Annotated in this window: 46 protein-coding genes and 9 pseudogenes (1 of these 55 cut by a window edge); 28 read left to right on the forward strand and 27 right to left on the reverse strand. The window is 61.7% G+C overall.

Going from position 1 to position 57671, the window contains the following annotated elements:
* Positions 1–77: 77 nt before the first annotated feature.
* Positions 78–947: an NmrA family NAD(P)-binding protein gene (locus tag B0G80_RS22750; protein ID WP_116119914.1), complete on the reverse strand. Its 870-nt coding sequence runs from the start codon at positions 945–947 to the stop codon at positions 78–80.
* 360 nt (positions 948–1307) lie between these two features.
* Positions 1308–3994: pseudogene (locus tag B0G80_RS22755) on the reverse strand (ATP-binding cassette domain-containing protein).
* A 439-nt stretch (positions 3995–4433) separates the two neighbouring features.
* Here B0G80_RS22755 and B0G80_RS22760 point away from each other — a divergent pair.
* From B0G80_RS22760 to B0G80_RS22795, 8 genes are all read left to right on the forward strand, one after another.
* Positions 4434–5729 (forward strand): glycosyltransferase family 1 protein, encoded by a 1296-nt coding sequence (locus B0G80_RS22760; protein ID WP_116119916.1) that lies wholly within the window; start codon positions 4434–4436, stop codon positions 5727–5729.
* Between the two features lie 96 nt (positions 5730–5825).
* Complete coding sequence (locus B0G80_RS22765) at positions 5826–6488, forward strand: HAD family hydrolase (protein WP_258878990.1); 663 nt, start codon at positions 5826–5828, stop codon at positions 6486–6488.
* Positions 6488–7723: a lipopolysaccharide heptosyltransferase II gene (gene waaF, locus B0G80_RS22770; RefSeq protein WP_116119917.1), complete on the forward strand. Its 1236-nt coding sequence runs from the start codon at positions 6488–6490 to the stop codon at positions 7721–7723. The genes B0G80_RS22765 and waaF overlap by 1 nt, the downstream gene beginning before the upstream one ends.
* 25 nt (positions 7724–7748) lie before the next feature.
* Positions 7749–9494: a carbamoyltransferase C-terminal domain-containing protein gene (locus B0G80_RS22775; RefSeq protein WP_116119919.1), complete on the forward strand. Its 1746-nt coding sequence runs from the start codon at positions 7749–7751 to the stop codon at positions 9492–9494.
* On the forward strand, positions 9491–10576 hold the full coding sequence (locus tag B0G80_RS22780) for a glycosyltransferase family 2 protein (protein ID WP_116119921.1): 1086 nt from the start codon (positions 9491–9493) through the stop codon (positions 10574–10576). The genes B0G80_RS22775 and B0G80_RS22780 overlap by 4 nt, the downstream gene beginning before the upstream one ends.
* A complete protein-coding gene (locus B0G80_RS22785; RefSeq protein ID WP_116119923.1) occupies positions 10573–11706 on the forward strand; it encodes a glycosyltransferase family 9 protein in 1134 nt (377 codons plus the stop codon). The genes B0G80_RS22780 and B0G80_RS22785 overlap by 4 nt, the downstream gene beginning before the upstream one ends.
* Entirely contained in the window at positions 11696–12652 is a 957-nt protein-coding gene (locus tag B0G80_RS22790; protein ID WP_116119925.1) for a glycosyltransferase family 4 protein, read from the forward strand. Before B0G80_RS22785 ends, B0G80_RS22790 begins: the two co-directional genes overlap by 11 nt.
* 38 nt (positions 12653–12690) lie before the next feature.
* Positions 12691–13701, forward strand: a complete 1011-nt coding sequence (locus tag B0G80_RS22795; RefSeq protein ID WP_116119927.1) for a UDP-glucuronic acid decarboxylase family protein — start codon at positions 12691–12693, stop codon at positions 13699–13701.
* Here B0G80_RS22795 and B0G80_RS22800 read toward each other — a convergent pair.
* Both B0G80_RS22800 and B0G80_RS22805 read right to left on the reverse strand, forming a co-directional pair.
* Entirely contained in the window at positions 13667–15454 is a 1788-nt protein-coding gene (locus B0G80_RS22800; protein WP_116119929.1) for a glycoside hydrolase family 15 protein, read from the reverse strand. The two genes, B0G80_RS22795 and B0G80_RS22800, sit on opposite strands and share 35 nt — an antisense overlap.
* A gap of 21 nt (positions 15455–15475) precedes the next feature.
* The gene (locus B0G80_RS22805) at positions 15476–16474 is read right to left on the reverse strand and encodes an SDR family oxidoreductase (protein ID WP_116119931.1); all 999 of its coding nucleotides are present in this window, start codon (positions 16472–16474) and stop codon (positions 15476–15478) included.
* A gap of 238 nt (positions 16475–16712) precedes the next feature.
* Between B0G80_RS22805 and B0G80_RS22810 the strand changes: the two genes are divergently transcribed.
* The 6 genes from B0G80_RS22810 to B0G80_RS22835 all read left to right on the forward strand — a co-directional run bounded on the left by B0G80_RS22810 (position 16713) and on the right by B0G80_RS22835 (position 23940).
* On the forward strand, positions 16713–18545 hold the full coding sequence (locus B0G80_RS22810; protein WP_116119933.1) for a thiamine pyrophosphate-requiring protein: 1833 nt from the start codon (positions 16713–16715) through the stop codon (positions 18543–18545).
* Positions 18542–19666 carry an enolase C-terminal domain-like protein gene (locus B0G80_RS22815; RefSeq protein WP_116119935.1) on the forward strand — a complete coding sequence of 375 codons (1125 nt, stop codon included), beginning with the start codon at positions 18542–18544 and terminating at the stop codon, positions 19664–19666. The genes B0G80_RS22810 and B0G80_RS22815 overlap by 4 nt, the downstream gene beginning before the upstream one ends.
* Positions 19667–19681: 15 nt before the next feature.
* Positions 19682–20665 carry a hypothetical protein gene (locus B0G80_RS22820; protein WP_116119936.1) on the forward strand — a complete coding sequence of 328 codons (984 nt, stop codon included), beginning with the start codon at positions 19682–19684 and terminating at the stop codon, positions 20663–20665.
* A complete protein-coding gene (locus B0G80_RS22825; protein ID WP_116119938.1) occupies positions 20662–21327 on the forward strand; it encodes a gluconate 2-dehydrogenase subunit 3 family protein in 666 nt (221 codons plus the stop codon). Before B0G80_RS22820 ends, B0G80_RS22825 begins: the two co-directional genes overlap by 4 nt.
* Positions 21317–22960, forward strand: coding sequence for a GMC family oxidoreductase (locus B0G80_RS22830; RefSeq protein ID WP_116119939.1), 1644 nt, complete (start codon positions 21317–21319; stop codon positions 22958–22960). The genes B0G80_RS22825 and B0G80_RS22830 overlap by 11 nt, the downstream gene beginning before the upstream one ends.
* Positions 22961–23547: 587 nt before the next feature.
* On the forward strand, positions 23548–23940 hold the full coding sequence (locus B0G80_RS22835) for an NUDIX hydrolase (protein ID WP_116119941.1): 393 nt from the start codon (positions 23548–23550) through the stop codon (positions 23938–23940).
* Positions 23941–23995: 55 nt separating this feature from the next.
* Here the strand turns inward: B0G80_RS22835 and B0G80_RS22840 are convergent, their stop codons facing one another.
* Together B0G80_RS22840 and B0G80_RS22850 are read right to left on the reverse strand one after the other, a co-directional pair.
* Complete coding sequence (locus B0G80_RS22840; RefSeq protein WP_116119943.1) at positions 23996–24283, reverse strand: hypothetical protein; 288 nt, start codon at positions 24281–24283, stop codon at positions 23996–23998.
* 539 nt (positions 24284–24822) lie between these two features.
* A pseudogene (locus B0G80_RS22850) lies at positions 24823–25662 on the reverse strand (zinc-binding dehydrogenase); the annotation flags it as partial.
* A gap of 266 nt (positions 25663–25928) precedes the next feature.
* Between B0G80_RS22850 and B0G80_RS22855 the strand changes: the two are divergent.
* The gene (locus B0G80_RS22855) at positions 25929–26459 is read left to right on the forward strand and encodes a CinA family protein (protein ID WP_106314626.1); all 531 of its coding nucleotides are present in this window, start codon (positions 25929–25931) and stop codon (positions 26457–26459) included.
* Positions 26460–26552: 93 nt separating this feature from the next.
* On the forward strand, positions 26553–27134 hold the full coding sequence (locus B0G80_RS22860; protein WP_106314615.1) for a hemerythrin domain-containing protein: 582 nt from the start codon (positions 26553–26555) through the stop codon (positions 27132–27134).
* A gap of 67 nt (positions 27135–27201) precedes the next feature.
* Here B0G80_RS22860 and B0G80_RS22865 read toward each other — a convergent pair whose 3' ends face one another.
* The 9 genes and pseudogenes from B0G80_RS22865 to B0G80_RS47045 all read right to left on the reverse strand — a co-directional run.
* Positions 27202–27744, reverse strand: a complete 543-nt coding sequence (locus B0G80_RS22865; protein WP_106286243.1) for a DUF4142 domain-containing protein — start codon at positions 27742–27744, stop codon at positions 27202–27204.
* Between the two features lie 160 nt (positions 27745–27904).
* Positions 27905–28512, reverse strand: a pseudogene (locus B0G80_RS22870) (ferritin-like domain-containing protein).
* 63 nt (positions 28513–28575) lie between these two features.
* Positions 28576–29994, reverse strand: coding sequence for a cytochrome c (locus B0G80_RS22875; protein ID WP_258878991.1), 1419 nt, complete (start codon positions 29992–29994; stop codon positions 28576–28578).
* Positions 29991–30974 (reverse strand): cytochrome c oxidase assembly protein, encoded by a 984-nt coding sequence (locus tag B0G80_RS22880; RefSeq protein ID WP_408968095.1) that lies wholly within the window; start codon positions 30972–30974, stop codon positions 29991–29993. The genes B0G80_RS22875 and B0G80_RS22880 overlap by 4 nt, the downstream gene beginning before the upstream one ends.
* A complete protein-coding gene (locus tag B0G80_RS22885; protein WP_116123666.1) occupies positions 30950–31279 on the reverse strand; it encodes a hypothetical protein in 330 nt (109 codons plus the stop codon). The genes B0G80_RS22880 and B0G80_RS22885 overlap by 25 nt, the downstream gene beginning before the upstream one ends.
* Before the next feature lie 11 nt (positions 31280–31290).
* The gene (ctaD, locus tag B0G80_RS22890) at positions 31291–33933 is read right to left on the reverse strand and encodes a cytochrome c oxidase subunit I (protein WP_116119951.1); all 2643 of its coding nucleotides are present in this window, start codon (positions 33931–33933) and stop codon (positions 31291–31293) included.
* Entirely contained in the window at positions 33930–34931 is a 1002-nt protein-coding gene (gene coxB / locus B0G80_RS22895; RefSeq protein WP_116123667.1) for a cytochrome c oxidase subunit II, read from the reverse strand. The genes ctaD and coxB overlap by 4 nt, the downstream gene beginning before the upstream one ends.
* A 966-nt stretch (positions 34932–35897) precedes the next feature.
* Positions 35898–36362 (reverse strand): annotated as a pseudogene (locus B0G80_RS22905) (IS110 family transposase); the annotation flags it as partial.
* Positions 36363–36619: 257 nt separating this feature from the next.
* Positions 36620–36901, reverse strand: a pseudogene (locus B0G80_RS47045) (MFS transporter); the annotation flags it as partial.
* A gap of 99 nt (positions 36902–37000) precedes the next feature.
* On the opposite strand from B0G80_RS47045, the gene B0G80_RS22915 reads away from it, so the two are divergent.
* Both B0G80_RS22915 and B0G80_RS48145 read left to right on the forward strand, forming a co-directional pair.
* Positions 37001–37330, forward strand: coding sequence for a transposase (locus B0G80_RS22915; RefSeq protein ID WP_116119957.1), 330 nt, complete (start codon positions 37001–37003; stop codon positions 37328–37330).
* A complete protein-coding gene (locus B0G80_RS48145) occupies positions 37281–37709 on the forward strand; it encodes a transposase (RefSeq protein ID WP_408968098.1) in 429 nt (142 codons plus the stop codon). The genes B0G80_RS22915 and B0G80_RS48145 overlap by 50 nt, the downstream gene beginning before the upstream one ends.
* Positions 37710–37861: 152 nt before the next feature.
* On the opposite strand, the gene B0G80_RS22930 is transcribed toward B0G80_RS48145, so the two are convergent.
* The 6 genes and pseudogenes from B0G80_RS22930 to B0G80_RS22955 all read right to left on the reverse strand — a co-directional run bounded on the left by B0G80_RS22930 (position 37862) and on the right by B0G80_RS22955 (position 41912).
* Positions 37862–38893: a GSU2403 family nucleotidyltransferase fold protein gene (locus B0G80_RS22930; protein ID WP_116119962.1), complete on the reverse strand. Its 1032-nt coding sequence runs from the start codon at positions 38891–38893 to the stop codon at positions 37862–37864.
* Positions 38894–39046: 153 nt separating this feature from the next.
* Positions 39047–39657 (reverse strand): annotated as a pseudogene (locus tag B0G80_RS22935) (ATP-binding protein); the annotation flags it as partial.
* 272 nt (positions 39658–39929) lie between these two features.
* Positions 39930–40271, reverse strand: a complete 342-nt coding sequence (locus B0G80_RS22940; RefSeq protein ID WP_116119964.1) for a type II toxin-antitoxin system RelE/ParE family toxin — start codon at positions 40269–40271, stop codon at positions 39930–39932.
* Positions 40271–40555: a type II toxin-antitoxin system Phd/YefM family antitoxin gene (locus B0G80_RS22945; protein WP_116119966.1), complete on the reverse strand. Its 285-nt coding sequence runs from the start codon at positions 40553–40555 to the stop codon at positions 40271–40273. Before B0G80_RS22945 ends, B0G80_RS22940 begins: the two co-directional genes overlap by 1 nt.
* Positions 40556–41013: 458 nt before the next feature.
* Entirely contained in the window at positions 41014–41487 is a 474-nt protein-coding gene (locus B0G80_RS22950) for an RES family NAD+ phosphorylase (protein WP_116119968.1), read from the reverse strand.
* Positions 41484–41912 carry an antitoxin Xre/MbcA/ParS toxin-binding domain-containing protein gene (locus tag B0G80_RS22955; RefSeq protein ID WP_046565320.1) on the reverse strand — a complete coding sequence of 143 codons (429 nt, stop codon included), beginning with the start codon at positions 41910–41912 and terminating at the stop codon, positions 41484–41486. The genes B0G80_RS22950 and B0G80_RS22955 overlap by 4 nt, the downstream gene beginning before the upstream one ends.
* Before the next feature lie 466 nt (positions 41913–42378).
* On the opposite strand from B0G80_RS22955, the gene B0G80_RS45975 reads away from it, so the two are divergent.
* The 4 genes and pseudogenes from B0G80_RS45975 to B0G80_RS22975 all read left to right on the forward strand — a co-directional run.
* On the forward strand, positions 42379–42534 hold the full coding sequence (locus B0G80_RS45975; RefSeq protein ID WP_158608233.1) for a hypothetical protein: 156 nt from the start codon (positions 42379–42381) through the stop codon (positions 42532–42534).
* Between the two features lie 563 nt (positions 42535–43097).
* Positions 43098–43505 carry a hypothetical protein gene (locus B0G80_RS22965; protein ID WP_018417957.1) on the forward strand — a complete coding sequence of 136 codons (408 nt, stop codon included), beginning with the start codon at positions 43098–43100 and terminating at the stop codon, positions 43503–43505.
* On the forward strand, positions 43502–44023 hold the full coding sequence (locus B0G80_RS22970) for an RES family NAD+ phosphorylase (protein ID WP_116119972.1): 522 nt from the start codon (positions 43502–43504) through the stop codon (positions 44021–44023). The genes B0G80_RS22965 and B0G80_RS22970 overlap by 4 nt, the downstream gene beginning before the upstream one ends.
* A 1181-nt stretch (positions 44024–45204) precedes the next feature.
* A pseudogene (locus B0G80_RS22975) lies at positions 45205–45393 on the forward strand (DUF1488 family protein); the annotation flags it as partial.
* Between the two features lie 504 nt (positions 45394–45897).
* Here B0G80_RS22975 and B0G80_RS22980 read toward each other — a convergent pair.
* On the reverse strand, positions 45898–46806 hold the full coding sequence (locus tag B0G80_RS22980) for a LysR family transcriptional regulator (RefSeq protein ID WP_116119974.1): 909 nt from the start codon (positions 46804–46806) through the stop codon (positions 45898–45900).
* Positions 46807–47002: 196 nt separating this feature from the next.
* On the opposite strand from B0G80_RS22980, the gene B0G80_RS22985 reads away from it, so the two are divergent.
* The 4 genes from B0G80_RS22985 to B0G80_RS23000 all read left to right on the forward strand — a co-directional run bounded on the left by B0G80_RS22985 (position 47003) and on the right by B0G80_RS23000 (position 49300).
* Positions 47003–47329: a carboxymuconolactone decarboxylase family protein gene (locus B0G80_RS22985; RefSeq protein WP_116119976.1), complete on the forward strand. Its 327-nt coding sequence runs from the start codon at positions 47003–47005 to the stop codon at positions 47327–47329.
* Positions 47330–47339: 10 nt separating this feature from the next.
* Positions 47340–47753 (forward strand): cupin domain-containing protein, encoded by a 414-nt coding sequence (locus tag B0G80_RS22990; protein WP_116119978.1) that lies wholly within the window; start codon positions 47340–47342, stop codon positions 47751–47753.
* A 70-nt stretch (positions 47754–47823) separates the two neighbouring features.
* Positions 47824–48054 carry a tautomerase family protein gene (locus tag B0G80_RS22995; protein WP_116119980.1) on the forward strand — a complete coding sequence of 77 codons (231 nt, stop codon included), beginning with the start codon at positions 47824–47826 and terminating at the stop codon, positions 48052–48054.
* Between the two features lie 73 nt (positions 48055–48127).
* Entirely contained in the window at positions 48128–49300 is a 1173-nt protein-coding gene (locus B0G80_RS23000) for an MFS transporter (protein ID WP_181920035.1), read from the forward strand.
* A 499-nt stretch (positions 49301–49799) separates the two neighbouring features.
* On the opposite strand, the gene B0G80_RS23005 is transcribed toward B0G80_RS23000, so the two are convergent.
* A complete protein-coding gene (locus tag B0G80_RS23005; RefSeq protein ID WP_116119984.1) occupies positions 49800–51899 on the reverse strand; it encodes a bifunctional diguanylate cyclase/phosphodiesterase in 2100 nt (699 codons plus the stop codon).
* 1103 nt (positions 51900–53002) lie between these two features.
* Between B0G80_RS23005 and B0G80_RS23015 the strand changes: the two genes are divergently transcribed.
* Entirely contained in the window at positions 53003–53221 is a 219-nt protein-coding gene (locus tag B0G80_RS23015) for a hypothetical protein (RefSeq protein ID WP_147309894.1), read from the forward strand.
* A gap of 112 nt (positions 53222–53333) precedes the next feature.
* Here the strand turns inward: B0G80_RS23015 and B0G80_RS23020 are convergent, their stop codons facing one another.
* From B0G80_RS23020 to B0G80_RS23040, 4 genes and pseudogenes are all read right to left on the reverse strand, one after another.
* Positions 53334–54362 carry a YhcG family protein gene (locus B0G80_RS23020; RefSeq protein ID WP_116119988.1) on the reverse strand — a complete coding sequence of 343 codons (1029 nt, stop codon included), beginning with the start codon at positions 54360–54362 and terminating at the stop codon, positions 53334–53336.
* Positions 54363–54411: 49 nt separating this feature from the next.
* Positions 54412–54735 (reverse strand): HU family DNA-binding protein, encoded by a 324-nt coding sequence (locus B0G80_RS23025; protein WP_408968105.1) that lies wholly within the window; start codon positions 54733–54735, stop codon positions 54412–54414.
* 147 nt (positions 54736–54882) lie between these two features.
* Positions 54883–55317 carry an SET domain-containing protein gene (locus B0G80_RS23030; RefSeq protein ID WP_116119991.1) on the reverse strand — a complete coding sequence of 145 codons (435 nt, stop codon included), beginning with the start codon at positions 55315–55317 and terminating at the stop codon, positions 54883–54885.
* A 458-nt stretch (positions 55318–55775) separates the two neighbouring features.
* Positions 55776–56791, reverse strand: a pseudogene (locus B0G80_RS23040) (DNA-binding protein).
* 70 nt (positions 56792–56861) lie between these two features.
* Here B0G80_RS23040 and B0G80_RS47050 point away from each other — a divergent pair.
* Positions 56862–57671 (forward strand): annotated as a pseudogene (locus B0G80_RS47050) (tyrosine-type recombinase/integrase) (its annotated part continues 43 nt past the right edge of the window); the annotation flags it as partial.

Genomic DNA, 57671 nt, shown 5'->3' on the forward strand with positions numbered 1-57671 from the left:
TTATACGGGGCAGTCGATTTTTTGAGTGTTGCCGCCGTGGCGGGGCGCGCGGCGCTCGCTACCCCGCCTATCGCGACCTACCCCACCCGCGCCACCAACTCCGCCAGCACGGTCTCATAAGCAGTCGCCCCAACCACCCGCTCGTTCACCCCATCCTCGAAATCGATCCACCCCGAGTTGAACCCATCGATCATCTCGATACGCGGCGCCGGCCACGCCGTGCCTTGCGCCTGGAACAGCCCTTCCCACTGATCGCGCGGCACCGCCTGCGCCTTCACCGACCGCCCCAGCACGCCGCCGAGCAGCGCGGCGATCTCATGCTGCGTGTAGCGCTGCGGACCCTCAATCTCGATCACGCGACGGCCCTGCCACGACTGCGTCAGTGTGCCGGCGATCGCGCGCCCGATATCCGCGGTGGCGACCATCGGATACGCGCGCTCGAGCGGTTGCAGAAAGCTCGGCATCGCACCCGTGTCGCGGGCCGGGGCGATATCCCAAAGCGAATTTTCCATGAACCACGCGGGCCGCAGGATCGCCGTCGGAATCGGCAGACCGGCGAGCGCCGCCTCGAGAATATGCACCTGCGTAATCAGGCCGAGGCCGGACTCGCGCTGCCCGCCAATCGACGACAACGCCGCAACGCGTTCCGGCCGCGCAGCCGTCAGCGCCTGCTTCAGCACCGTCGCGGCCTCGTGGGCGTTCGGATATCCCGACTGCGGCGCAAAGTTCGGCGCCACCATCACGAAGACACCCGCCGTGCCGCGGAACGCGGCGGTGAGCGCGTCGGCGTCTTCGAACGAGGCAATCGCCACGTCGGCGCCGCGCTTCGCCCACTGTTGCGCCTTGCTCTCGTCGCGCAGTACGGCGCGCACTGCACGCCCCGCGTCTAATAGTGCGCGTGCCGCCGCGCCGCCAACATGCCCTGTCACTCCGGTAATTGCAAACATGTTTGTCGCTCCTCGGTTACGGCCTATGCCGCGCTGACAAGCATTCTCGGTGTCTCCCATCAATTTCACGAGAGCATTAATGTCATTTATTTATTGATTAATTGGCATGGAACAGTGTCCTTGAAGACCACCGACGTATGGAGAACCATCAAAGTCTGCACGGAAAATGATCGGAAGCCTGCTGCCACTGTCGCAGCCTCAAACGCGAGATCGGGACGAAATTTGCCTGTAGCCAGCGCGGCACCGACGAAGCCCAGGAACTCACGTCTCGCAAGGGGCCGCATGAGCAGATGGCCTTTGTTGCGCGGGCGACCTTGCCCGCCTGTCCGTTACGCGTGAGCAATAGCAGTGTCGCGACGCTCACGAGCGCGAGTCGGCCGAGCCATCGAGCGGCTTGTTTCCAGTAAGACGCGCAATTTCCGCAATCAATCTTTCGGGCGTAACCGGCTTTGTCAAATGCGATTGAAAGCCCGCTTGCAGTGCACGCACGCGGTCGTCGGCCTGCGCATAGCCGGTCAGCGCGATTGCCGGCATCACCGTGGTGGCCGCTCCCGAACGTTGACTCTGGACCGTTCGTATTTGCCGCAGCACTTCGTAGCCGTCTTCGCCGGCAAGCACGATGTCGCACAGCAGCAGTTGCGGCCATTCCTGCGTTGGCGTGTCGCTTAACCACGCGACTGCCTGTGCGCCCGACGAAGCAGTCCGCACGCGCGCACCGTTCGCGCTCAGCACCGCCTCCAATGCGTCGCGCGCTTCTTCCTGGTCGTCGATAGCCATGACGAGCAGGTCGTGCAGCGGTGCCGCGCCATTTTCTGCCAACGACTGCACAGCACGCGGCAGAGTACCGGCGACGGGTTGAAGCGGCAACATCGCCACATACGTGAGCCGCCCGTGCAGCGGCATCAACGTAAAGCCGCCGCCCGCGCTCGCAAGCGTGGCCTCCATGCGCTGCGCCGCCGCCTCAGTGAGTTCTGCAGGCTTGTCGACGGCCCCTTCCACGCTGAGCCAGACTTCGTTGTTGTGACGTTCGGCCCGTAGCGCAATGCGCGCGGCGGGCAACGCCCGTGCGATCTCGGCGCGGCACAGTTCCACGATCACCGGCTGCAGGACACCGAGGTCGCCGGTCACACGCAGATCGTTGCCGCCCAGTTCGGTCATTACATTGACGCGCCGCGCGGCGATCTCATCATGCAATCCGTCGATCATGCCGGCCGCCAACGTGGGAAGGCTCACCGACTGCGCGCTCATCTTTCGCTGCGCGTGTTCCAGTTCACCCTGCTGCCATTGCAACGACCACATCTTCGCGTACACGCCGTCGCGCGCAAGCAATTCGCGATGCGTGCCCTGCTCGACCAAACGGCCATGTTCCATGACCAGAATCCAGTCGGCGTCGACCACGGTGGAAAGCCGATGCGCAATCACGATCGACGTGCGGCCTCGCGCGAGACGCGTCAACTCCGTCTGGATCGCGCGCTCCGAACGCGTGTCGAGCGCCGAGGTCGCCTCGTCGAACACGATGATGCGCGGGTCCTTCAGAATGGCGCGAGCAATCGCGATGCGCTGGCGCTCGCCGCCTGACAGGCGTACGCCCCGTTCGCCGACGCGCGTGTCGTAATGGTCCGGCAGCCGCTCGATAAATTCGTCCAGTTGCGCGGCGCGCGCCGCGCGCACTACATCGGCGCGCGTGGCGGTCGGCCGCCCGTACGCAATGTTGTAGGCAATCGTCTCATTGAACAGAACCGTATCTTGCGGCACGATACCAATCGCTTCGCGCAGGCTTTGCTGCGTCACTTTCGCAATGTCCTGACCATCGATGCGAATCGCACCGTGTTCCGGTCGATACAGCCTGAACAGCAGCTTCACGATGGTCGACTTGCCCGATCCGCTGCCACCCACCACCGCAAGCGTTTTGCCGGCATACGCACGAAAATCGACGTCGCGTAATATAGGCCGCGCCGGTTCGTAGGCGAAATCCACGTGCTCGAATTCGATCTTCCCGGCGCTGACGATCAGCGGCCTTGCCGACGGTTCGTCGATATCTTCGCCAGCCTGGCCGCGTGTGTCGAGAATCGCGAACATGCGCTCTACGTTCACCATCGCGTCGTTGGTCTCGCGAAACACGAACCCGAGCGTATTTAAAGGCATGCAGATCTGGATCAGGTATGCATTGACCAGAATCAGATCGCCAACACTCATGGCGCCGGCCACGACGTACTGCGTGGCGAGCAGCATGATGACCGCTACGCCGAGCGCTATAACCGCGCTTTGCCCCACATGCAGTGCGGTCAACGCGCGCTGGTTCGCCGTTCTCGCATGCACCCATTTTTCCAGTACCTCGCTCAAACGGCGTGTTTCGACTTCCTCAGTCGCGAAATATTTGACGGTATCGTAGTTGAGCAAACTATCGACAAGACGTCCGTCCGACTGCGCCTCCAGGCGGTTCACCGCGCGCTGGAACGCGACGCGTTTGCGCGTGAAGATAACGTATAGACGGCATAACTTACGAAGGTGACTGCAATCGCCATCGTGAATTCGCGCGCGTAACCGCGCACCATGATCGAGACGATAGCGGCGATCTCGAAGGCGGTCGGCACGATGGTGAACAACGCGACGCCTAGCAGAAAACCGATACCGTCAGCCCCTTTCTGCACGTCCCGAACAATCGCGCCGGTCTCGCGCCGTGCATGAAATCTCGCGCTCATCCGGTGCAGATGCGCGAATGTCCGTTCGGTAAACGCGGCCACCGTTCGCTGCGTAACGATGCTGAACGCTACGTCGCGTGCTTCGTTAAGTGCATCGCCGAGAAAGCGCAGTAATGCATAGGCCAGCACCAGGAAAACGGGAAATAGCGCCCGCGCCGACGGATGACCGAGTTCGTCGACGATGTGCTTGAGGACGAGCGGAATCAAAACAACGGACAGTTTCGCCGCAATCATCAGCACGAGCGCGAGTATGGTTTGCTTGCGATAGCGCCAGATCGCGCGCGATAGATCGGCAGCAATGCGGCCAGTCAGTTCTGAACGGGAAGATGTCGGCGAGTCGGACATGGGCAGGGAGTGCCGCGCTACCGAAGCGAAAGCGAGAGCGTAGCGGCGTGTGAGGAATGCGGACCCCGGAGGATCTCGCACGAAGATAAAAAAGTGAGCGTGCTTCGCATAGAGCGGTGCGCAGCAAGCTGCGATCCCGCGCCGCAAGAAAAACGGCACATGTGCAGCACATTCGAAGAATTTTCCACACCGTGCCGACGAACACCTCACAGTGTGACCTTATTTCCGCAGCCAACGTTACACGCAGCCTTGTAAATCAGGGAACGCTACAGCGCCTCTCTCGCCTGCGAATTGGGGCGCGCCACAGCGCTCACTCCTTCAGCAAACGCCTTGCCGATGCGAATGCGAAAAAGAAAATAGGGAGTGGCACACCGCATGCGGCGTCCGCTTCAACCGCCTGCCTCTTCCCATCGTCATCGCTTCTTCGCCAAGGAACGTCATGAAAATCGCCCTTATCAGTGAACACGCCTCCCCTCTCGCTGTCGCCGGCGGTGTGGATAGCGGCGGGCAGAACATCTACGTCGCCAACGTCGCGCGAGAACTCGTCGCTATGGGACACCAGGTGGATGTCTTCACGCGACGCGACCGCGCACTGTTGCCGGTCGTCTCCGACATGGACGGTGTGCGTGTGATCCATGTTCCGGCCGGGCCACCGATGCAGTTGCCCAAGGAGCAATTATTGCCGGTCATGGACGAGTTCGCTGCGTTTCTGATCGACTTCTTCCGGCATGAACGCGATCCTTATCAGGTCATTCACGCCAACTTCTTTATGTCCGGCCTAGCAGCGCTGCGGGTCAAAGATGCGCTCGGTATTCCGCTCGTGACTACCTTCCATGCGCTTGGCCGTGTGCGCCGTATTCACCAGGGCGCCGCCGACGGCTTCCCCGACGAGCGTTTCGCCATCGAAGACGAACTGGTGGCACGCTCCGATATCGTCGTGGCCGAATGTCCCCAGGACGAAGCCGATCTGGTCGAACACTATCGCGCCGACCGCTCGCGTATTCAGATCGTGCCATGCGGCTTCGACGCCGACGAATTCTGGCCCGTGGACCGCGCCACCGCACGTGACGCGCTGGGCTGGCGCAAGGACGAATTCGTCGTGTTGCAACTCGGCCGGCTCGTACAGCGCAAAGGCATCGACAACGTGGTGCGCGGCGTCGGCGTACTGAAGCAGGCGTTCCGCGCGTCCGCGAGGCTTTACGTGGTCGGTGGCAACTCGGACGCCCCGAACGAACTGGCCACGCCGGAAATCGCGCGGCTGCACGGCATTGCGCGGGAGTGCGGCGTGGAGCAGCAGACCACCTTCGTTGGACGGCGCGGCCGCGCGCAGTTGCGTTACTTCTACAGCGCCGCCGACGTATTCGTCACCACGCCTTGGTATGAGCCCTTCGGCATTACCCCGGTCGAGGCGATGGCGTGCGGCACGCCGGTGATCGGTGCGAATGTGGGCGGCATTCGCTATTCGGTCGCGGACGGCGTGACCGGCTTTCTCGTGCCGCCCCGCGATCCGGGCGCGCTTGCGGCACGTCTGGACAAGTTGCGCCGTGATCCGGGCCTCGCGCGCCGCATGGGCGAAGCGGGACTGGCACGCGCGCACGCCGAATTCACATGGAGAGGGGTCGGTAATTCGCTGGCTGCGATCTACGCGCGGGCCGCGTGCCTCGTACCGGAGCGAACCGAGGCAGACCAGTTCGCGGAACCGCAGCGGGCGGCAGCGGGCGCGGCGCAGCGCTAGCGGGCATGTGTGCGCTTATGCGCATGCGTGCGTGCTCATACGAACCAGGCGCACTGTTTGACCTTGAGTCACGACGCCCGCGTAACGGCGTCTGGAATGGCTTTGTTTCTTATTGAGACCTCCTTCATGCAACCCGCGGTATTCCTCGATAAAGACGGCACACTGCTCGACGACGTGCCGTACAACGTCGACCCTTCGCTGATGCGTTTCGCGCCGGGCGCGTGTGAAGCGCTCCGCCTGCTGGCGGCGCACTCTATTGCGTTGTTCGTCGTCAGCAATCAATCGGGCGTCGCGCTGGGCAAATTCGGCATTGCCGCACTGTATCGTGTAGAAGCGCGATTGCATGCCCTGTTCGCCGAAAGCGGCGCAGTGCTGCGCGGCGTGTACTGGTGTCCGCACCATCCGCACGGCCACGTGGCACCGTATGCAATCGAATGCGATTGCCGCAAGCCCGCGCCCGACATGTTGCTGCGAGCGGCGCGCGAACATCGGCTCGACCTCGCGCGAAGCTGGTTCATCGGCGATATTCTTAACGACGTCGAAGCGGGCAGCCGCGCGGGCTGCCGCACGGTGTTGCTCGACAACGGCAACGAAACGGAATGGCTCGCCGGCGAGTTCCGCGTGCCGACCGCGCGCGCAACCGACCTATATGAAGCCGTGCGGATCGTCGTGAGCGGCCTGAACAGCGCAAATGAAAACGATCGTGAATGCAACGGCAGCCAGCATGCGCGAGCGCTACCACGCACCGAGGTTGCCTGATGTACGCCCCCATGCTGCTCACGCCGCCAACGCTTTCGCACGCACGCGTGGTCGACACGCCGTCGGCTACGAGCTGGGGCGAGGACGTCAAGCGCATTCTGTGCGTGCGTCTCGACAATCTCGGCGATGTGCTGATGACTACGCCCGCACTGCACGCACTGCGCCAGTCCGCTCCCGGCCGTCATATCACGTTGCTCGCATCACGTAGCGGTATTGCGCTCGCGCCGTTTCTCGACGACGTGGACGACGCGATCGTCTACGACGCGCCGTGGGCGGATCGTCCGATGAACGCCAGCCACACCTGGATGGACGATCAGCGCATGCAGGAGCGACTGCGCGGCGGCGGCTTCGACGCCGCGGTGATTTTCACCGTCTACAGTCAGAGCCCATTGCCCGCCGCAATGCTCTGCTATATGGCCGGTATTCCGCGGCGCCTCGCACATTGCCGCGAAAATCCCTACACCCTAATGACGGATTGGCTGCGCGAACCGGAACCGCAGCAACGCACCCGCCATGAAGTGCAGCGGCAACTCGATCTCGTGCGCCACGTGGGCGCGCAAACGCAGGACACGCATATGCGGTTCCACGTCGACACCGCTGATCGCCGGTCGCTCGAAGCGCAACTCACCGCGCGTGGCGTGGCGTCCGATGACGGCTGGATCGTGCTGCATCCGGGCGCAACCGCCGCGTCGAGGCGCTATCCGCCGGAACGCTTTGGCGAAGTGGCAACCCGGCTTTCGCGTGAAGCCGGCGTGCCGGTGCTGATTACCGGCAGTTCGAGCGAGCGGGAACTGGTCGCCGCCGTGATACATACCGCCGCGCCAGGCGCCCGCGCGCATCTCCATGACCTGAGCGGCGCGCTCACGCTCGGCGAACTCGCGGCACTGATCGAGCGCGCGAGCGTACTCGTCTCGAACAACAGCGGGCCGGTGCATCTGGCTTCCGCATTGAAGACGCCCGTGGTCGACCTGTACGCACTCACCAATCCGCAGCACACGCCGTGGCAAACGCCACACCGCGTGCTGTTTCGCGACGTCGAATGCCGCTGGTGTTATCGCAGTGTCTGTCCACAGCAGCATCACGCCTGTCTGCTCGGCGTCGCGCCCGGCGATGTCGTGCAGGCCGCGCTCGAATTGCGCGCTTTGCCGGATGCGCGCGGTGAGGCTCGCCGATCCGAGCCCGCATCGGCCGGTGTCGGCGCGACGCCTCTCGCCGAACAATCTCTCGCCCCTTGAACATCCTTCTTTTTTGCGAGCCATCATGTACACACTCGGAATCAACGCGGTCTACCACGATAGTGCAGCCGCTTTATTGCGCGACGGCGTGGTGCTGGCCGCCGCCGAAGACGAGCGCTTCACGCACGTCAAACATGCCAAACGCCCCGTGCCGTTCTCGACGTGGCAATTACCCTTCGACGCCATAGACTATTGTCTGAAGACTGCCGGAATCACGCTGGCGGATGTCGATCACGTGGCCTACTCGTACGACCCGAATCTGTTCGGGGGGATGCCGAGCCGGCCAGGCGCCGTTATCGAACTGCCCTTCGATCCGGCCGGCACGCGCCTTAGCGATCCTTCGGCGTCGCCATGGGACCCCCTGTTTCTCAGCTATATTGCCAACGCCCGGGCGCAGTTGCTCGACGGCGCGCCGCATCATCTGAAGAAGCGCTTTCAGGGCGTGGACCGCGACAAGGGCTTCAAGTGGCATTTCGTCGATCACCATCTCGCGCATGAAGCCAGCGCTTTTCTTGCCGCTCCGTTTGACGACACGGCCGTGCTCACCATGGACGGTCGCGGCGAAGGCGTGACCACCAGCATGGGGCAATTTGTCGGCGGCGAATATAGACGGCTCAAGCAGGTGGAATTGCCGCACTCGCTGGGTTTGCTCTACGAAGCCGTAACGGACTGGCTCGGCTTTCTGCATTCTTCGGATGAGTACAAGGTGATGGCGCTCGCCTCGTACGGCAAGCCGGAGTACCTCGACGTATTCCGCGAGATAGTCCGCTTCCGCAGCGACGGAACGTATACCGTCGAGGCGCCGCGTCTCGTTGAACGCTTCGGTCCGGCACGCGAACGCGGAGCAACGCTGGAGCAGCGTCACTTCGACATTGCGCATTCGTTGCAGCGAGTGCTGGAAGAAACCGTGCTGCAACTCGCCGGGTGGCTGCACCGGCAAACCGGTTTGAGCAAACTTAGCATGGCCGGCGGCGTGGCGCTGAACTGCGTCATGAACTCGAAGCTGCGTGACGCCGGTCCGTTCGACGAAGTCTGGGTCCAGCCCGCAGCCGGTGACGCGGGCACCGCATTGGGCGCCACGCTATGGACCGATTATCGCGAGCGCGCCGCGCGCGGCGACCGCACGCGTCACTGGAAAATGGATCATGCGTACCTCGGACCCGAATATAGCGAAGTGGAAATCGAACAGTTTCTGACATGGTCGAAAATCCCATACCGGCGCTTGAACGACATTGCAGGCGACACCGCCAGCCTGCTCGCGGATGGCAAGGTGATCGGCTGGTATCAGGGCCGAACGGAATTCGGCCCTCGCGCGCTCGGCGCGCGCTCGATTCTCGCCTCGCCGGTCGATTCGCGCATGCAGGCCAGGCTTAACGAGATCAAGGACCGCGAAGACTTTCGCCCAGTCGCGCCAGTCGTCATGGAAGAGCATGCAAACGAATGGTTCGTGGACGGGCGCGTCGCGCCGTTCATGCTGTTCGTGTTCGACGTGCGCGCGGATAAGGCGGAACGCATTCCGGCAGTTCGTCACGTGGACGGCACCGCGCGCGTGCAAACCGTGAACCGCTCGCAGCATCCGCTGTATTACGACCTGCTCGATGCGTTCAGACAGCGCACGGGCGTGCCGATTCTCGTCAATACTTCGTTCAATACACGCGGCGAGCCAATGGTGAATTCTCCACGCGATGCCGTCGAGTCGTTCTGGACTTCGCCGCTGGACGCGCTCGTGATCGGGCCGTTTCTCGTCGAAAAAGCGGGAGCCACCGCATGAGTTCGCCCACTGCCGGTTCGGTGGAATACGGCGCCGGGCGCGCCGCCTCGCCAGGTGGGAGCGGAGCGGCTTCGGCTAGTGTCGCGGAGCAAGTTGCGCAGTTTGCCGCAAGGCGCGTCTCTGTGGTCGTGCCGACGTACCGTCGTCCCGACATGCTCGCAACGTGCCTCGACGCACTCTGCAAGCAGAATCTCCCGGCGGACCAGTACGAAATCCTTGTCTGCGACGACGGTCCCGACGACGCCACGCACGCTTGCGTCGCGCGCTTCGCCGCGACACAGGCCGAGCGAGGACTCGCGGTGCACTACGTGCCGGTCACACGCACTCAAGGCCCGGCCGGCGCACGTAACGCCGGATGGCGGCGGGCACGCTCGCCGTTGATTGCCTTCACCGACGACGACACCCTGCCGGACCCGAACTGGCTCACCGCAGGCATCGCGGCGCTCGGAAACGGCGCTGCAGCCGCATCGGGAAAAATCGTCGTGCCGTTGCCCGACCTGCCGACCGACTACGAAGCCGACGCCAGCGGCCTCGAACGCGCGGAGTTCGCCACAGCGAACGCTTTCGTGGCACGCGAGTATCTCGTGCTGACCGGCGGATTTGACGAACGCTTCACGTCCGCGTGGCGTGAAGACTCCGACCTGCAATTCATGCTGTTGCAGGCGGGCGGCGAGATCGTGAAGGCGGCCAACGCGCTGGTCGTGCATCCGGTACGCCCTGCACGTTGGGGCCTGAGCATTTCGCAGCAAAAGAAAAGTCAGTTCGACGCATTGCTTTACAAGAAGCATCCGCAGCTATTCAGAACGCGCATTCGCGCGACGCCGCCGCTGTTGTACTACGCAATCCTCTGCGTGGTGTTAACTGCATGCGTTGCCGTGCCAACGGGCCGCGATGCTGTCGCGCTCGTCGCGCTGATCGTATGGCTTGGGTTGACCGGTTACTTCTGCGCGATGCGTTTGCGCGGACGCGATCGAAGTTGGCGGCACATTCTCGAAATGGCGTGGACGTCGATTCCGATTCCATTTCTGTCGATCTACTGGCGGCTCTATGGCGCCTGCCGCTTCAAGGTGTTCTTTCCATGAATCCACCCACGTTTCTGGGCGCGTTCGCGCCGCGCCGCATCGTCGTGTTTCGCGCACTGCAACTCGGTGACATGCTTTGCGCCGTCCCCGCGTTGCGCGCCTTACGCCGCGCGGTGCCGCACGCACATATTGCGCTGATCGGCTTGCCATGGGCACAAACGTTCGTCGAGCGCTATGTGGAGCTCGTCGATGAACTGATCGTGTTTCCTGGCGCAATGGGCTTTCCGGAACAGCCGGAGACAGACGCCGGTCTGCCGGACTTTTTCGCACAGATGCGCGCCCGGCGATTCGACCTCGCGGTTCAGTTGCATGGCAGCGGCGGTGTCGCCAACGACCTGCTGCGCGAATTTGGCGCGACGGCTCAAGCAGGCTTCGTGCAACCCGATGAAGTGGAACGGTCCGGATGTTTCATCGGCTGGCCCGACGACCTGCCCGAAGTCGAACGCTATCTCGCGCTAATGGAAGCCCTGGGCGCGCCAGGAAGCGAGCGCCGGCTCGCGTTTCCGTTGAACCACCGGGACCGCGACGAATATGCCACGCTCGCCGCGACACACGGCGTGGAACCAACGCGCCTCGTGCTGGTTCACCCCGGCGCGCAGTTGCCCTCGCGCCGCTGGCCGGCGGAACGCTTCGCCGCCGTCGCCGACAACCTAGCCGCCGACGGCTGGCAGATCGCCATCACCGGAACGGCCGCCGAGGCGCCGCTGACCAGTGCGGTGCTGGGCGCGATGACTTCGTCGGCGTTGCATCTGGCGGGCGCCACCTCGCTCGGCGGACTGGCGGCGCTGGTCGCGCAGGCGCGCCTCGTGGTATGCAACGACACCGGCATTTCCCACATCGCCGCGGCGCTCAAGACGGCTTCGGTAGTGATTGCGTCGGGCAGCGACACGCGCCGCTGGGCGCCGTCGGATCACGCGCTGCACCGCGTACTCGCCGACTATCCGCCATGCCGCCCCTGCATGTTTCGCGAATGCCCGTACGGTCATCCGTGCGCTTTGAACATCAGCGTCGAACAGGTCGTGCAAACCGCGCGCGTCCAACTCGCGCTCGCGCCGGGCGCCGAACCGGGTGCGCCCAACGCGTTGCACGGAGACGGCGGACTCACAGAGGAAATTCATCATGCCGCGTAACTGCCGTCGGCTACGCGTTCTGACGTGGCACGTCCACGGCAACTACCTTTACTACCTGACCCAGACGCCGCACGACTTTTATGTCGTAACGAAGCCAGGTAATCCGCCCGGTTATGCGGGCAAAGTCGGCGTACTGCCGTGGGACGACAACGTGCATGAGATCAGTGCCGACGAAGTGGCCAACGCGCAGTTCGACGTGGTGCTGTATCAGCACAAAAGCCATTGGGAAACCGACAGGGTGCAGTTGTTGAGTCCGGCGCAGCAGCGCCTGCCGCGCGTCTATATCGAGCACGATCCGCCCCAGGACAACCCTTTCCAGCAAATGCACTGGGTCGACGAGCCCAACACTTTGCTGGTTCATGTCACGCACTTCAACCGGCTCATGTGGGACTCGGGCGTTACGCCCACGCGCGTTATCGAGCACGGTGTCGTGGTGCCCGACAGCGTGCGTTACAGCGGCGAACTGGAACGCGGCATTGTGGTGGTCAATCATCTCGCCCAGCGCGGGCGACGGCTCGGCGCTGACGTTTTCACCGAGGCGCGCACGCGTGTTCCGCTCGATCTCGTGGGCATGGACGCAGAGCGGCTGGGCGGTATCGGCGAGATCGGCAATCTCGATCTGGCGGCATTCAGCGCGCGCTACCGTTTTTTCTTCAATCCGATTCGCTGGACCAGTCTTGGCCTTGCCATCGTGGAGGCGATGACGATCGGCATGCCCATTATCGGTCTCGCCACCACCGAACTCGCTACGGTGATACGCAATGGCGAAAACGGCTTTATTCACACCGACGTCGACGCGCTGGTGGATATCATGACCTCGCTGCTGCGCAATCCCGCCGAAGCACGGCGGCTTGGCGAAGGCGCGCGGCGCACCGCGCTGGAGCGCTTTCATATCGACCGTTTCGCGCAGGACTGGCACGACACGCTCTTACAGGTAACCGCTTGATTCGCCGTCCACCGCACTTCAAGCAAGGACCAGGCATTATGAAAGAATTGACCCGCAAGCGGATTCTGGTTACCGGTGGCGCCGGATTTCTCGGCTCGCATTTGTGTGAACGGCTCGTGACGCAAGGCCACGATGTGCTGTGCGTCGACAACTTCTACACTGGAACGAAGGACAATATCGCGCATCTGCTCGACTGCGCCAATTTCGAATTGATGCGCCACGACGTGACGTTCCCGCTCTATGTGGAAGTCGATGAGATTTATAACCTCGCGTGCCCTGCTTCGCCGATTCACTACCAGCACGATCCGGTGCAGACCACGAAGACCAGCGTACACGGCGCGATCAATCTGCTCGGCCTCGCCAAACGCGTGAAGGCGAAAATCTTCCAGGCATCGACGAGCGAAGTCTACGGCGATGCACGCGTACACCCACAGCCCGAAGGCTACTGGGGTCATGTTAACCCGATCGGCCCGCGCTCCTGCTACGACGAAGGCAAACGTTGTGCGGAGACGCTGTTCATGGACTACAGGCGCCAGCATGGTCTGTCGGTCCGCATCGCGCGCATTTTCAACACGTACGGACCACGCATGCATCCGGCCGATGGCCGCGTTATCTCCAATTTCATGATGCAAGCCTTGCGGGGCGAACCGATCACGCTTTACGGCGACGGCTCGCAGACGCGCTCTTTCTGTTACGTGGACGACATGATCGACGCCTTTATCCGCTTGATGAACACGGAAGAGGATCTCGACGCACCCGTGAACCTCGGCAATCCTCATGAAGTCAGCATGCGCGAGATCGCGCAGCGCATCGTGGCGATCACTGCTTCATATTCGCCGCTCGAAATGCGGCCTCTTCCCGCCGACGACCCGTCCCATCGACAGCCTGATATCACACGTGCCCGCGAGTTGCTCGGCTGGCAGCCACGCACGTCGCTGGACGACGGCCTCGCGCTGACCGCACGCTATTTCCGCGCACGTATCGAAGCCGGCGCCGCGCCCTTACTCGGACACGCTAGTAATCGCCACGCCTTAGCGTCGGACCACTGAGTGCAAGAGCCGCGATGACGAGAGCAAGGTGGCTGAGCGCCTGCGGGAAGTTGCCTGCGAGGTGGCGGCCCGGTACGTCGTACTCTTCCGCGAGCAGGCCGATGTCGTTGGCAACGGCGAGCACGCGTTCGAACTGAGCCTTAGCCTCCTGTTCGCGGCCTTGCAATTGCATGCACTCCGCCATCCAGCACGAGCATGCGAGGAACGCGCCTTCGTTCGGTCCGTGCGCCACGGGCTTCTTACGGCGAATCAGGCCACCCTCGCCCAACTCGCGCTCGATGGTGGCGATGGTGGACGCCATGCGCGGGTCGTCGACGGGAAGAAAGCCGACCAGCGGCAGCAGCAGTATGCTTGCATCGATTGCATGGGTTCCATAGTGCTGAGTGAAGGTGCCCAGGCCCGCGTTCCATGCCTCGCGGCAGATTTCCTCGTGCACGGTCTGGCGCAATGCGCTGATCCGTTCAAGCATCGCGCGGCTAACCAGGCCGCGCGTTTCGTGGCGTTTGACAAAGCGGTCGAGGGCGACCCATGCCAACACCTTCGAATAGGTGTAGTGGCGTGGTTTTGTGCGCGACTCCCACATGCCCGAGCCCGCGTTCTGCCAGATCGATTCGACGTGCTCGATCAGCTTGTACTCCACGACGAATTCCTGCTCGCACGGTGCAAGCCCGCCGCGACTAGCCAGATCGAGACACTCGATTACCTCGCCGTACACGTCTAGCTGATGCTGGCTGGAAGCGGCATTGCCGATACGCACGGGCGCGGCGAAGCGGTAGCCGGGCAGCGACTTCACAGTCCGTTCCGGCAAATCGCGTCCGCCATCCACCCGGTACATGATCCGCATTTTGTCCGGCGAGCCCGCAATCGCGCGTAGCAGCCAGTCCCGCCAGCCCTGCGCCTCTTCGTGATAGCCGGCGTTGAGCAACGCGGTCATCGTGAAACTCGCATCGCGCAGCCAGCAGTAACGGTAGTCCCAGTTCATCTCGCCGCCGGGCGCTTCGGGCAACGAGGTGGTCGGCGCAGCAACGAGCGCACCGCTGTGCCGATGAATCAGCGCCTTCAACGTGATCAGCGAGCGGCGAACCTGACGCGGCCAGTGCGTCTTGCCGTCGTCGAAGCGGCCGATCCAGTCGCGCCAGAAATGTTGTGTCGAAGTGAGCGCCGCTTCCGCGTCGATCGATGCTGGAAGCGGCTCGTGCGATTGCCCGTAGCTCATGACGAACGCTATCCGCTGCTCCGCCGTTACGTTGAATCGCGCCTCGACCGACTCTCCTTCTATGCGAAGCTTTACTGGCGCGCGCAAAACCACCAGATCGGGCCCGACCTTCGCGATTATATCGTCGCCGGACATTTCGAGCCACGGCGCAAGCGCGCCGTAGTCGAAGCGCAAGCCCACGCAACTTCGCATGGCCACGCTCCCATGCAGCCCAACGACGATGCGTATGATCGAAGAAAATGCCTTGTTTGCAGGCATGAAATCGATGATTCGCACTTCGCCGCTCGCCGTGCACAAGTCGGTTTCCATGACAAGCGTGTCGTCCTGATACCGACGACTGCGCGCCAGCACCGCGCCGGGCGCCTGAGCCGGCGCGAGAGACCATTGCCCGTGTTCTTCCTTACCGAGCAGGGAGGCAAAGCAGGCGTCGCCGTCAAAACGCGGCCAGCAGAGCCAGTCGATAGTGCCGTCCCTGCTCAGCAATGCGGCTGTGTCGCCATCGCCCAGCAGTGCATAATCTTCAATCGGCCGGCTCACATTTCCCGCCTTGCAAAGGTTTCATGTTCTTCTCTTTCTGCTCGCCAGGAAACTCAGGCCACTCACGACACCGATGCCCGCCAGCGCCCAGAAGGCGTTGCGATGCCGACTCGTCAGCATTTCCCAGCTGGTTGGTCTCGACTGACTGTCGAAGCGGCCATGTGCGCCGTAATCGCCGGGTATCGGATCGAACAGATTGCCCGGCGTATCCGGTTCCAACAGCTCATCGGTAAGCTGCCCGTCGTAGCCTGCCTTCGCCAGATATTTGTCGATCCATCCCGGCGCAATCCGGTTCGCAAGAATTGCCTTGACCGTGGAGAACCCTACCCAGACTTGCCTTCGGCGATGCGTGGCCGCGAAAAAAATCGCGCGCGCCGCCACTTCCGGCTCGAAGATGGGCGCAACGGGCTTGGCTTTTCGTCCCATCTTGTTGAGCGCCCAGTCAAATTGCGGCGTATTGATGGCGGGTAAATCCACCATGGTCAGATGAACGTTCAGCCGGTCGTGGATGATTTCGGAGCGCAACGCATCCGTGAATCCACGCACGGCGAATTTCGCGCCACAGTAGACGGACTGCAGCGGCACGGAACGATAACCGAGCGCGGAGCCGACATTCACAATGGTGCCGCGATTTCGTGTGCGCATGCGCGCGAGTGCTGCCATCGTGCCATGCACCTGCCCCAGATACGTGACCTGTGTGCCGCGTTCGAACTCTCGCGCAGTGAGCGCGGACACCGGCGCGAAAACCGTCGCCATCGCGACGTTGACCCACACGTCGATAGGTCCCAGTTCCTGTTCGACGCGAGTGGCAGCCGACTCCACGGCAGCCGAATCGGCCACGTCCGTGGAAATGCCGAACGCGCGCACGCCGTAGCCCGTTTGCAGTTCGGTGGCGGCGCGTTCGAGACGGGCGCCGTCGCGCGCGAGCAGTGCGACATCGTATCCATGCCGGGCAAATTCCTCGACGGCGGCTCGCCCGACGCCCGCGCTAGCGCCGGTAATGACCGCGACCTTACTCATGCCGTTATCTCCATCGGTTGAGCGTGCGAGCACCTCCACACGCGTTGAAGCCTCATTCCACTTCCGAAGGCGCGAGCAATAAACGGACCTTATTCGGCTATCCGTTTGCGTCTCCCTTACGTTGATAACGCCGGCTTATACGAGCACAGCCAGGAGCAGCCGAGCATTACCGTCTGAAAGACAGCGGTATGGCGTTTGCGGCTACTCACTGCAATCAGGACATTTTCAGGAGCAGTCCATGGCACAAACTGTCGGCGATTTCATCATTGAACGATTGCATGCGTGGGGCGTCCGCCGCATTTATGGCTATCCCGGCGACGGCATCAACGGTGTATTCGGCGCACTCAACCGCGCACAATCAGAGGCGAAAAAATCGAAGTCGGGCAATCCGACGCAGCCCATCGAATTCATTCAGGTCCGGCATGAAGAAATGGCAGCCTTCATGGCATCCGCGCATGCAAAATTCACTGGCGAGCTGGGCGTGTGCATTGCCACCTCAGGTCCAGGTGCGTCGCATCTGATTACCGGACTTTATGACGCACGAATGGATCATATGCCGGTGCTCGCCATTGCGGGCCAGCAAGCACGGGCCGCGCTGGGCGGTCACTATCAGCAGGAACTCGACCTGCTTTCGTTGTTCAAGGACGTCGCCGGCGCATTCGTCGAACAGGCTTCGGTGCCCGCGCAGGTGCGTCATATCGTGGACCGCGCCGTGCGCACCGCGCTTTCGGAACGCAAAGTAACAGCGATGATCCTGCCTAACGACTTGCAGGACGCCCCTTATGAAGCACCCGCGCGCAAACACGGCACGCTTCATTCGGGCGTTGGCTATCGCGCGCCGCGCATCGTGCCTTTCCCGGACGATCTACAGCGAGCCGCTGACGTGCTCAACGCTGGCAAGAAGGTGGCGATACTCGTCGGAGCGGGCGCGCTTCATGCCACGGACGAAGTCATCGCCATCGCCGAAAAACTGGGAGCAGGTGTCGCCAAAGCGTTGCTCGGCAAGGCCGTGCTGCCCGACGATCTGCCGTGGGTGACCGGCTCGATCGGTCTGCTCGGCACCAAGCCGAGTTACGACCTCATGATGGAATGCGACACACTGCTGATGATCGGCTCGGGTTTCCCCTACTCGGAGTTCTTGCCGAAAGAAGGCGAAGCGCGCGGCGTGCAGATCGACGTGAAAGCCGACATGCTGAGCCTGCGCTATCCGATGGAAGTGAATCTCGTCGGCGACAGTGCGGAAACGCTCCGCATGCTGCTGCCGCTCCTCGAAGAAAAGAAGGATCGCACGTGGCGTAAGAAGATTGAAGGCTGGTCCACCGACTGGTGGAAAACGCTCGATAAGCGCGCACACGTGGCGGGCAAAGACGCAGTCAATCCGCAGCGCACCGTTTGGGAACTGTCCAAACGCATTCCCGCGAACGCCATTGTCACGAGCGATTCGGGTTCTTGCGCCAACTGGTACGCGCGCGACCTCAAGGTGCAGCGCGGCATGATGTGCTCGCTGTCGGGTGGACTCGCATCGATGGGTGCGGCCGTTCCATATGCTATTGCCGCCAAATTTGCGTTTTCCGAACGTCCGGTGATCGCGCTGGTCGGCGACGGCGCGATGCAGATGAACAACATGGCGGAGCTGATCACCGTATCGAAGTACTGGAAAGACTGGGCCGATCCACGCTGGATCTGCATGGTGCTGAATAACTGCGATCTGAATCAGGTCACGTGGGAGCAGCGTGTCATGGAAGGCGACCCGAAATACGAGGCGTCGCAGGATATTCCGTCGGTGCCGTATCACAAGTTTGCGGAGTTGATCGGCCTGAAAGGCATCTATGTCGACACCGAAGAACAGATGGGCGCCGCATGGGGCCAGGCGCTGGCCTCGGACCGCCCCGTCGTGATCGAAGTCAAGGCCGATCCAAACATCGCACCGTTGCCACCGCATATCACGCTCGCGCAGGCCAAGGCATTCGCCTCGACGCTGATGAAGGGCGATCCGAACGAAGGCAACGTGATCGTGGAAACAGCGAAGCAGGTGCTCGGGGCCGTGCTGCCCGGCCATCACGACAAATGACGAGGCGCGCCTCGCCGCATGCGGGCGCGCCGCTCACGCCCATTACCGCCGTGCGCGCGCATGCTTACCGTATTCCGACTGACGCGCCTGAGGCCGACGGCACGTTCGAATGGAACGCGACCACGCTCGTCGTGGTGGAAGTGGACGCGGCCGGGGTGAGCGGAATCGGCTATACGTATAGCGATAAAAGTGCGACCGGCCTGATTTGCGACACGCTCGGCGAATGCATCTTGCAGCGCGACGCGTGGGACATCCGCGCGATCTGGGACCGCATGCAGCGCCAGGTGCGCAACCTCGGCCGCTCGGGTCTCGCCGCTACGGCTATCTCGGCGGTGGACTGCGCGCTGTGGGATCTCAAGGCGAAACTGCTCGACGTGCCGCTCGTGCGCCTGCTCGGCGCCGCGCGCGAGTCGGTGCCGATATACGGCAGCGGCGGCTTCACGACCTACAGCGACAAGCAGATACGCGATCAGCTAGGCGGCTGGGTGGAACGCGACGGCTGCCGCTGGGTGAAGATCAAGATCGGCAGCGAGCCGGATAAAGATCCGGCGCGCGTGCAAACGGCGCGCGCCGCGATCGGCGATGCTGGACTGTTCGTCGACGCGAACGGCGCGTTCACACCGCAAACCGCTTTGTACTGGGCGCAGCGTTTTAGCGACCAACGGGTGCAATGGTTCGAAGAACCAGTTTCCTCGGACGACCGCGCCGGTTTGCGCTTCACGCGCGAACACGCGCCGCCCGGCATGGAGATCGCGGCCGGCGAATACGGCTACACGCCAGACGATTTCCGGCATCTGCTCGCCTCGCAAGCCGTGGATGTCCTGCAGGCCGACGTGAGCCGTTGCGGCGGGATCACCGGCTTCATGCAGGCTGCTGCGCTTTGCGACGCGTTTCATGTGCCGCTGTCGGCGCACTGCGCGCCAGCGCTGCATCTGCACGTTGCGTGCGCGGTGCCGCGTTTGCGTCATCAGGAGTGGTTTCACGACCACGTGCGGATCGAATCGCTGCTGTTCGACGGCGCACCGCGCGCGGCGAACGGTGCGGTCGCGCCGGACCTGACGCGTCCCGGTTGCGGCCTCGAGTTCAAATTCCGCGATGCGGCCGCGTACCAGATCAAATAGCGGGGGAAACGACGCATGAGCTCTCAACGACTTCCGGGCCTGCTGTACGCGGTCGCCGGCGTGACCGTCGTGACGGCGCTGGCGTTGCGTCCGGCGAAGCACGAAAAGGCTGGCACGCAGAAGATCAATGCAATCAGGGACGCGCTCGCGAGACCGGTTCGTTCGCCCGCGCTGCGAATACCGCGTGTTCGAACGCATATCGCCGCTGCTCAACGTTTCAATCACAGCTCCGCGCTGCTCGCGCTCTCGGTGCTCGCCGACAGCGCCATGGAGCACTATCGCGGATCGTTCGACAATCCGGCGATGTTCACGCCGCTCGTCTCCGGCACGCTGTCCTTGCTCGCCGGTCTGCATGGCGGACGCGATCACCGGCAGCAGACGCATCAGGTGCGTCATGCCATCTATCTCGCCGCCGCCGCCGCGGGCATCGCGGGAACCGGTTTCCATCTGTACAACGTCACGAAGCGTCCCGGCGGCTGGAGCTGGAACAACCTCTTTCACGCCGCGCCGGTAGGCGCGCCAATGGCGCTGTTGCTCTCCGGCGCGCTGGGCGCGGTGGCGGAACTACTGCGCGACGAGCCGACGCACGATCCGCAATTGTTCGGCATGCCGGCCGGGCGCGCGCTCGGCCTGCTGGTCAGCGCAGGGCTGATCGGCACAGCGGGTGAAGCCGCGCTGCTGCATTTTCGCGGCGCGTTCCAGCATCGCGCAATGTATGCACCCGTCTCGGTGCCGCCACTCGCCGCCGTGCTGCTTGCCCAGGCCGCGCTCGCCGTGCCGCGCGAGCGCTGGTTCACACGCTTCTGGTTGCGCGCTACCGCGGCGCTCGGTTTCGTCGGCGCGGGCTTTCACGCGCGCGGCATCGCGCGCCGGCAAGGCGGCTGGCGCAACTGGAGTCAGAACATCTTCAGCGGACCGCCGTTGCCCGCGCCACCCAGCTTCTCGGCCTTGGCACTGGCCGGTCTCGCCGCTTTGCGTTTGAGGGAGAGCGAAACATGAACGATACCACCCACGCAATGAGAGCCACTCGCTATCCGGGCTACGACGTGCTCGACAAACGCGATACGCCGTCGTGGGACGAGGCCACTCGCGCTGTGATCGCGCAGCGGCTCGCCACGCCCGCCGAGCCGCATTTCTTTAACGCCGTCGAATGGCTGACGGTGTGCGCCGTGTGCGCGTGCATCGTGCCGCAGGCGAATGCGCAGCCGGTGGTGCCGCTTGCGCAGCTGCTCGATGCAAAGCTCGTGAAAAATACCGGCGACGGGTATCGCGACGCACGTCTGCCGCCGCTGCAGCAGGCTTGGCGCACGGGCCTTGCCGCGCTCGATGTGGAAAGCCGCGCGCGTCACGGTCTGCCGTTCGGCAGCCTCGACAAGCCGGGTCAGCACGCACTGCTCGACTCGATGCAACGCGGCGAGCTGACCGGCGACGCGTGGAACGGCATGCCCGCCGCCGTGTTCTTCGCCGAACGTCTGCTGCACGATATCTGCGGCATGTACTACGCACACCCCCACGCGTGGAGCGAAATGGGCTTTGGCGGGCCGGCGAATCCGCGGGGCTACGTGCGCCTTTACTACGACCGCCGCGACCCGTGGGAGGCCGCCGAGGCCAAACGCGGCGACACGGACAAAGCCCGTAAGGAGAACCAGCGTGCTCGATGAAGCGCAACATCATCCACGTGGCACGAACGGGCGCGCTCCCGATGTGTTCGAGCGCGGCGGCTGGATACCCATGCGCGAATATCCGAACGGCGAGGAAGTCGATTTCGCGATTGTCGGCACCGGCGCGGGCGGCGGCGCGCTCGCCTGCCGGCTGGCGGAACAGGGCTTTAGCGTCGTCGCATTCGATGCCGGCGCGTGGTGGCGCCCACTCGAAGAATTCGCCTCTGACGAACACCACCAGTCCAAGCTCTACTGGACCGACGAGCGCATCTGCGACGGCGAAAACCCGCTCAAGCTCGGCAACAACAATAGCGGCAAAGCGGTTGGCGGCAGCACGGTGCACTTTGCAATGGTGTCGCTGCGCTTTCGGCCGGAGTGGTTCAAGTCGCGCAGCGTGCTCGGTTATGGCGCCGACTGGCCGCTCGACTGGCAGGAGATGTGGCGCTATTACGCACAGGTGGAAGACGCATTGAAGATTTCCGGGCCGGTCAACTATCCGTGGGGCCCAAAGCGCCCACGCTACCCATATCGCGCGCACGAACTGAACGCCGCGGCGCTCGTGCTCGCGCGCGGCGCGGAGGCGCTGGGTATCGACTGGACGGCCACGCCGCTCGCAACACTATCCGCGCCGCGCGGCAAAGCGCATCCCTGCGTGTATCGCGGATTCTGCACGTCGGGTTGCGCGACCAATGCCAAGCAAAGCGCGCTCGTCACCTGGATTCCACGCGCGGTGAACGCCGGCGCCGAGATACGCGATCTGGCGATGGTGGGCCGCATCGCGACCAACGACGCGGGCCTCGTTACCGGCGTCGAATATCTGCGCGAAGGACGCTGGCAATTCCAGCGCGCAAAGAACGTGGTGGTAGCGGGCTATGCGATTGAAACGCCACGCCTGTTGCTGATGTCGGCGAATGGACGCTATCCGGACGGTCTCGCGAACAGCTCGGGGCTCGTCGGCAAGAATCTGATGGCGCAGTCGAATCAGGCCGTCTACGGCACCTTCGACGAAGAAATCCGCTGGTACAAGGGGCCGCCTTCACTCGCCATTACCGAACACTGGAACTACAAGGACACGGGTAAAGACTTCTTCGGCGGTTACTCGTATATGAGCCAGGGGCCGCTGCCCATTGTCTGGGTGAGCGTGCAGAACGGGCGCGGTTTGTGGGGCGATGCACTGACCCGCGAGATGCACAAGTACAACCATCAGGCCGGTTTGAAGATAGTCGGCGAGATGTTGCCGCAGGAGCGCAACCGCGTCACGCTCTCCGATGAAAAAGACCAGTACGGTCTGCCCATCGCGCGTGTGACCTATTCGATGTGCGACAACGACAAGCGGCTGATCACGCACTCGCTGAACTTCATGGAACAGGCGCTCGCGGCAGCTGGCGGCATCGACATCTGGCGCGAAACCGACGACACGTGCCACCTCAACGGCACGGCGCGCATGGGCGCGCATCCGTCGACGAGCGTGGTCAACGCCGACTGCCGCAGTTGGGATATCCCGAACTTGTGGGTCTGCGACGGTTCAGTGTTTCCGACCGTGGGCGGCGTGAATCCTTCGCTGACAATCCAGGCCATAGCCTGCCGGACCGCCGACCGTATCGTCGAACTCGCTGCGCGCGGCGAACTGTAGGAAGTGGCCGACGGCGCGCTGGTTTGCGCCAGGAATACCGGTTGCTCGATTGCCGGTGTGATGCGTGCGTCGCTTCGCGATGCCCACAGCAGCCGCCCACCGATACGGGGAGTTGATACATGTCCGACACCGACAACCAGTTCACGATAGTGGGATCGGTTTCCACATGATTCGGCCTGCTTTGCAGATGGGACAGTACGTATCCGCTCTTGCAACCGGTATTTCCGGTCTTCAATCGTAGCGTTCCGAATCCAATCAGACATTTCGCGGGTGCCGGGAACAGCGGTCGCGGACAGGCAGTTAATCGCAAGTCGTTTGGTCTGCTTTGAATCACTGATTGCCTGGCGCGGCAACTCGGACTGGCAGGCGGGACTTTCGAAACGAGCTTAAAAGTTGGGGACGGTGCGCAGGTTCTACCGCACCGGATTTGCGTGGTTCGCATGCGCGCCGCCCACCCAGCGAGGTGGGCATTTTTTTCGCATCCAGCCGCCTGTCGACTGCGTTGCGCGACCGGCGGACAGAGAAGTCCTGGCTCGCTATGGAACTACCCGGCCATTCATGTACAGCGGACCCAAATACGAGAAGCCATGGAAGACAGATCGACCGCCATATGCATTCGTGACGGGCGCATACTACTCGTCGCTCGCGAGCACTCCTCGCGAGTGACCAGGTGGTCATTGCCCGGCGGCAAGCGAACCGTGTCCGAGACCCCGGCCGAAGCGTGCCGTCGGGAATTGGTGGAAGAGACGTCGATTAGCCCGCTGAGTCTCGACTATCTCTTTCAGTTCGGCGGGCTCGCCAAACGGCATTATGTTTTTCTCGCCGAATTGGCGCCGGATGTGCCAGCCCGCGCCAGCAATGAAATTGCGGCGTGTGGATGGTTCACCCCTCGAAAGATTGCCACTTTGCCGGCGAGCGTTCCGACTCGCGAAATCGTGGCCCTCTTCATTCGGCGCTGCGCCCACCCGGCGCTCAAGTGAGCGGCACCTGGACGCCGCGCGCCACCTGGACCTGAAGCACAGAGCCGGCGCAGCGCTATTGCGAACTGGAGGGCTGCGCGTTCGGCGACTGATTCACCGTCGCCTCGCTGCCGGCAGGGCCAACGCTGCTTGCCGCCGAACCGGCGGAAGCGTTCGCACGTTTCGCGGCGTCGCTACTATCCGTGCCGTTCGGCGCCGCGGAGTTGCTTATCACACCGCTGCTGGCGGCATCCATTGAAGAAAGCTTACCGCTCTCGTTACCTGCACGTTTGCAGCCTGCTCCGGCTGCCGCCATGGCGGCAATACAAAGGACGGCGGCGGCGTAATTCAGTCTGCGGTTCATGGCATTAGCTCCTGTTCGTTATAGCCGCAGGCCTGCCTTGGTAAGTAGAACGTGCGCACGGCGTCGCCCGTTAAGTGAGCATTGGGCATGCCTCGCACAGGTACGGGCGTTGCGCCATTGCACGAAGCCGGTCACGACAGGCGCATGCGCGCCCGACCACCACAAGGATGTCACCGTTAGACAGCCCGTAAATCTGGCGCGGATGTTCGACCTCGGACGCGATCTTGAACGCGTTGCAAATCGCCACAGCGATAGCCGCATGCCACTGTCGACGGAATGACGACGCGGTCGCCGGTTTTCGAATCGCGCACGTGCTCACCGATCTTTTCGGCCACGCCGACACCTTCGTACCCGGCACGCTGCGTAAACGTCGCGTCCGTTGCATAACGGATGGCGCTGCAAGCGGTATTCCTGCAATGCGTGGACTTTTGCTTTGAACTTGAATCGCTATTTCGTCGATTCAATTCAATCGTCTCGTTCAGCGCGCGGGTTCCGGTCGCATTGCATCGTCCCTCGATCGCGCCTGCTGTCCACTCGCACTACGGTTTGAGTACCACCTTGATGCAACCGTCCTCCTTGTCGCGGAATGTTTGGTACATGCCAGGACCATCTTCCAGCGACACTGTGTAAGTAACAACAAAAGAAGGATCGATCTGACCTTCCTGTATGCGTTTGAGCAGATCGTCGGTCCACCGGTTGACGTGGGTCTGCCCCATCTTCCAGGTCAGCCCCTTGTTCATCGAAGCGCCGAACGGGATTTTGTCGATCAGTCCGCCATACACACCCGGCACCGAGAGCGTACCTGCAGGGCGGCACACGTAGATCATTTCACGCAGCACATGCGGGCGATCTGTCTCCAGCATCACCGCTTGCTTGACCCTGTCGTACACGGCGTCGAACGAGCGCGTAGCGTGCGATTCCATGCCGACCGCGTCGATGCACTTTTCCGGACCTTTTCCCTGCGTGAGGTCCTTGAGGCGATCAAGGACGCTTTCCTGATCGAAGTTGATCGTGACTGCCCCGCTCGCTTGCGCCATGGCGAGTCGCTCAGGCACACGGTCGATCACGACCACCTGCTTTGCGCCCAGCAGGATCGCGCTACGAATCGCCATCTGCCCGACCGGTCCCGCGCCCCCGATGGCAACGGTGTCGTCAGGCTGAATATCGCGGTTCAGCGCGGCCTGCCACCCAGTTGGGAAAATGTCACCGAGAAACAGGACCTGCTCGTCGGTGAGTCCCTCCGGAATCTTGACGTGTGTAGTGTCTGCCATCGGAACGCGAACATATTCCGCCTGGCCGCCGGGATAGCCTCCGGTCAGATGCGAGTAGCCAAAAAGTCCGGCGGTGGTATGACCGAAGACCTTATCGGCTTTCTCCTTCTTCGCCATGCCCGCAAGCTACGCATAAGCAGCTTCCGTAGAACCGGCAATAATGTGCGAGAGAGGCGAATCTCGTGAAGCGCATGCATGGGGCGCCAAGTGATCCGCCGCCTGATCCTGCTTCCCCTCGCCGAGCCCTGTCTATCGTTGACGCGCATGCGCTATGCCTGGCAGCCACAGAATCAAAGAAAGCCTGCTGCCTTTGCTTTGGTAGGTGGTCCGCAAATTGCGCTAAGACGCGTGTGGAGACAATGGTCGGGGGCACGATGAAAATTCCGGAATCAGCCGTATCGTTCCTGTCGTCGCGTGGCCTCAGACTCGCCACTGCTGAATCCTGCACGGCAGGTCAAATTGCGTCGTATCTCGCAACGGTGCCCGGCAGCGGCTCCTGTCTGGATGTGGGGTTCATCAGCTACTCCCCTTCGGGCAAGGTCGGATTCCTCGGTGTAAAAGCAACCACGATCCGTGACTACGGGCTGACCAGCGAGGAAGTTGCAAAAGAAATGGCAGAAGGTGCGCTTTGCCAGGAAGGTTGCTGCGCAGATGTAGCGGTGTCGAACACGGGCGTGGCCGACGAGGTTCCTGAAGGCGATCCGCCTGCGGGCACGCAATGTTTTGCCTGGTCATTCCGCACGCGCGAAGAAGCTATCGTGACCTTTTCAGAAACCCGCCGGTTTCGCGGCGAGCGCAATGACGTTCGCTCAGCCGCCGCACTCTATGCGCTGTCACGTATTGAACATTATTTCAACCAGCTTCCGCTCGTAAGCCGAGGTCGGCATCCGGAGGGATCGTGTTGATCAGCAAGCCCTTTTTCGGGAGGGCATTCGCGGCCTTCGCCGTCGACAAGCGGGCCGTCCGGCAATGCACTCTGACCTTGATCTGGAAAAAACATGCCATCAGGTAACCTCTCAATGTCGCCCACCATCACTTCCATGATTCGCCTGGACCATATGCATGCCCTTGCGGCATTTCATCGGTATCATCCGGATAGTCTGGGCTGGCGCAAGCGCGCTATCGTCTCTTCGACCTGCGCCGCGTTGGAGATTCATGCACAACTCGAAGAAGAAATCTTTTATCCCGCCATTGCCCGCGTTTTGCCAGACGACGATACGCTGCGCAAGAGCCAGCCTGAGCACGACAAAATGCGGAAAATGATCCGCAAACTTCGAGAGATGAAGCCCGATGACTCAGCCTACGACAGCTCGTTTTTTCAATTGATGCGTGAAGTTATTCATCACGTCGCTGATGAAGAAGCCGTGTTGCTACCCGCTGCCGAGCGGGCGCTTAAGAGCGAACTGCGTACTCTGGGGGCTAGCATGACGCGGCGGCGGATGCAGTTGCTTGCGCAGCGCCCTGGCGAAATTGCCATCAACACTGCCGGGACCTTTCCATTGGCAACGCTCGGCATGGGCGCCTTGCTGATTTTGATGGGCTCGCGCTGTTTGCGCAGTAGCGCGCGATCGGTCCGGTAGACACCATGGTGGGGCGCGTGCACCTCCGCCCGCGCCCCACTCAGAAGGCTCGCACAGAAGCGTCCGGTTACTCGGTTACACCTTTCTTCGCGGCCAGATCCTGCGCCATTTTGTAATGCTCCTTGATGGTCGGCAAGGCCTTCTGCGCAGCTGCCTTGAGGTCCGCGTTCTGCCCTTGCTCGGCTTCCTTCTCGAACGCCGCTACCGCCGCCTTGTGCCCCTCGAGGCCCACCTTCTGGATGTACGCCTGGTCGAAAGCTTTGCCTTTCAGCGGCTTCAGGGAGTCCAGCACCGCCGTATCGGAATTGTCCTTGGGAACTTCTACACCATGCGGCGCCGCCATCTTTAACTGAAGCGTCAGCTTGGTGTGGTCCATCATCATATGATGAGCAAACGACTTCACGTCTTTATCGGTCGACGTGCTGGTCGCGAGCTTTGAAGCGTCAATCTCGGTTGACGAAGACATTGTCGCGGCCTGCACGAAATCCTTGTCCACCTGCGGCAGCTGATTAGCGGCGGTGGTCGATGCGGCTTGCGTCTGGGCCAAAGCGGCAGGACCCGCGAGGCAGAGAATACTGGAAGTGAATGTGACAACAAATGCTTTTTTCATGGAACCCTCTTGATGTTTTCAGGATGACGGACGACTCGGCATCGTCGCAGCAAGCCACATACCCTGAACCGCTGCGCGTGAATCGCTGGAATTTTGCAAAGGGTATCAGTGGCCGCGGAGTACTCGCGCGCTCCGCAGTCCGAGGTCGCTCTACGCTCGTTCAGGCCTCAGCTTTCGCGTGGCCAGCCTTCGACTTACTGCTGCTCTTTCGTGTGGTTTCATCTTCGCCGTCCTGCTGCGAGGCCTTTGCGTTACCCGTCCTTTCGGCAAACTCACTCAACTTCAGGTCAGTCGCCTTTTCTTCCTCGAGCGTTGCCTTGGGCAGTTCGACCCCCTCGCCGAAACCAAGTTGCTTACCGATAGCGCAAAGACTGCCGTATGCAGCGATTTCGTAATGCTCGACCTTCTGCGCCGCGGCCACGAGCCCCGCGTCCAGGACCGGCCCTTTCTCGATCTCGTCGATCAGTTCCTGACGTTCCTCGATCAATCCTTCCATTGCCACGCACTTCATTCGCTTCAAACGGATGTTGCACGTCTCGACAACCTGATCGATCCGTTCCACCTGCCCTCGCGTTTCTTCAAGGTGAAGCTTGAGCGCTTCGCCAGTTGCGGATCGGAAGCGGCGCTTGACAGCTTAGCCAGGGCATTGGTCAACTGCTTTTCCGCACTATAGATATCGGAAAGTATGTGGACAAACAGATCATCGATGGTCTTGCGCTGTGCGACGGTGCACTCCTCATACGGTGAGCGGAGCCTGTCACGGCGCAACGGCAGTGCCCGCTGGGCGCAAAAGAGGGCGGCGATTCAATGCCCATCCCCCTTTGCAGAACGCTATTTGTGCAGTTTGTCCCGCAGCGAACTGACGTCGTTCGCAGTGATCTGCTGTGCGTTGTTGCCCCACGCGCCGCGAATGTAAGTCAGCACCTGGGCGATCTGGACGTCGGCCAGCGTCCCGGCGAAACGCGGCATCTGCTGGCGCCGCGGCCCGGTCAGCGTCGAAGGGCTATTGCCACCTTCCACCATGAGGCGAATCAGCGACGTCGTGTCCTCCGCGAGCACTGACGAATTGCCCGCAAGAGCGGGAAAAGCGTTGCGCACCCCCTCGCCCGCCGCGCCATGACACTGCGCGCAAAACGATCGATACACATTGAAGCCCACCGATAGCGTGTCCGGCACCCGGCTGCCGTTGATTGGTTTGCGCGCAGCGTCCTCGCGCGGCGCGTAAGTACCCGAGGCCCCGCGCGGCGGCAATGACTTGAGATAGCGGCCGATGGCAAGCAGATCGTCGTCCGTGAGATATTGCGAACTGTCCTCGATTTGCTGGACCATGCTGCCGTAGGCGACGTTACCGTCAGCATGTCCCGTCTTCAGAAACGCGGCAATTTCGTTCGCCTGCCAGCGACCCAAGCCTGAGCCGCGGTCACCGGTAAGATTCGGCGCGAACCAATGGTCATTGACGCTGCCGGTCAGAAAATTTGCCGACGATTCGTCGGTCCCGTTTTCCTGGTACGCCGGACCGCGCGGCGTGTGACAACTGCCGCAATGTCCGAGGGATTGCACCAGATAGGCTCCGCGATTCCACTGTGCGTCATCGGCGGCACGCGGCTCATAAGGCTTGTCGGGCACGAAGGCCATCTGCCAGATCCACAGGCCCCAACGCTGGTTGAATGGAAAGGAGACATCTGACTTGATGTTGGGCTTCGGCACCGGCGCAACGCCGTGCATCATGAACGCGTAGAGTGCCCGCAGATCGGCTTCGTCCATCTTCGCGTAGGCCGTGTACGGCATGGCCGGATAGAGCCGCTTGCCGCCGCGCGCAATGCCCTTGCGCAAGACGCGCGCAAAGTCGTCGTAACTGTATGCGCCAATTCCAAAACGGGGGTCGGACGTGATGTTGGTCGACTCGATGGTGCCGAATGGCGAATTGATGCCGAGGCCGCCCGCGTATGGCGCGCCGCCTTGTGTCGCTGTGTGGCAACCCGCGCAATCGCCGGCTTTGGCGACATACGCTCCGCGGGCGAGCATCGCAGCGTCGGACTGGGTCATTGCGAGCGTCGGCAAAGCGGCTGCGGGGCCGGAGGCCGCACTCTTACCTGCCGCACCGGTCATGCGCGCGGCTGACGCTTCCTCACCGTACACGTCGTGCAATGCCGAAGCTGGCCAAACGACTGCCAGCATGAACGGTATGACGGCCAGTATCTGCGATGACCGGCTTGCCGCACATCTGCGCAATGTAGGTAGTGCGCTCATTGCGCGCTCTCCCCCGACAAGGCCGCGGCGGATTCCGCGCGGGCTCGTGGCGGCTCATAGCCTCGCAGCCATCGCATCCCAATCGTCAGGCCGCCAATCAGATAAGCCGCCGCGCCCGGCACCCACATGATGAGCCCACCCGCCTGCTGGTCGTGTAACGGATCGAAGCCGAGCGCACTGGTGGGCTCGACGTAAGACGGATACCACAGGCCCGGCGCGAGCGCGATCAACGCGCCGAGCGCGCTGGTATGGAGCATGGTCGTGAAGACGGACAGCATTGCATGGCCGCCCGATCGACGGGACACGCCTTCGCCGAATACGGTCCACCAGAAAACCAGCGCGCTCAGCATGAAGCTCGTATGCTGCAGCGTATGTATCCACGGATGCGCGAGGGCGGCCTCGAACAGCGCCGGCGCATGCCAGCCCCATAGCGCTGCGGCATGCAGCATCCATCCCGCGAGCGGTGATGTCATGCGGCGCCAGACGCGCGCGAACGTGGGTGCCAGCACCGACCGCCCAACCCAGCGGCGTCCCGCTCGCGGCAGAGACCAGATCCATACACCGAGCGGGCGCCCGAGCACGAGAAGCGGTGCGGCAATCAGCATCATCGTTTCATGCTGGACCATGTGCGCGGAAAAAAGCGCTGCGGAAAGCCTGTCGAGCGGGGAGCACAACGCGAATATCAGGGCGAGCGTCCCGGTCGCGAATGCGCCGGCGTGCCAGGTCCGCCGCGAGCGGCTGCGCCGCGAACCGCGCCGCAACAACCGAAGATAGCCGCTCGCGTAGGCGGCCGTACTGACAAACAGGAGCACAGCAACCCATGCGTCGAACGACCAGCCGAACGACGGCGCTGCTTTCTCCGCGTCGGTAAGCACATGCGCCCACGTCGGCGAAGGGTGTAGCAGCAGCATGGCGGCAGGCGCGGCGATGCGGCATGCCGCGCGGTACGCCGCCCTCATCGGCAGGGTGACAGGAGCCATTGTGGAAACCACATCATCAACTGGATCAGCGCGCACAGCGCGGCCACGGCCATCGCCATGAGCGCAAAAAACGGCCGACGGGCGCCATGCGAGACATAGTTCGCGGCGGGCACGCTTGCAGCAGCGCGCCAGCGGCGATAGGCGAGCCACGCCGCTGCAACGCAGAACAGGAAGCCGGCCGCGCTTACCGCATCAAGCGCCACGTGGCTGCCGGTCCTGCACGCCACCTGCACGAGAGCGTAGTTGATGCTCTGCGCGCCGAGCACCGCCACCGGCGCGGCCAGGAGACCTAGCCAGACGGACATGTCGGCGCGTTTCATAGATGCACCCGTGGCACGAGATAAATGACTGCGTAAATGGGTAGCCAAGTCAGCACGACGAAATACCAGTAGACCGCGTTCTCGCTCGTGTCGAGCAGCCTGCGTTTTTCGAACGGGCCCGTGTAGAGCAGCGCGGTGAGCACGGCTGTGTCAACGGTGTCGGTAATCAGGTGTGTGGTGTGCAACCCGAGCAGCACCCAGACAATCGACCCGTACGCATTGGCGTACCAGATGACGTTCAGCGCGGAAAACTCGAATCCCCGCACCACGAGAAACGCGAGCGCGAACGCTAGACAGACAAGCAGCCACGAGCGCGCTTTCTCACGCTGCCCCTGTTGCGCCGCATTTTTCGCAAACTGGTTCGGCCAAAGGCTCGCGACAAGCAGTGCGGTGTTGATCGTCCCCCACGTAAGCGAAGGGGGCGGCGCGTGCAGAGGCCATGCCGCGTTCACCATACGCAGATAGAAGTACATGCCGATTGCCATGGCAAAGACGGTGCCTTCAATCAGCATTAGCCCCGCAGTGGCCCACCACATCAGGCTGCGATGACTGAAGCCGAAGCTGGGGAGTGCTCGCACGTCGACCACTTCGACCGCTTTGCGCTCCCCCCTGCTGCCGCGTTCCGACGTACTGTTGCGCGCGTTCGCAGGGCGCGTTTGTCGTGTCGCTTTGTGCTCGGGACCAGGTTCGGGCCAGCGTTCGAGCGCACGCGCAACGCGATTCTCCCGCAGGCTGGGCCAGAACCAGACGATCATCGTCACCGCGACCGGCACCGTTCCCCACCACACGGCGGACGGCGTGAATATCGAGCCGATAAAAAACACCGTCGTAGCGACCGCACTCAGGAAAGGCCAGATCGACGGGCCCGGGAAAAGAGGCCGCGTGTCCGGCACCGCGTCCAACGCGGTAGTGGTCAGCACTTCACGCGCATGGACTGCGAGCCCGGCCACGCCGCCCCGCCCACTGTACCCCTCCCACAGCGGCGCGCGACCGCGCACCACGGGCAGCACGTCGAAGTTATGCGGCGGCGGTGCACTCGGCACACTCCACTCGAGCGTGCCCGCTCCCCACGGATTATTCCCGGCGCGCGCGCCCCGACGCAGGCTCGTGGCCACGTTCACAATGAAAAGCAGGACGCTTAGCGCAATCGTGTATGCCCCGACGGTCGCGATCAGGTTCATGCCGTCCCAACCCATACCTTCCGGATAGGTCCACACGCGACGAGGCATGCCGTGCAAACCGAGCAGATGCATCGGGAAAAATGCGACATTGAAGCCGCTGAAGAACAGCCAGAATTGCCAGCGCGCCAGCCGTTCCCCGAGCATGCGGCCAGTGAATTTCGGAAACCAGTAGTGGAAAGCACCGAATAGCGGGAATACGGCGCCGCCGAGCAGGACGTAATGCAGGTGGGCCACGACAAAATACGTATCGTGCACCTGCAGATCGAGTGGCACCGCGCCGAGCATGATGCCTGTCAGCCCGCCGAGCACGAGAATAAAAAAGAATGCGAGAACGAACAGGAGTGGCGGTTTCAAGTGCAGCCGCCCCGTGAGCAGCGTAGCCAGCCAGCAGTAGATCTGAACGCCCGACGGCACCGCGATCAGCACGCTTGCCGCCGTGAAGAAGGTCTTGCCAAGGTCGGGAACGGCTGTCGCGAACATGTGGTGAACCCACAGTCCAAACGCGAGGAACGCCGTCGCAATCAGGGATAGGACCATCGCAGAATAGCCGAAGATCGGACGGCGCGCGAACGTCTCGATGATCGACGACATGAAACCAAGTGCCGGTACGAAAATCAGGTAGACCTCGGGATGGCCGAAGAACCAGAACAGGTGCTGCCACAACAGGACGTCGCCGCCGAGCGCCGGATTGTAGAACTGCGTGCCGACGAGGCGGTCGAGAATCAGCGCGGTGCTTGCCAGCATCACCGCCGGCATCGCGAAAAGCACCATGAACTGCGTAACGAGCGTGGCCCACGCGAAAAGCGGCAAGCGATTGAGCGACATGCCCGGTGCACGCATCTTCAGGATCGTCGTGATCAGCACGATTGCAACGAGCAGCGAGGACAGTTCGGTAAACGTGATCATCTGCGCCCAGATATCGCTGCCCTTGCCGGTTGCGTAGTCCGGGCCTGCGAGCGGCACGTAACTGAACCATCCCGAGCGCGGTCCGGCACCGAGCCCGAATGCGATGAACAAGGTGAGGCCACCAAAGAGAAACATCCAGTAGGCGTAGGCGTTCATGCGTGGGAACGCAACGCTGCGCGCACCGATTAGCAGTGGAATCAGGTACATCGCCACCGCCTGCATTACCGGCACGGCGAACAGGAACATCATTGCGGTGCCGTGAACCGTAAAGAGCTGGTCGTACATATCCGGGCCGACGAGGCGGCTCGCTGGGCGCGCCAGTTGTGCGCGCATGACGAGCGCCATCAAGCCCGCCAGCAGGAAGAAGACAAATGTGGTGACCATGAAACGCCGTGCGATGCTCTTATGGTCGATCGCGCTAAACCATCCGGCCACGCCGCGCGGATCGCGCCAGGTCCGCGCAAGCGCGGCGGGCGCGCCTTCGCCCGCGTCCGGGCCGTCTTTCACCTGCCAGCGGGCTTCGGGGTCATGGTATGTTTCTGTGGTGCTCATTGGAGGGTCGCAAGCCATCGGACGACCGCGAGGCGGTCAGCTTCAGAAAGCGGAACCGCCGGCATTGTCGTACCTGGTTTCTGTGCATCCGGATTGCGTATCCACGCGGCAAGATTTTGCGGCGTATTGGTCAGAACGCCCGCGGCAATCGTCCTTCTACTCATCAGGTGAGTCAGGTCTGGACCGTTCGTGCCGGATGCGCCAGTGCCGCGAACGGTATGGCAATTTCCACAACTCGCCCGTTCGAAGGTGTCGCGGCCATGCAGTGCTACGGTGTCCGTTGTCCGGGCGGCAGGCTGGGACTGCTGTGCGACCCAAGCCGCGTAGCGCTCGGGCGGGTCGGCAACGACGAGCATGGCCATGAGCGCATGCTCGGCGCCGCAGAACTCCGCACACTGACCGCGGTACACACCTTCCCGGTCAGCGCGAAATTCGATGGTGGTGTCGAGGCCCGGAAGCATATCCTTCTTGCCATGCAAGCTCGGCACCCAGAAACTATGGATCACGTCGCTTGCCTGTAATGAGACGATGACGGGACGCCCAACCGGCACGTGCAGTTCGTTTGCAGTGACAAAACCCGGCTGTCCGGCTCCGTCTGGGTACGAGACCTGCCACCACCATTGCGCTCCCACCATCTCAATGCGTACGGGCTTGTCCACGGGCAGCATTGACAGCGCGCGATCCGTGAGCACGTCTGCAACGATGAGTCCAACCAGTACGATGACGGACAACATGCTCGCACCAATGACGAGGCGTCGCGCGCAGACTTCCGGTTGCGTGAGCGAAGCCAGGTCAGGGCCCCGCATGGCCGGTCCTTGCCCGTCCCGGTCATGATTGCGGATCAACGCAACAAGTGTCGCGAGAAGCACCAGAGCAAATACGACCCCGCAGACGACCAGCGACAGATTCCACAGTTGAGCGATGTGCTGCGCCTGCACGCCGGCGGGTTGCGTGGCACCTTGCTGCAGAGGGACACTGGCTCCGGCCACGTTCGGCATTGTGGCCGAGATGCCAACGGCCGCAAGGAAATGCAGACGCGCGCGCTTCGCGGTTGCATAGCAAACGCGCCCTGAGCGCCCCGCACCGAGCCTGGTGTTGACGCCGGCGCGACGGTTCGAAGATCCCTTCATTCGATCAGTTACCCGTGGGGTTAGACGCCCATATGCGCGCCTCTCGGTGCAACGAACCGGGACCTACTGGCTTGCGCCTGCGGCGTGATCGCTCGCGGCGGTAGCGGGCGCCGCGACTTGCGGACCGCTGGCTGCTTGCATACTGCTCGGGGAGTGATCGCTTGTCGAATCGTTGGAACGGTTACACCCGCTGCATAGCGCGGACACTGTGATCAAAAACGCTGCAGCTAACAATGTCTTTGTTCTCTTGTTCACTTTCTTTCTCCCGCTGTTTTGGAGTCGCTACCGAACGCACGGCCAGAATCGTGCCTTACGTTGCGGACCTGATCCACGCTGTTGGCGCAGCAACCGGCATTCCCACTGGAAAAACCAGTACAGCCGCCGTGGCACGCGCACTTCGCGCCGCAACGGTTCACCTTGACCATCACGGCATTGCCGCCTCGAGGCCGGCCAGATGTGCAACTCCGAGTGCGCATCACGCCACGGTCGTAAAGGACGTAACGGCGAAATGCCGGCCGGCTTTTACACGCAGCGTTGAAGTTTTTTGAGATCGCTTGAGAAAACGGAAAATAATCTATGATCGCCCCCGTTTTTGCAATTTGAAGTGGTGAGGTGGTTGGCTTGCGTAAATCTATTCGGCGTCGTTGTGGGGATCGCTCCCCGCGCCACGATGAGATTCGCGCCTGACGGTCCTAAAAACGCACGTCGGCTTCGGTAAGCCGATATTTTCCACAGGTTGTCCGTCAGGCCGGTGTGCCGTTCACGTCATCAGAGTTCAACAGTCGCAAAGCCAGGTAGGTGGATCCAGGTGAGGCACGATTTGAACTAAAGGCATCACGTTTCTAGCGCTCTTCCAGTCGGGTTGAACAAGGCGTTCCGCGTCGATAGCGCCCACGCGATACGCGCGAATTTGTTCGCTAATGCGCACGCGACTATATTGGAATGCCTCCTGGCTAGCATCGAACGGACCCAATCGGCCAGAGGACCAGTCTGCTTGATAACCCTGTGCATATAGGTGCGCGCGCACTGGACGAGAAGTCTGCGGATGTTCCTGTCGCCCCTCATGCTGATCCCCAGCAGGTGCGTGCGGCCGCCCGTGCTGTATTGCCGGGGTACGAGCCCGACCGATGCCGCGAAGTCTCGGCTGCTTGAATACTGCCTGCCGTCTCCCATTTCGGCGGCAAGTACACTCGCGGTGATGGGGCCGACACCGGGAATCGAGAGAAGCCGCTGACCGAGCTCGTTGTCAGCGAGTTCGCGGGCTAGCTCGTCGTCGACCTCTCGAACGCTTGCCCGTAGTCATGGACTCCGAGACCTTGCAGCTCGGCACTGTCTCGCGCAGCGATCTGGTCAAGCCGTCTCTCGCCCACTTCAACGAAGAGCACAAGAAAGAACGCTTCCGCGCTTGGGGTCAACACCGGCAAGCGGCACTTCCAGCCGGTTCCTTAAGTCGCGGGCCGGTCGGCGACCAAAACAGAAACGCGCTTCTTCCGTGCCCTTTCGGGGGCGCACGCCTTCTCTGCCTTTCCCGCTGTTTCAGCACCCATTCCCCGGACAATGATCGTGAAAAGTCCACTCATACCAACCCACCGGAACGCAACTGGCGCGCCAATGATCCCAATCGAAAACGACAAGCCGATACTGCGGCCCACCACCGCCATCGCCTTGGTACGATTTTCCTCCCTGGCCAGATCAGCTGGCAGCGCCAGTACTGCGGATGAAACTTCACCAACGCCCTGAACAACCCGGCCGATGACTATCCAGGTCATTGAATGTCCGATTGCCGCGATGAAACTGCCGATCGCGAACACCAGGAGGCGGCCGGCGATTACCGGTCTATGGGGTGTCCATTTAACCGGAAATTTTGCTACCGCTGAAGATGGGATCTCCGCGCTGAGTTTGAAGCGGACCTTGGAGATCGGCTCCTACCAGACGGTGTGGCCATTCTTCATCGCCTGCGGTCTGTTCTGGTTCGCCCCGATCGGGAGCGTCTTTGCGGGACAGTCGAGGTGGACGAAACCTACATCGGAAACAAAGAATCCGGACTTTCGGGAGGCCGTGCCAAAGGGAAGAAGATCCTGACGTGTATCGCGATCGAGATCCTGGAGCCGAAGGGATTCGGACGCTGTCGAATGGCGCCCGTGGCGGATGCCTCCTCAGAATCGCTTCGCTCCTTCGTGTTGGATAGCGATGAGCCGGGGGCGACGGTCATCACCGATGCCTGGCAGGGTTACCGGTGGTTTGGAGAAGAATGGGTACATTCATGACCGCCGTAGCCAGCGGGCCGCGTCAACGCGGGGCGGAGACCCCGGAGAAGTTCTGCCAGGTGTGCATCGAATAGCGTCCCTCGCAAAACGATGGCTACTGGGCACCCACCAGGGAGCGGCGGATTCTGCACACTTGCCCAGCTATCTGGACGAGTTCGTGTTCCGTTTCAACCGCCGCCGCTCACGTAGCCGAGGGATGCTGTTCTATCGGGCCATGGAGCTTGCTGTCGCCCATGGACCGGTTCGTTACCAAGACCTTGTTATGACCCAGCGCCCAAAGGCCGTTCCTCCAAAGCCGCCGCGGCAACGCGGACATCCGCCCAGCCTGGAGCGACCTTCGCCGAGCCGCACGTGGAGGCAAATCGCTAACTCCGGTTAAATGGACACCCCAGACCGGTTTTGCCGAGTCTGTCAGACGGCCATCCGTAGAAGATGTAGAACGGTACCTGAGTCGACCCGTATGCATCAAGTGCGATGCCGACGAGCACGACATTGTCACCGCCTCCGCTCGTTACCTGATACCCGACATGTCTAACGACCCAGATTTGCGAGGAAGTCACGTGTACGTTCCGACAGATCCAGACCGAGTCTCAACGTAAGTGCTGAAGCGTCGGCTACCTTCGCTCGTGCGGCCTCGTCCAGTTGGTCGACCGCAACTGCCAACCAGTCTGGAAATTTTTCCATCAGAGCATCAATGAGCACAGAGGCCTGACGTCGATCCTTGTCCGCCTTTACCGCGCGTGAGGGATCCCGTAGCGTACTGACGATGAGCTTGTGCAGGGCGAACCGCGCAGGGTCAGGCAACTGCACCGGAACGACATGCTCCTTACCCAGAACAAAGCCGCGAGTTGAGTCCGACACGAGGTATCTGAAGTACGGAAGTCCAGTCGCATGTGCGCGTATATGCGGCAGCGGCCTGACCTCATACGCGTCAGTGCCCGGAACGAGCAGGTCTACCTTCAGAGGCTGTCCCCGCGCCTTGAACGATGTCGACGGTCGACGTGAGTCCAGCTCGGGTACCTCGAGAAATGAAATGCTACTGTCGCGGAGGATGTCGAGGAAGCTACGGTTTTCCGGAATCGCTAGCGAAATCGAGCCAGCACTTCCGATGTCTATGTCCTCGGTCTTGTAGTTGGCTGGCAAACGAACACCCAGACTATTCAGAAGCGCGCCGAATGCATGCGAACCGACAAGCACGCCGCCGTGACTGAATATCCCTGCGTTGTAGAGCGTTGCGATGGTCAGTGCCGAAGAGTTATCGGCTGCAGCAAAGCCTGCTTTACGCAACAGCTGGACGTCAGCTGCAACGGCTCGCATCTCCGTGCTATCAAGTATCCTGGTCTCGAGTGCCGCATCAGTCGCCGGCTCGCCATCCCGACCCAACGACGTTTCCTTGTGCTTGCCGGACGCCAGATAAACCCGCCAGTAGACGTATGCCTTCCCGTCGACGGTCTTTCGCGACGCCGAACCAGGAGAATGAAGTGGGACGGCCCCCTGCGTGCTTGCGCGCTCGGTGACCGATGAATAAAGCGTCTGAAGTGCTTCGTTATGAAAGATCAACATGAACCTGACATTTATACCCTATCTTTGGATTATAAGGTATAAGCGTATAGAAAACGAAAAGAGGCATTTTTACCCGGACGGTCAGTTGAAACTCCCCCACTTATGGTCGCGTAAATTCCTCCACCCTGTGTGAAGCAGGACTAAGGTTTTTGTTTAGCTGGTTTTTGGTTTTCGTGCAAGCGTTTCGGCGGCCTCTTTAAGGCGATAGCTGCGGCCATCGAACTCGAGCAGATGGCAGTGATGCATGAGCCGGTCGAGGATCGTGGTGCTCATCGTGTTGTCGCCCAGGTATGCGCCCCAATCCTGCACAACGCGGTTGGACGTGACGAGAATGCTGCGATGCAGTTTGTAGCGTTGGTGGATCAGGGTTTGCAGCAGCGCGCCAGCGGCGTCGGGAATCGTACGCGACAGGAACAGGTCGTCCAGCACCAGCAGGTCGCTCTCAAGGATGGCCCGCAGGCGGGCTTCGCGCTGGGTAGTCGGGCTTAGTGCGTAACGGTTAAAGAAGTCGTCGGTCTCAAGATACTGCACCTTGTGGCCCTGCAGGACGGCCGGGTAGGCGACGGCCTTCGCAACGTGCGATTTGCCGGTGCCTGGTTTGCCGATGATCAGCGCGTTGTCGCCGGCGGCGATGAACTTCAGTGTGTGCAGCTGGAAGCAGGCCTGGCGAGGCCTTTGGGATTGAAGCCCCAGTCGAATTCGGCGAGTGTGAGTTTCTCCTCGAGGCCGGAGAGCTTGTAGCGGCGTTCGATGAGCAGAAGTTGAAAGCAGCGCAATCGTCAATGACGCAACGGTCCAGCCTCACCAGGTATCCGTGATCGATGTCCGCCAAGCGATATACGTGCCCGTTATTTTTCACGTGCCCGTTGTGTTGTAGACGGGTTTGTGTTTGTGGTGTACGCAGTCGGGATAGACGGTTAGTTGCGTACTGAAAATCAGCATTCCTCGTTACGGTGAGCTTTCCCGGGACCACGCGAGCGCCACCATCTGGCGAATGGTCCGGCGCTACAGCGTGACGACACCAATAAGGCTGGATCTACCACCGGGAACGCAATAGTCGTTTCTGAAGAAGCGTTCGTAGATCACGGCGCGTGTCGGCGACGACATGAATGTAAATCGTGTTGTCGCGCACCTCATATATAACCCGATTGTGGCCGCTCAACGTTTCCCGGAAATTCAGACCGCCGAAATCTGAAAGCTCCGCCGGGACATAACCGCTCTGCGGGAACTGCCTGATATTGTCAAACGTGACGGCCAATTCCGCGGACGTTTGCTTCCACGTCTGAGCCCCGAAGCTTTTGAGGATGTAGCGGCGCAGATCCTTCGTATCCTCCTGCGCCTCGTCGAGAACCAGGAGCTTGAACTTCGTCTGCCCCATCAGCGGATTTGCTCCTTCCGATCAAGGTCGTCGAGTTCGGCGAGAAACTCGTCGGCATCCTTGAATTTTCCCTGCTCGATGTGCTTCTGGCCCAAGGCCAGAATTTTGAGCAGCGCCAGCGTCTGCTGGGTGTCCTCATAGCTTTGCACGTCCTGAACGACGAGCTTCGCTTCGCCATTCTGCGTGATCAGCAGCGGCTCGCCAGAAACCGTCAAATCCTTGACGATCTGCGCTGCGTCGCTTTTCAGGTAGCTAATTGGCTTTACGTGGTCTGCCAGGCGCATGTTTGATCCTCCGGTTGCAGCCTCCTTTAGACCGAATATAGACTAAATTCAGTTTTATGCAAAGTCCTGAATTAGCGATGCTCTGTCATCGGTCGATTGCCGGCCCACGAAAATACGCTGCAGCCTACCCTGCTTCGCCCGCCTCGTGGGTCATGGGCGATGCAGCGCGGGCCAACCATACCTGTTCAAGTGGCGGACTGCAGACAATCGGGTAGCAACGAATAATGGGAAATAACTAAAAAGTTCACGAAAAGTGATCATTATGTTATGTCAAATTGTCAGAGCGATTGACAAAAACTGACAGCCGTGTCGGCTCTGCAACCAGACAAGGAGAATATAAGACGGCGCTGCACTGGCCATTGCGAGCAGCGAGTGCGAACTAAACCAGAAGCGACGCCCTGGTCATCTCCCTCGAGGAGCAAAGCGTCGAGGCGAGGCTAGCCGACCACCATCATGATCTAGCAGTGTCCGACCGACGGCATCACAAAGAGGCGTTCGTCCCACACCACGGGGTGCGGCTCGGTCACGGCAATCCGCGTCGCGTCGGGGTGTGCGGGATTGACCAGCACGTTGAACTCTGCACGGACAACGACGGAAGGTACGATCAGGAGCGCGGTACGCGACTCGGTCAGCCAGGCGTCGCCGAACACCCTTGCCACCTGCAGTGCTGACGCATCCCATCCCCCCGGCAACGATTCGGCCGAATGGCGTTCGACGCGAATATCGTCGGGAACCGCTGCTTCAACCCATCCGTGTGTCTTCGGTACCTTGCCGATGCGCGCATGAACAAGAACCTCGAGCATCGCACCGGCGAAGGTCGACGCGGCGTAGATGACCGGTCGCCCCGGGCTATTGAAGCGGCCGCCCACCAGCATCCCGCCGGTGCCATTCCAGACCGTGTGTCGAGTGTCGGCGATTCGAAACAACTTCACGCCGGCAACCCGTAAAACAGTTTCCAGAGCAGCTCTTCGACCCGGCGCGCGCCGAGCTCGGTCAGCGCAACATCGAGCGGCGCCCGCCCTTCGAGCTCCGGGTGCGGCGTCGAAAGGAATTCCCGCGCATCCTCTTCGTCGTTCCAGACGTAGGCCGTCGTCGCGACGATCCTGGCCAGCCGCTCAGTCTTTTCCGATTCGTCTGGCGTCAGCCGATCGCGACGCCGCTTATAGGTCGCTTCGGGGATGATGCGGGCAAGTAGCGCACGCCGGGCGTCGGCACCCTGCGTCGCATGTTCGACGCCCGCGCGCAGCGCGGACTTGGGCAGGCCGTCGCGGACAAGTGCCTCGAGTTCCGCGAGCGTGTGCGGGACCTGCCGCAGTTCCATGACCGCGGCCACTGCTTCAGGCGTGATCAGTGACATGCGACTCCCGACTAAAGTATCAGTTGATGCCTGATGATAGCGCAATTGATACCGTCCGCAAACCCATCTTCGATCCAGCGGGCTCCAGCGGGGAGACTGCCGAGGCGGTCACCTCGACATCGTCCGTGCCTGCGAGAATCGCCCACATAGCATGACGGCACGTTACGGCCTACAGAAATCTTTCATACACGAAACGCTCAAGCAACTGAGCATCCGCTCGCGACAGGATGTCGCACCGGGCACACGGATAAACCATTTATAGTGCACTGCACAAGCCCGTGTGATTGGCAGGTGCGATCGGACGGTCGTGTTATAGTGCACTGCACAATCTCCGTCCGATCGGCAAGTGCGATCTGACGACCGCGTCCGGCGTTGCCGGGTTGCGGACAGACATGCCGCTGAAGGCGAATCGCCACGCCTGTCAGCTACGCCCAGTTTCTGTCTACATCATCAACATGAGGTCGCTGTGAAATACCTTCCCCGCATCGCCGCGTCTGGAGCACTCCTGGTCGTCGCTCTCGGTATCGTCACCTTCGCCCAGATCAAGTTCGCGCCGCAATCCGCAGACAACAACCCGGTTGCACGGATCGTCCTGAACGTCGAGTCGCAACTGAACGGCTGAGCGACTCCACCGCTGTATGTAGCCCGCGCCCCACAGGCAAAGGCAGGCAAAGAAAACCCGCCAGGCTCCGAAGAGAACTGCCGGGTTTGAGCTACTGATTTCGGATTCACACGCCAGGCGATGGTAACGGAGTTGACGCTTGCTCAGTCTCCTCCAGCGATCAGTCAGCCTCCATGTCCACGGCATCCAACACCTTGGCAGGTCACCAATCGTCAATTCGAGACGCTTCATGGTGGCCCCGGGAGACAGGCAATCGTCCCCTTCGACGTTTCGATCATCAGAAACTTAAGGAGCGTGTCGCCACACTGATCCAGCGCAAGCCAGCCCTCCCCGCCTTGCGCAAATTGTCACCGCGCAACCTGAAGGCATGGCCGAATCCAGAATTTGTGCAGCAGCCTCCTGCACAAATTGAAACCTCTTCGGCTTGGTAAGCATAGGATTGCGAATTAATCTTCGATCATTTCTTTATATCAGATTGACGCTATGAAATCAGGACTGTCGCTGATGAGTGCAGCCAGGATTTGTGCTATTATTGTGCACATATTGTGCGCGGAGCATTTCAAATGAGTCCCGATTCCGTTCTCGCCCGTCCGAACGCGGGCGGCAGCTTCGACCAGTTTATGGCATCGCTTCGCGATCCGGATAGTCCCGCGCCAATCGTGTCCGCGCGTCGTTTTGGCGAGGCCCTGCATATTGATTTGCAAACGCTCGCCCTGCAGGCGCATGTGCATCGCAATACGCTCAGTCGCCAACCCGCCTCGGAGAGCGTTCAGCGATTCCTGCGGGACGCGCTCCGGGTGATCCGTGCGGCAACGGACATTTCGGGTGACGTCGGTCAGGCATTGTTCTGGTACCGGAATGAACCGTTACCTGTGTTCGACTACAAGACGGCCGAGCAGTTGGTATCGGACGGCCGGACTGACGATCTACTTCGTTACGTTTCGTCCTTCGAGGCAGGCGCGGCAGGATGATCCTCAAAGCCCTATCCGGGGTCACGGCGTACCGGATGCACGTACCGAAGTGGGCCGTTGCCCCGACGAGCGGCGCAGGCGCTGGCAGGCACGGTGGCCGCGCCAACCGGATCGGACTCAATGCCCTCTATCTCGCGCTGGACGTCAACACCGCGGTACGGGAATATCAGCAGATCTCTCCCTTGATGCCGCCCGGGACGCTCGTCAGTTACCAGTTGACCGTTGACCCTGTCGTCGATTTCACCGGCGGTTATCAAGGCGGAATCTGGTCGGCCCTGTGGGAAGATTTCTACTGCGACTGGCGTGGCTATTGGTTTAATCAGCGCATCGAGCCGCCAAGCTGGATTATTGGTGACGAGGTTATTGCGACTGGTGCGAAAGGGATCCTGTTCAGGTCACGTCTGTCGCCGGAAGGAGTGAGCCTGGTCCTTTACGTGGATGAATTGGAGCCGGCGGATCGACTTAAGGTGCACGATCCACAGGGTTCGCTTCCCCGGGACCAGTCGTCCTGGACGTAGAAAGCCGCGCAGCGTACCGCGACCGGGCAAAAAGTGCTTAGCCGTTGCGCGATCAGAACTTCCGAATCGGTGATTCGGAAATCATGCTAGCCGGATCGCTCTCATAGAAGAGCCGCGTCAGTTCCAGTTAGCCTCAAAGCCTCGGCCAAACGCCTCGTCAAGTCGGCATGAAGCACCGTTTGGGGTATCGCGCTGCCCTGCCCGGCTTCGGCGATCCAATGGCCGCACTCAAACGACACCTGCCGCGCCATTTCTCTAGTTAGTGACTGCCTTGTGCGATCGGCAGAAGTCGACCCGCCCTATTGCCCGGCGTTACCTTTGGTCGCCCATCCGACCTTTGCTTTTGGCCGTGGAGCGACTCCCAACGCCGTACCCGTTGGCAACCCAAGTCGATAGTTTTTTCAACCCGAGCGGCTGTGTCTCGTAGTTCAAATGTTCAAATCGCATGTGCCATGGCGACCATCCTAGATCGAATTATTCCCGGGGTCGTCGCTCCCCTGCTTCCCGATTCTCCGTCACGGCTCGGCGAACGGCTTCCAAAAGGTCGGGGCGCGCCTCGGGGTCGGGGACTTCGATCAGCTTGCGCGGAGCCTTGGCTTGAGGCTTCAGTGTCGCACCGTAAAGTTTTTGCGGCGCAGTCATAGTTCGTCTCCGGCTTCGATCACAGCTAATTCGGGCTGCAGGCTCGGTCTTGCCTCTGGTTTCCGAAAATCACGCTTTCGGAACTTTAGTGAGTTGGGAATTATGGACCCCGTGCGTCGTACGTCTCCAAGCTTCGTCAGCACGTTGCTGGGCTGATTTCACGGTGTATGCGACCCCTTGCTTGCCCTTCGGAGCTGGCGAAAACGCCGAAGTCAGACCGGAAAATGTCCGGCGGACGGTCCTGGTGACCATGGCGCGCTCCGCGTTAGTGTCGGAATGGTAAGTCTAGGTCTTTACGCGCAACCTGCGATACTGTACGTTTACACAGTACTTTGGCGAGCCCGCCACGGACACTAGAGGACGCATCGAGCGAAACCGTGCCCCTACGATCACGCCGCGCCAAGGCAGTCAGCGCCAATCCACTACGCCTTTAAGAGAGTGCTAATGGGAATCAGGGAAGCTCGCCGGATTATCCGCAGCCTTCGGCATCAGCAACGGGAGCCAGGCGCACCGGAGTCGCTGGAGCGAGTCCAGTACGCGTCGAATGCATCGTCACGATTGCAGCGCTGAAGGCCCATTTCTGGCTTGAGCCGCGGGCCGGGGACGCCCGGATCCTGAGGATTTTCCGGGACGGGTACAGCCGCATCCGTGCGATCGCCGAACGAAAGCTGCTCGCGCATCCGTGCGCACGCCTGACACTGACACCGGATGACTTCGAGCGCCCCTGAACAGCGCGGGTGAATCGGGCACGCTTCTCGAAGCATGAATGATCTGGCCGGCGGCCCTTTTTTGGGCAACGCTGTGGTGGCGGAGCCAAGCCGGCCGCTGCGAGGGCCTGACCGTTAGTTGCGTACACCAATGAATCGGTTTTGATTCTCGGGAACGCGGCACTATGTTTAGCACTTCTTAGCTGGAAAGGAGAATCGGCGGCCGCTGCAGCCTGTACCTATGCGCGAGAGCGCCAGCGCTGCTCCTGCCTCTCCGCAGGGTGGCGTCCGTCGATGACATGGGGAAAGCCCGAACCATTACGTGCTCCCAGAGCCCGTCTCGGAATGGGCACATCGCCCCGCCAACCCACTCTCCGCCGGCGACGAAGCGGCATTTCAGCGGACGGCTAGCTGAGCGGTCGGGCAGCCGGCCGTAATCCGGCAGGACGGCAAGTCGGCCAAAGCGGCCAAAGCGGAAGCTGAGATCAGACAAACTCAGGGTCCGGCACCGCTCAACGCGGCCAATCAGGCGTTCCCCCGTGGCTCGCAATACCTGAGTGCGTTGATGACTAATGCCAAGGCTGGCGCAAGCTGACGCCGGTTTGCATAGTAAAGGTGGTATCCGGGAAAGCTCGGCCACCAATCCTCAAGTACCGGCACCAGTTTGCCCGCAGCTATGTGTGGCCGAACAAGGTCAAGCGGTACGTATGCGAAGCCCATTCCATCCAAGGCCGCCTGCAGCATCAAGAAAGTATTGTTGAATACAGTTTGGCCTTGCACGCGAACGTTGACGGACTGACCATCCTTTTCGAAATCCCATACGTACAATCCTCCGTGAGTCGGGAGGCGTAGGTTTACGCAGCGATGACCCGTGAGGTCATGCGGAGCTGTCGGCAGCGGCTTTCCTGCGAGATATTCTGGGGATGCGGCAACTGCCATTCGCAAGTCGGGCGCGATGCGAACGGCCACCATATCCTTGTCAACGCGGTCCCCTATGCGGACGCCCGCATCGAAACGTTGAGCCGCGATATCTGTCAGTGCGTAGTCGACGCTGAATTCTATCTCGACATCCGGGTACTCCTTGAGGAGGGGTAAGAGCCGGGGCCACAGCGCGGTGACGATGGCATGGTCATGCGCCGAGATACGTACCGCACCGGCAGGCTTGTCGCGCATTGCGCTTAGAGCCCCGAGTCCCGCCTCGATTTCCTGCAAATGCGGTGCGATGGTAGCCAGAAGCCGCGTACCGGCATCCGTCGGCGAAACGCTTCGCGTGGTCCGTGTGAGCAGGCGCACGCCTAATCGCGCTTCGAGCGCCAGCATGGCGTGACTCAACCCGGAACGCGACAAGCCTAGCTGCGCGGCTGCCTTGGTGAAGCTGCGTTCCCGCGCCACCACGACGAACGCCTGCAAATCGTTCAAATTCTCTTTGGCCATTGGTGATTTATTTGCACAAGTGCATACGTATTTGACGATCTTCTCACCAAAACGCTGCTGCCGTACAGTCCGAGATAAGTGCTGGCACAGCTAAGTTTCGAGACATTTCTCAATCCGGACGGCCGACTCGCGCTCATGACGGATCACTTCCTCCTGCCAGCGTGCTGGCGCTCCAATTTAAGAAAGGATCAAATTCATGCCCTCCCTACCTACGGCCGCTCGCCAGTCTTTCGGCAATGTAGCGCCCAAACTGGCTGAGTTGAGCGATGAGGTCTTGTTCGGCGATATCTGGGAACGCCCAGAGCTTTCCAAACGCGACCGTAGTCTGGTCACGTGTGCGGTGCTTATCACGCTCGGCAAGACTGAACAGATGAACTTCCATTTTCCACGCGCCATTGAGAACGGCGTGACGCATGACGAGCTCGTCGAGCTGACCACTCACCTCGCCTTTTACGTGGGCTGGCCCCAAGCCATGTCGGCGGTCTCGAAACTCAGGGAACTGTTCCCCGCCTCCACGAAGTGAATGGATCATCATGGAACTCAAGAAACCCGGATCACAGGCCTCGGTAAAAGGCCTTGCAGACTGGTTCACCGGCACTGTCCGGATCGACCCCTTGAATGCGCCGCCACCGCCCGCACGGGTGTCCTGCGCAAGCGTGACATTCGAGCCCGGCGCGCGTTCGAACTGGCATACGCATCCACTTGGTCAAACCTTGCTCATCACCGCGGGATGCGGCTGGACGCAATGCGAAGGTGAGCCCATCGTCGAGATTCGCGCAGGCGACGTGATCTGGTGTCCACCCGGCCATAAGCACTGGCACGGTGCAACGCCCACGACTTCGATAACGCACATCGCGATTCAGGAAGCGCTCGACGGCAAGAACGTGGAATGGATGGAACGCGTGAGCGACGAGCAGTACCTCGTCGGACCTGTTTCGAAAGACTGAGCTAAGGAGCCGCGCCGGCGGGTGCGGCCTCCAGCGACAAATCGCCACCCCGATATTGGAAGGGATCTGCATGCCGCATGTCGTCGTCAAACTCTGGCCCGGCCCGACTGAACAACAGAAGGCCAGACTCGCCGAGGCCATCGTCAAGAGCCCAGCGCTAACCGTGGACGCAAGCGCCGACGCTATCTCGGTCGCCATCGAAGAGGTGACGGCGCGGGACTGGATGGAGAAGGTCTACCGGCCTGACATTGTCCTTAACATGGACAAGCCTTACAAGGAGCCTGGCTACGACCCGTTTTGAAAGCATAGCCTGCGCAACCCTCATCGACTTGGTGGCCGCTGGGCCGACCGCGAACACGACTGAAATGGATGCCATGGCCTCGCTGACGAACAGACAGCTCTTTATCCTCGCACTGTCGGCAGGAGCCTCTGTCGCAAATCTGTACTACGCGCAACCGCTGCTGGCGGTTATCGCGCAGTCGTTCGGCGCGACGTCATTTGTGGGAACACTTGCCGCCGCACCGCAGATCGGATACACATTTGGCATACTCTTCATTCTTCCGCTGGGCGACCTCGTCGACCGTCGCAAGCTGACGGTTTGCCTCGCAGCTTTGCAGATGGTAACGATGCTGGCTTGCGCGCTGGCACCCACATTTCCCATTCTGGTTGCAGCGTCACTGTTCATCGGCTTCGGTGCGACGATCACACAAATTGTGATTCCACTAGCGGCCGATTTAGCTGCGCCCGAACGGCGCGCGCATGCAGTGGGTGTGGTCTTCAGCGGGCTGCTGACGGGACTACTACTGGCGCGAACGGTCAGCGGGTTTATCGGCGAGTGGCTGGGATGGCGTTGGATGTTTGCACTAGCAAGTCTCATTGCACTGATCCTCGGCAGCGTCCTCGGCAGTTCCTTGCCCAAGGTGTCGCCACGAACCACACAGTCATATGGCCAACTACTCGCGTCCATGTTCGGCTTGTTGAAGAAATACCGTGCGCTGCAGATTGCCTGCCTGATGCAGGCTTGTTCGTTCGCAGTCTTCAGTGCGTTCTGGTCGGTCTTGTCTCTGCTGCTGTCGAAACCTCCATTCGAATTCGGACCTGCCGTCGCTGGCGCATTCGGACTAATCGGGCTGGTCGGAATCGCCGCAGCAAATCGCAGCGGACGATTAATCAAACGGATCGGCGCGTATACAAGTTTGCTAATCGGGCAGGCCTCCTGCTTGGCGGCTTTCATCGTCTTCCCGCTGGTCGTTTCGGTACCGGGACTAATTGTCGGCATCATCTTGCTCGACTTCGGCCTTTCGATTGCAAACGTGTCAAACCAGTCGAAGATTCTCGGGCTAGACGAAAGCGCGAGAAGCCGGATCAATGCGGTGTATGTGACGGCAATTTTCATGGGTGGCGCATGTGGCTCGGCGGTTGCAAGCGTAGCGTGGGTACATGGAGGATGGTCGGCAGTATGCGTCTTCGGACTTGTCGCCGCGCTGTTGCCACTCGTACTTCACGTGGCATGCACGGAAAGGGGCAAATCTCTGTCGAAGGTGTAGCTATCTCCGACGCAAAAAGTTTCGGTGCCGGACCAGTTCCGAATCCATCAGCCACCACGGATGGTCCGGTCAGATGTTGAATGCGGTCATTTCGGCCGGCCTTACCGAGTGTTTCCTGTGGCCGATGACCGGCCCAGCATTGGACTTTTACGAGGGTCCGCTGACAGAGTCCGAGCGGCCACTCGAATGACTAAGCGACGAGGAAAGTGAACGGCAACTCCTGGCCGCGCTCTGCCTGACGGCGACCGGCGGCACCGGACCCGTTTCGAACTCTCTGGCCCCGGCCTCCTCGACCGCAGCTTTTGGCGTACGGTCGCCGCGCATTCACTCGGGCAGGTCAGTTGGCGGGCCCTTTGTTGCGCTGCGAAAACTCTCCGCGTCGCTTCCCGCGCTGCCTGAATCGCGCACGTCCCTTGCCCTGCTCATCGTCTCGGTCGCGGCTCATAGACTGAGGCTATCGGTACCGGCTCGGGACCAGGGCCGGCACCGGCACCCGCCCTCACCCTGTCGGCGTGGCGCGGGTGCGCTCGGTGCAGATGATCCGGTCCGAGGCGCATCGTAGGAACGCAAGGAATTCGGCGGCGGGCAACGGCCGGCTCAACAGGAAGCCTTGCACCTGATCGCAGGCAAGTTTCCCGAGCGTCCGGAATTGCGACTCCGTCTCGACACCCTCCGCCACGACCTCGATCTGCAACGCGCGCGCGAGTGTCACGACGGCGGACAGCAAGGCGCTGCCGCGCTCGCCGCCAGCGTCGAGATCGTGCATGAACGAGCCGTCGATCTTGATCTGGTCGAACCTGAATCGCTGCAGATAGCCAAGGCTCGAATATCCGGTGCCGAAATCGTCGATGGCGACGGTGTAGCCGCGCGACTGCAGCGCTTCGATCGTGCGGCTCGTCTTCTCGATGTTCTGCATCGCGGTCGTTTCTGTGATCTCGAACATCAGGCGACACGGATCGACCCCCGCTGCGCCGATCAGCGCATCGATGCGGACCACCAGATCTGGCACGTTGAACTGGATCGGCGAAAGATTCACGGCCACGGAAATTGGGGGCAGCCCTTGCGCGTCCCATACCGCAATATTGCGACAGACCTCGTGCAGCACCCAGTCGCCAATCTCGACGATGAGGCCCGAGCGTTCGGCGATGGGGATGAATTCGAGCGGAGGAATGTCGCCGAGTTCGGGATGACGCCAGCGGAGCAGTGCCTCGACGCCCGTCACCAACTGCGATTCGACGCGAAACTTCGGCTGGAATGACATGCTGAGTTCGCCGCCGCTCAAGGCGCGATGCAGATCGCGTTGCAGGATCAGCGACCTGAGCGCGGTGTGGTTCATCTGCGGTTCGAACACGCGAAACGTGTTACGCCCGCTTTGCTTGGCGGCGTACATCGCGGCATCCGCGCTATGCAGCAGTTCGTCGGCGTTGCCGCCGTCGCGGGGATAGAACGCGATGCCGATGCTCGCGCTCACGCGAAGCGGCAATCCGTTGACGACGATCTCCTGGCTTAGCCGCCGCAGGACGCCATTTGCCACCGCCGCGGCGGACGACGCTTCGGCCACGTTGTCGACCACGATCACGAACTCATCTCCGCCAAGCCGGGCGACCATATCGGTATGGCGCAGGTCCTTGCGCAGACGCTCCGCGCACACTTGCAGCAAGTCGTCGCCCACGCCGTGGCCGAGCGAGTCGTTGACCGACTTGAAACCATCGAGGTCGATGAAGAGCACGGCGAACGGCGATGCTCTGCGCGCGCATTCGGCGACCGCCTGCGCGATATGCAACGACAATTTCTGGCGGTTCGGCAGATCCGTCAGCGCATCGTGCGTGCCAAGGTAATGCAGTTGCCGGTTCGCGCGCCCGAGGGAGATGGACAGGCTGTTCGTATGGAAGCCGAGCAATCCGAGCGTGCCGACCAGCACGATGAACGACGTCACCGTCACCGCGAGCGCAAGCCAGTTCGCGTCGAGCTTATCGCCGGACAGGCAAAGGCTGCCGGCGGCGAAGTTGGCCGCGCTCATGCCGAGATAGTGCATGCCTGTAATCGCGATCGCCATGACGAAGGCCGCGCCCAGCCGCTTAACGACGAGGTTCTCGGCGTCCGATGTGCGCAGCGTGAAGGCGAGCCAGAGCGCCGCCACCGAAGCGGCGATCGCCACGGCCACCGAAAGCGCGACTTTCCAGATCGTGTATCCGATTCCCGGTGACATCTGCATCGCGTGCATGCCGGTGAAGTGCATCGCGGCGACGCCGAGGCCCATGATTGTCCCGGCGACGCACAGACGCCTGTGCGACAGCGCGCCGCGGCTGGCAGTGGCAAGCGCAATCAGAGACACGCTGATCGCAAGGAACAGGGATACCGCGGTAGTAGAGAAATCGTAGCCAATCTCGATTGGCAGCGAAAACGCGAGCATGCCGATAAAGTGCATCGACCAGATGCCGACGCCCATCGACACGGCACCACCGACGAGCCATAGCGGCCGCCGTTTCTCGCTCGCGAGCGCATTCAGGCCGCCGGACAATTCCACCGCCGTATAGGACGCGAGGAATGCGACCACGAGCGACAGGCAGACCAGCAGCGGGTTGTAGACACCAGTCATCGGCCCTCTCTCCTGTTCCTTATCGGTCTTGTGTGACTGCTTCCTCCCGCGCTTCGAACCGGCTCTGGCGAGCCACGCGCATCGGCGCGCGGCTCGCATTGCTTCGCTGTTCTATCGACAGATTGACGGAAAACTTTATGCTTCGGCCCGAATCAGGAGCGGTTCATACAAGACCGGAAGGCTTCATTCGTGCGCATGCGAATGTCGCGTATCGAGGAAAGGGGATGTCGGATGCCCCGCTTTGCCGCCGCCAGGATGAGCCGCGGGCCGAGCGCGGCGATTGCACCCGCCGTGATGCGATCAATCCACCACCGAGCACGCGTTGACGTTCGGCCTTTACGCCAGACTCACCGGTCGGTCCCTGTGTGACTGTCCAGCGCGTGCGCGCGGACACATGGTATGCATCGAACTCATCCCGCATCACGCCCGACCGCGGGCACCTCCCGCTGGTGTGCCGTGACGCCCGCGCCTTCACTCTCCGCGCACCAGCCCGGACAACCGGTCGCCCGGTTGCGGCAGCGCTTTGGCCGCACCGCGGCCATCGCGGCGCCACCGCCAACAGCCCACCGCCCGTCACAATCACACCAGCGTCCTCGCATAATTCACGCGCAGCAGCGGGCCGTCTTCCACGACCCATCCCGCACCGCCATCTGCACCATCGCGGTCATCACCCTCATTCAATGCCCATCGCTGCTGGCGCCGGCACATCGGTTTCGCTCAAAGAATTTTTAGCGAAGCGGACGCGGATTTTGTGCCGTGCCTGCGACCATCCCGGCGTGCCGCTTCCGCTTCGCTAAAAATCCTCTGCATTATCAAAACTGCATTTAATGGCCGGAATCCGGGGTCGTTGCATTCAACCTCCGGCCCGGCGGGCCTCTCCACTTCCCTCTCTACCGCTTTTCGTCCCTGATCATGGCCAACCGGTCGCTGCCCCTCGCCATGACGCGCGCCTATAGCCGCACCGACTTCACCGCGCTGCGCGCCTACGTCAGCGCGTGCCGCCGGCGACGACCGCGCGTCTGTACTTCACCGATGACAGCGACGGCAACGCGCCAGGCGCGGGCTGAGTCGCGACTTACCTGCGACAGATGCAGGCCGATCTCATGGACCTCGCCATCAAGCACGGCTCACCCGTTCTCGCTGACCACCTGAAAGCGTCGGCGCGCGCACACGGCAGCGCACGGCTCATGTCCGTCAGCCTCAAGATGGTCGAGCAGGCGGCCGCGCTCGCCGCGGAGCGGCCCGACGCTGCGCATCCGGTTGGCATGTGGTTCCGTCCACTGGCGTCCAATGAAGGAAAATTGAGAGCATTTTCGAACTAAAAATTGCAGCGGCTACGGCGAAAATCGCAACCACGCTGAGCCGCTACACCAACGGTTGGCGGGGCAACCCGTTAGTCCCCATGCTGAAACACAGCGCGTGCCGCCATCGCTTCTACGACTTGTTCGGAAGTCTGAGCCGTGCCGTCTCAATTGACTGGTGAAGTTTGGCCTGCAACGTCTCGCGCGACGGCAGCGCGGTCAGATATTCGGCGACGTGAATGCCGCTCTTGCCCAGTTCGAGCAGTTCTATCTGCTCCTGTTTCTTTCCGGCGCAGAGGATAATGCCAAGAGGCGGCAATTCACCCGGCTCCTGCTCATGCTTTGCGAGCCAGCGAAGATAGAGTTCCATCTGGCTTTTGTGTTCGGCCTTGAAAGCACCGAGCTTCAGTTCGACGGCCACCAGCCGCTTCAGCTTCCGGTTGTAAAACAACAGGTCGATGTAGAAATCGTCGTTATCGATCTGTAGCCGCTTCTGGCGAGCCACAAACGTAAAGCCGGCGCCGAGTTCAAGCAGGAATTGCTCCATTTCACGGAGGATGGCGTCTTCGAGATCCTTTTCGAGGTAGTGATCATTCAGGCCGAGGAAATCGAGCACATACGGATCTTTCAGCAAAACATCTGGCTGCACACGCTGTTCCTTTCGCAACTGCGCCAGGTCATGCTGGATGGCTTCTGCTGGCTTGCGCGAAATCGCGCTGCGTTCGAACAGCATCGAATTCATCCGTTCCTGCAGTTGCCGGGACGACCAGCGCTCGAGCCGGCAGAGCTCAAGGTAGAAGTCGCGCTTCAATGGGTCGTCGATATAGATCAGCGTCTTGATGTGCGTCCAGCTCAATTCTCTCCGCGCTGCGGAGAGAATTGCCTCGTCCGTAAAAATCTCCGCGGCGCGCAGACAATGCCGCAGCTGCTGTTCACTCCAGCCACGGCCATATTCGGCGGTCAGGGCATGTGCGAGCGATGCAATTACCTGCTGCCCGTATTCTGCACGGACGCCGCCTAGCACCTCTGCATGGATACAGCGCCCAGCCCGCCAGTACAGCAGGGTAAGCTCGGCGTTCACCGCTGCGGCCGTGCGCTCACGTGCCGAATCGATCAGGAGCCGGACTTCGTTCAGCAGTGGTGCGGGCGTGAGCGCACTCATGCGGGCCGTACACTGCCCGCTGGCAGGAGAAAATGCATCGTCGCGCCACTCACACTGCGTTCACAGCGCTTTTGAACGCCTTGCCTGCGGTGAACTTCACGGTCGTTGCCGCAGGAATCTGCATCTCCGCGCCGGTGGCGGGGTTACGACCAATCCGTGCGGCGCGCGCACCTGTCGTAAATGTACCGAATCCGACCAGTTGCACGCCTTCGCCTTTGGCAACCGCCCCCGTCATTGCCGCGAGGAGCGCATCGACTGTGCCTGCGACGGCCACCTTGCTGTTTCCGGTCGCGGCGGCGACGGTATCAACGAGTTCCTGCTTGTTCATGGTTTTCGTTTCCCTTGAAACGGGCACTGCGATCGCGTTGCCCAATGTGAGAGAAAGATACGTTACCGGAGCCGGGGCTGAAGGGCAAACTGGGGGTGTTTTCCGGGCTGCACGTCAAATTCCCTCCGCAGCGCGGAGATAATCGTTGCGTCGGCCAGGAAAGGCGCTTTCAGCCTCACAACAACGACCCGGTCAGGCTAGCATCGAGTCCGTGTACTTCTTCGCCCCACAGCGACACACGTAGTCAGCGACAATTTCTGGGGACTTCGCCTCATCGATCGTGAGTCCATAGGCGATAAACAGCTCGCCGCCCGGTTTCACACTCCTGATTGCCTCGATGAAAACGCGCCCGCGCTCGTCCTCGATCGCCTCACAGTTCGGCCTGCACGAATGGTTCAGCCAGCGAGCACTATTGCCGCCCGCGCTGCCGTCAATCACGCGTCCGTCAGCCAGGCCGAAGAGAAACGTGTGGCCGGGCGTTCCAGAACGCCTGTGCCTGGCAGCGGCTTGCCGCCAGGAGGTGACTTCACCGCGATATTCGAGGATCCGCGCGCCAGCAGCGATAGCCTGCAGCGCGAAAACGCCCCGCCCATGAATGGAAGATTTCCTGACTGTCACACGCCGCACTTCCTGACCCCCGCTTCCTTGATGGCAGCGAGCATATCGGGCGCTGCGTGGCACTGCAACAGCCCCGTTACGTTCAGAACAGACTGGTCTGACGGGGGTCCCGCTCTGGCGGCCGGGAAGCGGCGGTACGGCTAGGCCGTCGGTTGCGGCCACGGATATTTCGCACCCGCTGCAGGTGGGCCAGCATCAGGCAGCCCGCTGCCCCATCACTGAAACGCAGCTCGAACAGCCCGGTTTCGCCATGCGCGCACCGCCCTGTCGCGCGAAACGACAGGCGCAGACCGCGCGACTTCGCACGCGCAATCATCTGCGTGCGGCTCATACCCTGCCAGCAGTCAGCGATGAAAGCCTTCACGGTCCAGGCAACGACTCATGCGCGATGCCCACGGGGAGCGCCAGCCCGGTGAGTAGATAGATATCCGCCATGCAGCGACTTTCCGGAATGCAGTGATCTCTGTTTATACCGCTTTTTTGCGACGTAGTCCCGGTTTGGCCGCATCCGCAGCGCGCGACGGGCGCGTCGCACGCGGGGAGTTCTTGCTCTTGGAAGGAACAGCGGAACGATGCGGGTCTCTCGCTCGCGCCTGAGCATCCCGGGCCGCGTTGAGCTCCGTCTGCAACCGCGTGTTCTCCGCCTCAGCCGCATCGAGCCGCCCCTGCAGGACGCCCGTTTGATGACGCATGTCGCCCAGTTGCGCCTGCAGGGTGTCAACTGCCCGGCGGTGGTCCGCATCCTTGCGGTCCGCGCGGCGCGCGGCTTCGTCGATCTCTTTCTGCAGCTTCGCCGCATGGCCCCGCTCGCGGTCGATCTCCAGCAGGGCACGTTTCTCGGACGCCCTGAGCCGATCCTCGGCCCGGTCGGCCGCTTCGCGCTGCTTTTCCAGATCCCGTGAAAAGCCTTCCCTCACTTCCACGAGTTCGCGATCGCGGGCCGCCAGCGCGTCTCTGAGTCGCGCGAGCTCCGCTTCGAGTGACTGTCGCTGCCCGTGAGCTTCAGCCTGCTCCTTTTCCAGCTCCCGAACCTCGACCTGCGCGGCCAGCAGCGCCGCGGTGCGCTGCTCGAGTGCGGTCTCGGTACGACCCAGTTCGTCGCGGGCGGCGACGACCGACTGTTGCGCCTCGACGCGTTGTGCCTCGAGTCCTTCGCGCAACGCACCGAGCGCGGCTTCCGCTGACGCGCTCGCGCGCTGCCAGAGCGTGACGACCAGTTCGCCGGCGGCCGCGCCGAGATCGGCGGGCAGGTCCGGATGCGCGATGCACACACGGCTTTTTTCGCGCAGTTCGGTCCAGAACTCACCGAGCACCTGCGTGGGCGTGCTCATGCTGCCCCGCTTCACCAGTTGGTAAAGCCGGTTCGCGGTCGGCGTGATGCCGAGGCGGAAGAATAGCAGCGCGCAGACCTCGCGGTACAGCTCGCGCACGCGGCCTTCAGGCGGTCGATTTCGACGGCGAGGCGAGTCTCGTCATGGACCATCGCGTGACACCCTGAGCCAGATGCGCCGCGTCCCCGACCATGAAAACCACCCTGCCCGCCCCCGCGCCCGATCGAGACGCTCGAAGAACTGCCCGCCGCGCCCGATGGCCGCCACGGCACGAACCGCGCAACCGGCCACATGCAGGCCGCCGCTGATACCGACCTCGACGCAATCCGCGCATGGCTCGCCCGCTTCGTCGAGACGAAGACGACGTTCGACAACTACCGCAAGGAAGCCGAACGGCTGCTACGGTGGTCCACCCTGCAGGTGGCCAAACCGCTCTCCTCGCTCACGCACGAGAACCTGCTTGTCTAGCAGCACTTTCTCGCCGATCCGCAACCGGCAGCGCGCTGCCCCGCCGATGGCGGACGCAAGCACCCGCGCAACGATTCGCGCTGGCGGCCGTTCTACGGCCTCCTCTCGGCGTCGAGCCAGCGGCAGGTCATGGTGATCCTCAACGTCATGTTTGCGTGGCTGGTGCAGGCGGGGTATCTGGCCGGCAATCCCCTGTCGCTGTCGGGCCAGCGCGCACGCCGGGCCAGGCCACGCATCGTCTGGTATCTGTCGCCTGACCTGTGGCTTGAGGTCAAAACGTACATTCACGGCATGCCCACGCAGACCGGTCGCGAGCGTGATCATCACGCCCGCGCGCGCTGGCTTTTTACCCTGCTCTATCTGGGTGGCCTTCGTATCACTGAGGTCAGCACAAACACGATGGGCCGGTTTTTCTGTCGGAGCGACGAAAACGGCCAGGATCGCTGGTGGTTCGAAGTGATGGGCAAAGGTGGCAAGGAGCGACTGGTACCGGCTACTGCGGAAATGGTGATGGAACTTGGCACGTACCGGCGGGCAGGTCCACGGACTACTAGCACTGTCCTC

The organism is Paraburkholderia sp. BL6669N2, from assembly GCF_003387275.1.
In the GTDB taxonomy this organism is placed as follows: domain Bacteria; phylum Pseudomonadota; class Gammaproteobacteria; order Burkholderiales; family Burkholderiaceae; genus Paraburkholderia.

Bases quoted from the DNA above. Each gene is read 5' to 3' on its own strand.
- B0G80_RS22775 (WP_116119919.1), top strand. From the start codon at position 7,749: ATGTACACACTCGGAATCAACGCGGTCTACCACGATAGTGCAGCCGCT.
- B0G80_RS22965 (WP_018417957.1), top strand. From the start codon at position 43,098: ATGAGTCCCGATTCCGTTCTCGCCCGTCCGAACGCGGGCGGCAGCTTC.
- B0G80_RS22930 (WP_116119962.1), bottom strand. From the start codon at position 38,893: ATGTTGATCTTTCATAACGAAGCACTTCAGACGCTTTATTCATCGGTC.
- ctaD (WP_116119951.1), bottom strand. From the start codon at position 33,933: ATGAGCACCACAGAAACATACCATGACCCCGAAGCCCGCTGGCAGGTG.
- B0G80_RS22945 (WP_116119966.1), bottom strand. From the start codon at position 40,555: ATGCGCCTGGCAGACCACGTAAAGCCAATTAGCTACCTGAAAAGCGAC.
- B0G80_RS22860 (WP_106314615.1), top strand. From the start codon at position 26,553: ATGCCATCAGGTAACCTCTCAATGTCGCCCACCATCACTTCCATGATT.
- B0G80_RS22790 (WP_116119925.1), top strand. From the start codon at position 11,696: ATGCCGCGTAACTGCCGTCGGCTACGCGTTCTGACGTGGCACGTCCAC.
- waaF (WP_116119917.1), top strand. From the start codon at position 6,488: ATGTACGCCCCCATGCTGCTCACGCCGCCAACGCTTTCGCACGCACGC.
- B0G80_RS22980 (WP_116119974.1), bottom strand. From the start codon at position 46,806: ATGGCCAAAGAGAATTTGAACGATTTGCAGGCGTTCGTCGTGGTGGCG.
- B0G80_RS22760 (WP_116119916.1), top strand. From the start codon at position 4,434: ATGAAAATCGCCCTTATCAGTGAACACGCCTCCCCTCTCGCTGTCGCC.
- B0G80_RS22815 (WP_116119935.1), top strand. From the start codon at position 18,542: ATGACGAGGCGCGCCTCGCCGCATGCGGGCGCGCCGCTCACGCCCATT.
- B0G80_RS22855 (WP_106314626.1), top strand. From the start codon at position 25,929: ATGAAAATTCCGGAATCAGCCGTATCGTTCCTGTCGTCGCGTGGCCTC.
- B0G80_RS48145 (WP_408968098.1), top strand. From the start codon at position 37,281: ATGCCTGGCAGGGTTACCGGTGGTTTGGAGAAGAATGGGTACATTCAT.
- B0G80_RS22990 (WP_116119978.1), top strand. From the start codon at position 47,340: ATGGAACTCAAGAAACCCGGATCACAGGCCTCGGTAAAAGGCCTTGCA.
- B0G80_RS22785 (WP_116119923.1), top strand. From the start codon at position 10,573: ATGAATCCACCCACGTTTCTGGGCGCGTTCGCGCCGCGCCGCATCGTC.
- B0G80_RS23015 (WP_147309894.1), top strand. From the start codon at position 53,003: ATGGACCTCGCCATCAAGCACGGCTCACCCGTTCTCGCTGACCACCTG.
- B0G80_RS23000 (WP_181920035.1), top strand. From the start codon at position 48,128: ATGGCCTCGCTGACGAACAGACAGCTCTTTATCCTCGCACTGTCGGCA.
- B0G80_RS22955 (WP_046565320.1), bottom strand. From the start codon at position 41,912: ATGTCACTGATCACGCCTGAAGCAGTGGCCGCGGTCATGGAACTGCGG.
- B0G80_RS22795 (WP_116119927.1), top strand. From the start codon at position 12,691: ATGAAAGAATTGACCCGCAAGCGGATTCTGGTTACCGGTGGCGCCGGA.
- B0G80_RS22765 (WP_258878990.1), top strand. From the start codon at position 5,826: ATGGCTTTGTTTCTTATTGAGACCTCCTTCATGCAACCCGCGGTATTC.
- B0G80_RS22835 (WP_116119941.1), top strand. From the start codon at position 23,548: ATGGAAGACAGATCGACCGCCATATGCATTCGTGACGGGCGCATACTA.
- B0G80_RS23020 (WP_116119988.1), bottom strand. From the start codon at position 54,362: ATGAGTGCGCTCACGCCCGCACCACTGCTGAACGAAGTCCGGCTCCTG.
- coxB (WP_116123667.1), bottom strand. From the start codon at position 34,931: ATGCCGAACGTGGCCGGAGCCAGTGTCCCTCTGCAGCAAGGTGCCACG.
- B0G80_RS22750 (WP_116119914.1), bottom strand. From the start codon at position 947: ATGTTTGCAATTACCGGAGTGACAGGGCATGTTGGCGGCGCGGCGGCA.
- B0G80_RS22970 (WP_116119972.1), top strand. From the start codon at position 43,502: ATGATCCTCAAAGCCCTATCCGGGGTCACGGCGTACCGGATGCACGTA.
- B0G80_RS22820 (WP_116119936.1), top strand. From the start codon at position 19,682: ATGAGCTCTCAACGACTTCCGGGCCTGCTGTACGCGGTCGCCGGCGTG.
- B0G80_RS22805 (WP_116119931.1), bottom strand. From the start codon at position 16,474: ATGAGTAAGGTCGCGGTCATTACCGGCGCTAGCGCGGGCGTCGGGCGA.
- B0G80_RS22940 (WP_116119964.1), bottom strand. From the start codon at position 40,271: ATGGGGCAGACGAAGTTCAAGCTCCTGGTTCTCGACGAGGCGCAGGAG.
- B0G80_RS22840 (WP_116119943.1), bottom strand. From the start codon at position 24,283: ATGAACCGCAGACTGAATTACGCCGCCGCCGTCCTTTGTATTGCCGCC.
- B0G80_RS23005 (WP_116119984.1), bottom strand. From the start codon at position 51,899: ATGACTGGTGTCTACAACCCGCTGCTGGTCTGCCTGTCGCTCGTGGTC.
- B0G80_RS22865 (WP_106286243.1), bottom strand. From the start codon at position 27,744: ATGAAAAAAGCATTTGTTGTCACATTCACTTCCAGTATTCTCTGCCTC.
- B0G80_RS22825 (WP_116119938.1), top strand. From the start codon at position 20,662: ATGAACGATACCACCCACGCAATGAGAGCCACTCGCTATCCGGGCTAC.
- B0G80_RS22885 (WP_116123666.1), bottom strand. From the start codon at position 31,279: ATGTCCGTCTGGCTAGGTCTCCTGGCCGCGCCGGTGGCGGTGCTCGGC.
- B0G80_RS22875 (WP_258878991.1), bottom strand. From the start codon at position 29,994: ATGAGCGCACTACCTACATTGCGCAGATGTGCGGCAAGCCGGTCATCG.
- B0G80_RS22780 (WP_116119921.1), top strand. From the start codon at position 9,491: ATGAGTTCGCCCACTGCCGGTTCGGTGGAATACGGCGCCGGGCGCGCC.
- B0G80_RS22880 (WP_408968095.1), bottom strand. From the start codon at position 30,974: ATGGCTCCTGTCACCCTGCCGATGAGGGCGGCGTACCGCGCGGCATGC.
- B0G80_RS22810 (WP_116119933.1), top strand. From the start codon at position 16,713: ATGGCACAAACTGTCGGCGATTTCATCATTGAACGATTGCATGCGTGG.
- B0G80_RS22995 (WP_116119980.1), top strand. From the start codon at position 47,824: ATGCCGCATGTCGTCGTCAAACTCTGGCCCGGCCCGACTGAACAACAG.
- B0G80_RS22985 (WP_116119976.1), top strand. From the start codon at position 47,003: ATGCCCTCCCTACCTACGGCCGCTCGCCAGTCTTTCGGCAATGTAGCG.